The organism is Streptomyces sp. NPDC050703 (assembly GCF_040654435.1).
Classification (GTDB): Bacteria; Actinomycetota; Actinomycetes; order Streptomycetales; family Streptomycetaceae; genus Streptomyces.
In genome coordinates this window covers 1-57,671 of sequence record NZ_JBFAHX010000015.1, presented here as the reverse complement: position 1 = coordinate 57,671, position 57,671 = coordinate 1, and the positions used below count along the sequence as shown (strand labels likewise).

Below are 57,671 nucleotides of genomic sequence, written 5' to 3'. Positions count from 1 at the left end.
CTGCCGGCGGCCGACGCCGGCCGGGTGGACACGCTCATCGTCCCCGGCCCCGCCGACCTGCGCCTCCTCGACGAACGCCCGGGACTCGTGGACCTGGTGGCCCGGCTCGCCCCCGGCGCCGGCCGCGTGGCGTCGGTGTGCACCGGGGCGTTCGCCCTCGCGGCGGCCGGGCTGCTGCGGGGCCGCAGGGCGACCACGCACTGGGAGTACGCCGACGACCTGGCCCGCGCCCACCCCGACGTGACCGTCACGCCGGACGCCATCTACGTCCAGGACGGCCCGGTCCTGACCTCGGCGGGCGTCACCGCGGGCATCGACGTGTGCCTCGCGCTCGTCGAGGAGGACCACGGCCCCGACGAGGCCCGCCGGGTCGCCCGCGACCTGGTCGTCTTCCTCCAGCGCCCCGGCGGCCAGTCCCAGTTCTCGGCGGCGTCCCGCACCGCGACGACACGCCACCCGGTGCTGCGTCCGCTCCTCGACGCCATCGCCGCCGACCCGGCGGCCGACCACAGCCTGCGTGCGCTGGCCGCGCGGGCCGGTCTCAGCGGCCGGCACGTCTACCGGCTCTTCGTCCAGCAGGTCGGCAGCACCCCCGCCGTCCACGTGGAGGCCATACGCCTGGAGGCCGCCCGCATCCTGCTCGAACACGGCGCCTCGGTCACCGACGCCGCCCTGCGCAGCGGCCTGGGCAGCGACGAAACGCTCCGCAGGGCCTTCGCCCGGCACCTGGGGACGACCCCGTCCGCGTACGCCGCGCGCTTCCGTACGGCTCGGGGCGAGCCGGTCGGCCCAGGGGGCGTCGGCGCGTGACGTGACCGCCGGGCCTCACACGTCCCGCGGGGCCTGTACCGGGCCTCGGTCCTCCTCGGAGCGGCGCGCGCGCAGCGTCCGTACCTTGTGCAGGTTGCCGCAGTGCTCCATCGAGCACCAGCGGCGCCGGCCGGGGCGGGAGGTGTCGACGTAGACGAGGTAGCAGTTGTCGGAGGCGCACATGCGGATGCGGTGGGCGAAGGGGCCGGTCAGCAGGTCCACGGCGTCGCGCGCGACGGTGGAGAGCAGTCCCGTCCCGTCGGCGTCCCCCGCCCAGGCCCGCTTCCCGTCAGGGCCGATCGCCGGGATGAGCGGCGGGCGGGCGGCGGCTTCGTTGACGGCGGCGATGTCGGCGGGGGCCGGCGTCTCGTCGAGGGCGCGGGCGGTCATCGCGCGCCACAGGGCGTCGCGCAGCCGCCGGGCGTCCGCCACCTCCGCCCCGGACACCCGGAGGCCGGGCGTCGGCGTGAGGCGCGAGCGCTCGGCCCACGCGGCGAGGTCGTCGGGGGCGTGCAGCATCTCGTACCGCCGGAACTCGCCGATACCGCCGGTGGTCAGCAGTTCGAGGCAGAGCGCGCCCGGGTCGAAGCGGTAGCCGGCACCGGTGTGGGAGCGCATGAGGATGCCGGGGGACGCGGATGAGGACATGTAACCAACATTAACGGTTACGGGCGGCGCCCCGGCCGGACAGGCGGCCTAGACTCCCGTCATGGACGACGCCACCGACACTCCTGACACCCCCGGTACTCCCGACGCCCAGCTCACCCGACTCGGCAGCGGAAAATACCTGTTGGTCAGCAGCTACCGGAAGGACGGCACCCTGGTGCCGAGCCCGGTCTGGGTCGTCCTCGACGGGGACGCGCTCGGCATCTGGACGGTCGGTGACTCCTGGAAGGTGAAGCGCATCCGCAGGCGCCCGGACGTCCTGGTCGGACCCTGTGACGTACGGGGCAACCCGACCGGGGCGCAGGTGCCCGCGACCGCGGAGGTCTGCCCGCCCGAGGTGACCGCGCGCTACCGCACCCTCATCGTCCGCAAGTACAAGTTCATCGGTTTCCTCACCCTGCTCGGCAGCCGGATGCGGCGCGGCCTGGACGGAACGGTCGGCGTCCGCATCACCCTCACGCCCTGACCGCCGCGTCCGACCGTCCCACCGCCTCCGCGATCGCGTCCGCCGTCTCGGCGCGGGAGACGACCGCCGTGCCGCGCGGGGCCTCGGCGTGACGCCCCGCGCGGCACCAGGACGTCGCCCCGCGTCTCGTGGCCGCGGGCCGGCGTGCTCGCCCCGGGCCGCGAAGGTCAGGCCGGGCTGTGCTCCCGCCGCTCCGGCGAGGCGTCGGCGGGACCCTGCTGCGCGGGCACGACGGGGGCCTGCCCCTGCGTGGTGGCCGACTGGAGCGCGGCGATGCACGCGCCGATGGCCTGCCGCAGGTCCTCCAGCCGCTCGACCATGTCGTCCTCGTAGATGTCGTCGATGTCGTCGACGTCGTCGAAGGTCAGTTCCTCGAAGACCTTCGTCGCCTTCTGCAGGCTGCTGTAGAACTTGGCGCGGCGCTCCCGCACCCGCAGCTCCGGGTTGCTCTGCACGGTCTCCGCGATCAGGTCGCGCACCGTGTCGTACGCCTCGCGCGCCCACTCGCCCGAGTCCTCGCCCTCGTCGAGTTCGTCGATGAGGGACAGGTGCCGCTCGGCCTCCTCGCGCAGCTCGGCCGGGGCGTCGATCAGCTGGCCCGCGGGCGTCTTGACCTGGCCCTTCTCCACGATCTGGCGGACGTAGTCGACGCGGTCGCCCGCCTTGGACCCGGCGGCGACGGCCTTCTTCAGGTCGTCGGTGCGGACGATGTCGCGGACCAGCTCCGTGCGGAGCGCCGGGTCCTCGTCGATGCGGTCCATCAGCGCCTTGCGGGCCGCCTCCGCGGTGCCGGGGTCGGCGAGGATCGCGGCGCGCAGGGCGGTCGGGTTCTCGGCGACCTCCAGGGCCTTGGTGGGCCGGATGCCCTCGGCCTCGGCGGCCTCGGAGATCGCGTTGCCGCGCGGGGTCAGGGCGCTGGAGCGCGACGCGTAGTACGTCGTCCAGGCGTCGGCGTCGGGCAGTTCCACCTCCATGCCGGGCGTGAGCGCCTCGAAGTGCGGCACCATGCCGTCGTCGGCGGCCTTGTCCCACGCCTTGTAGTACCGCATGACGCGCTCGGCCGAGCACCCCGCGAGCTCCGCGAACTCCTTGGCGGAGATCTTCGGCGTCTCGCCCGCGCCCTGCCCGCCGGGCCGGACGCTGCGGGCGACCTTCAGGCCGAAGGCCCAGCCGCCGGTGCGCGCGTAGGCCCCGAAGGCGCGGGCGTCCTCGGAGATCAGACGCGCGGCGTCGGCGGGCCCGGCCTCGCCGGCCGAGGGCGAGGGGGACTCCGCGTCCGCGGGAGAGGCGGACGCCGGCTCCTCGGGTCCCTCCGCTTCCTCGGGCGACCAGAATGCGTCGGAAGGGGCCATGGCTACGGTCACGGAGGTGCTCCCGGTGAGGCAGTGGGGGGACAAGGCTGACGCGATACTTTATCGCTCCGATTGGGACGTTTTGCGGGCGAGTCACCACGTGAGCCACGCCACCAGCAGGCCGCGCGAACCCCGTAGGAATGCCGTGGGAACCGCGTGGAAGCCCCACGAGCGCCGATCCGCCGTGTTCTGCCGGGCACAAGCCCTTCGTGCCGGGCTGATCGCTCGCATAGGCTGCCAGGATGAGCATTCTGGATGACGCCCGCCCGGGCATGAACCTCGACATCCGACCGCAGGACGACCTCTTCGGACACGTCAACGGCCGCTGGCTCGACACGGAGAAGATCCCGGAGGACCGCTCCAGCTGGGGCCCCTTCGTGCAGCTCGCCGACACGGCCGAGCAGCAGGTGAAGGAGATCATCCAGGACCTGGCCGACACCCCGGCCGGCGAGGGCGCCTCCGCCGAAGAGGCCCAGAAGATCGCCGCGCTGTACGCCTCCTTCATGGACGAGGGGACCATCGCAGCCCGCGGCCTCAGCCCCGCGCAGCCACTGCTCGACGAGGTCGCCGCGCTGCGGGACGTCCGCGGGCTCGCGGCGTTCCTCGGCCGCTTCGAGCGCGTCGGCGGCTCGGGTCTCTTCGGCTCGTACATCGACTCCGACGACCGCGACTCCGACCGCTACCTCTTCAACGTCCTCCAGGGCGGCCTCGGCCTGCCCGACGAGTCGTACTACCGGGAGGAGAAGTTCGCCGAGGTCCGCGAGAAGTACGTCGCGCACCTCACCGAACTGCTTACCCTCGGCAAGCACGCCGAGCCGGAGGCCGCCGCGAAGTCGGTCCTCGAACTGGAGACCAGGCTCGCCTCCGGGCACTGGGAGCGGGCGGCCACGCGTGACGTCCTGAAGACCTACAACCTCACGACCTACGACGAACTGGTCGCCCTCGCACCCGAGTTCGACTGGAGCGGCTATGTGGCCGGCCTCGGCGGCTCGGACGCGACCATCGCCGAGACGTGCGTGCGCCAGCCGTCCTACCTCTCCCACCTCTCCGCCGTTCTCACCGAGGTGCCGATCGAGCGGTGGCGGGACTGGGCGACGACGCGGGTCCTGCGCGCCTGCGCGCCGTACCTGCCGGACGAGTTCGTGCGCGTGAACTTCGAGTTCTACGGCCGCACCCTCAACGGCACGCCCGAGCTGCGCGCCCGCTGGAAGCGCGCCGTCTCCTTCGTCGAGGGCGCCATGGGCGAGGCCGTCGGCAAGGAGTACGTGGCACGGCACTTCCCGCCGTCCTCCAAGGCGATGATGGACGACCTGGTGGCCAACCTCCTGGAGGCCTACCGGCAGTCCATCGCCCGTCTCGACTGGATGACGGACGAGACGAAGGAGCGCGCGTACGAGAAGCTCGCCACCTTCCGGCCGAAGATCGGCTACCCCGACACCTTCCGCGACTACTCCGCGCTCCGGGTCAGCGCCGACGACCTGCTGGGCAACGCGCAGGCGGCCGCCGCCTTTGAGTCGGACCGCGAGCTCGCGAAGATCGGCTCGCCGGTCGACCGCGACGAGTGGTTCATGCTGCCGCAGACGGTGAACGCGTACTACAACCCGGGCACCAACGAGATCTGCTTCCCCGCGGGCATCCTGCAGAAGCCGTTCTTCTCGCCCGACGCCGACCCCGCGGAGAACTACGGCGGCATCGGCTCGGTCATCGGCCACGAGATCGGCCACGGCTTCGACGACCAGGGCGCGCAGTACGACGGGGCGGGAAACCTCAACGACTGGTGGACCGCCGACGACAAGACCGCGTTCGAGGCGAAGTCGAAGGCGCTGATCGAGCAGTACGACGCCTTCTCGCCGCGCAACCTGCCCGGCGAGCACGTCAACGGCTCCCTGACGGTCGGCGAGAACATCGGTGACCTCGGCGGCCTGACCATCGGCCACACGGCGTACCTCATCGCGCTCGACGGGGCGCCGATGCCGCGCGGCGAGGACGGCACGACCGGCTCCCAGCGGCTCTTCATGAACTGGGCGTACTGCTGGCGCACCAAGCGCCGCAAGGAGCAGGAGCAGCAGTACCTCACGATCGACCCGCACTCCCCGCCGGAGTTCCGCGCCAACATCGTCCGCAACCTCGACGAGTTCCACGAGGCGTTCGGCACGACGAAGGGCGACGGCCTGTGGCTGGACCCGGAGGAGCGGGTCCGGATCTGGTGAGCCGACGGCTCATCCGAGGCCCCGGTCCGGGTCCGGCCCCGGGGCCGGCTCGTACCGGGTGAACCAGCAGGCCGGGAGCCGCGGGCGGGGTCGGCGTGAGTGTCACCTTCCGCCTTTCGTCGGAGGCGGGCAGTGTAGGCCGCCCGCGCGGGCCGGCCGGTTGTATCCGGACGCCGCAGGGCGGCGCGTGCGAGGGTGGTGACTCCCGCGCGGCTGCGGTCCGGGGGAGCGCCGTTCATGGTGAGGTGTTCGGTCGGGTCGCTGCGGACGGCAGTGCGTGGGCGGGGGGGGGGGAGAGGGGCGCCGCTCCACGAGCGCCTTGACGAGCCCGACGCGGTCGCCGAACCGGCGGAGCGGCGTGCCCTTCCCGGCCCCGGCCCCGGCCGCCGCCGCGATGTCGTCCATCGACGCCGACGTCGCCGCCACGTTCACCCGCGCCACGGGCCGTACGGTCCGCCATCGCGCCGTCACGCGCGAGGCGGTGCGGGACCGGCTGACCGCGACCGGCCTCCCGGAAGCGTTCGCCGATCTCCTCGCCGGCATGGACTAGGAGATCGGCGGGGTCGCGGAGGGCGGCGGCACACGTGGCGCGCGCGGCACCGCAGCGGCTGTGACGCGGGCGCGTCAGCCTGCCCGACCGGTTCACACCGGTACCGGAGTCGCTCAGACCCGTACCAGCGGCGTGTCCACCAGGTGCTCGGCCAGGAACCACGCCTGCTGCTCGCCCGTCCGGATCACCTGCGAGACCAGCAGGTCGTTCGTGCCGTCGTCGCCCAGCTCACCCGTGCGGTTCGCGGCGTCGTGCGCCTCGATGAGGATCGACTCGTGGGCCTCCAGGAGGCGCGAGAGCATGGCGGGGACCTCCTCCACGCCGTCCGGGGGACGCGGGATCGACGTGATCTCCGCGATGTGCCGGGGGTCGCCCACCGCGACCCCGCCCAGGGCCTGGACGCGTTCGGCGATGCTGTCGACGATGTCGAGCTGTTCCGACGCGTGCTTGTCCAGAACCAGGTGCAGTTGGTAGAAGGTCGCGCCGCGCATCAGCCAGTGGTGCTTCTTGTAGAGGCCGTACAGGATCTGCGTGTCCGCGAGGACCCGGTTGAGGCGCTGGCAGGAGTACATCCGCGCCTCGTAGGACAGGCCGATCGGGAACTGCTTGACCGTGCCGTACTCCTGGATCACCGCACCCTTCTGGTGCAACCAGGGCTGGCTCCCGCTCAGGGGCTTGGTCGGTTCGGTGGTGGTCATGACTGCCTTTCGGGATGTGTATGGGGGGCGTACCTGGGGGAGGTGGAGGCGGGCGGAGTGGACGTGGGGCGGGCGGCCGGAGCGGGCGCCCGCCGTACGTCAGCTCGTCGCGCGTACCGCCTCGCGGATCACGTCCGCGACCTCCTTCGGGCGCGAGACCGCCACCGCGTGCGACGCGCCCTCGACCTCGACGGTCGTCGCACCCGCCCGCTCCGCGCCGAAGCGCTGGACGTCGGGGTTGATCGCCTGGTCCGCGCCGGCGACCAGCGCCCAGGACGGCTTCGAGCGCCAGGCCGCGACGGCGGCCTTCTCCGTGAACGCCGCCGCGGTCAGCGGGCGCTGCGCCACCGCGAGGACCTCGGTCTTCTCGGCGGGGACGTCGGCGGCGAAGATCTCGGGGAAGGCGTCGGCGGCGATGGTGAACTCGACGGCCGGGTCGCCGCCCGCGACCGGGTACCTGTGCTCGACCAGGCTGCCGCCGAGCGGCGAGAGCGGGTAACGGTCCTGCAGCTCGGCCAGGCTCTCACCCTCTTCGGTGACGTACGCGGCGACGTAGACGAGGCCCACCACGTTCTCCGCGGCTCCGGCCACCGATATGACGGCGCCGCCGTAGGAGTGTCCCGCCAGCACGACCGGGCCGTCGAGCTGTGACGCCACGGAGGCGATGTACGCGGCGTCGGACGCGAGGCCGCGCAGCTCGTTGGGCGGGGCGACGACGGGGATGCCGTCGCTCTGCAGCTCGGCGACGACCCCGGACCAGCTGCCCGCGTCGGCGAAGGCGCCGTGCACGAGGAGCACGGTGGGGGTGGAACCGGAAGGCGAGGGCGTGTTCATGAAGGGACGTTCTCCTGGTGGGGCGTGAGGTGAGCGGGCCGGGGCCGCGGGGTGGCGGGGCCGGGGTGCGGTCAGGCGCCGTGCAGCGCGTTGCGCAGGGTGCCGGTGGCCAGCGTGATCGCGGCCTCCGCGGCGTGCGTCTCGCGCAGGGCGTTCAGCATGACGAAGTCGTGGATGACGCCCTGGAAGCGCACGGCGGTGACCGCGACGCCCGCCTCGCGCAGCTTGTTGGCGTACGCCTCGCCCTCGTCGCGCAGCACGTCCGCCTCGCCGGTGATGACCAGCGCGGGCGGCAGGCCGGTGAGCTGCTGGGTGGTGGCGCGCAGCGGGGAGGCGGTGATCTGGGCGCGCTCGGCCTCGTCGGTCGTGTACTGGTCCCAGAACCACCGCATGCCGTCGCGGCGCAGGAAGTAGCCCGTGGCGAACTGCTCGTAGGAGCCCGTGTCGAAGCGGGCGTCGGTCACCGGGTAGAAGAGGACCTGCTGGACGAGCGGCACGTCGCCGCGCTGCTTCGCCATCAGCGTCAGGGCGGCGGTCATGTTGCCGCCGACGGAGTCACCTGCCACGGCGAGCCGGGTGCCGTCCAGGCCCTTGGACGCGCCTTCCTCGACGATCCAGCGGGCGACCGCGTAGTTCTGCTCGATGGCCACCGGGTAGCGGGCCTCGGGGGAGAGGTCGTACTCGGGGAAGACCACGGCCGCGTTCGCGCCCACGGCCAGTTCGCGCACCAGGCGGTCGTGCGTGTGGGCGTTGCCGAAGACCCAGCCGGCGCCGTGGATGTAGAGGACCACGGGCAGGGTGCCCCCGGCCCCGGCGGGCCTCACGACGCGGACGCGGACGCTGCCCGTGGGGCCGCCGGAGACGGTGATCCACTCCTCGTCGACCGCAGGCTTCGCGATCTCGCCGGACTGCACCTCGTCGACCGCCTTGCGGCCGTCGGCGGGGGCGAGTTCGAAGAGGTAGGGCGGCTGGGCGGTCGCCTCGGCGAAAGCGGCGGCGGCGGGTTCGAGGAGGACCGGGGGAAGCGGTTCGGCGACGTCGGACATGCGTACTCCTGAGGGGTGAGGGCCGTGCGGTGCGCCGGTCTCTCCGGCACGTCGGAACCCCGCCCGGGGCGCGTGGCGCCGCGGGTGGGGGACGGCGGCCCCGAACGGTGCGTGCAAGCACCTCGCGGGGCCGTCGTCCGCCACGCTAGGGGCGGCCGGGCCGCCCGCGTTGACGCTCAGCGCACCGGCTGTGACCCCGCAGCGCACGGCACGACCGTGCGCGTCGGGCGGGTGCCGACAGTCCGCGTCACGCGGGCGCCGACTGTCCGCGTCGCGCGGTCGGATGGCCCCTCCCGTCGCACTGCCCCTCTCACCGGCCCTGGGCGCCCCGCACCGGGTGCTTGCTCAGGATGGAGACGCGGTTGAAGGCGTTGATCGTGATCGCCACCCAGATCACCGCCGAGATCTCGGCGTCCGAGAACCGCTCCCGCGCGGCGGCGTACGCTTCCTCCTGCGCGGCGGCGTCCGCCGGGTGCGTGGTGGCCTCCGCCAGAGCCAGCGCCGCCCGCTCCCGCGGAGTGAACAGCTCGGTGTCCCGCCAGGCGGCCAGCACGCCGAGGCGCCGGGTCGTCTCGCCCTCGCGCAGGGCGGTACGGGTGTGTACGTCGAGGCAGTACGCGCAGCCGTTGAGCTGCGAGACGCGGAGGTTGACCAGCTCGACGAGTATGCGGTCGAGCCCCGCGTCGGCCGCCGTGGCCTTGACCGCGGCCGACGCCTCGACCATCGCGTGATAGGCCTTGGGGCTCTGCTTGTCGATGTAGACGCGCTGCTCCGGGACGCGCTGCTCCGACTGGCCGTGCCGCTCCATGTGGGCTCCCTCTGGGACTCGTGAACGTTTATGATCGAACGCAGTTGTTGAAATCCAAAATATCTTGATGGGGGAAGGCAGCGATGAGCAATGCCGAGCGTGAACCCGCCGCACTGCGCTGCGGAGCGGAGGCCGGCGGCACCGCGGACCGGGCCGAGGTCCTTTCCGCGCGCGACGTCCCACTGGGCGGCCCGCGGGCGATGACGGTGCGGCGCACCCTTCCCCAGCGTGCCCGTACGCTGATCGGCGCCTGGTGCTTCGTCGACCACTACGGCCCCGACGACGTCTCCGAGTCCGGCGGCATGGACGTCGCACCGCACCCGCACATCGGCCTCCAGACCGTGAGCTGGCTGTTCAGCGGGGAGATCGAGCACAGGGACAGCCTCGGCAGCCACGCCTTCGTCCGGCCCGGGGAGCTGAACCTGATGACGGGCGGCCACGGAATCGCCCACTCGGAGGTCTCCACGTCGGCCACCACCGTGCTCCACGGGGTCCAGCTCTGGGTGGCGCTGCCCGACGCGCACCGGAACGCCGACCGCGACTTCCAGCACTATGTGCCCACCCCGGTACGCGTGGACGGCGCCGAGGTCAGGGTCTTCCTGGGCACGCTGGCGGGCTCGGTCTCCCCGGTGCGGACGTTCTCGCCGCTGCTCGGCGCCGAACTGGTCGTCGAGCCGCGCGCGACGATCACGCTCACCGTGGACGCGGCCTTCGAACACGGCCTGCTCGTCGACCAAGGCCAGGTCCTCATGGCCGGAACCACCCTGCACCCGGCGGAGCTGGGCTACCTCGGTCCGGGACACACCACCCTGACGCTGACCAACGAGTCGGACACACCCGCGCGCGTGGTCCTGATCGGAGGCACGCCGTTCGGCGAGGAGATCATCATGTGGTGGAACTTCATCGGACGGTCGCACCAGGATATCGCTCAGGCGCGCTCGGACTGGACGACCGGTACCCGGTTCGGTGAGGTGAAGGGGTACGACGGTGATCCGCTCCCCGCCCCGGAACTGCCGTCCGTGCCCCTGAAACCGCGGGGTCGGGCGCGCTGAACTGCGGGGATGCGTGTCGAAGGCGACGCGCGGGTGGCAGGGAACCCGGTGACGGAGTCGGCCGTTCGCCACTGCGCCGAAGACCGTGAGCGAGGCTGCGGGGGATGGGCCCTTGCACGCCTGAGGTGGGCAAGGTGGCAGAAGGGGCCCCGGCAGCGTTGACCCGGTGTACCAACTGGTGTGGCTGGTTGTAGAGACTCCACAACCGTATGCGCCCAGCAGCTTCAGGGGCGCCGGTCTTCGATCCTTAGCGTTCTCATGGCACCCCGCATCGAGAGTTCGACGCTGCCCCGGTTGGGTTTACCGACCCCACATCCGTCGAGCTCGTGCCGTCGCAGTCATCGCCGCGCTCTGACCGCTAAGAGGTTCTTCCTCTGCTGGTGGTACAGGCTCGCCTGAGCCTCTTACCTGTAACTATGGGTGTAATCGACTGCTGCTGAGCCGAGTTGGCACTGGGCCGGCGAGATGCGTGGTGTAGATGGCCCGTGTGTGCCATCGCTTGCCCGGAGTGTGCATCTGTGGACAGAGGGGCGGCGTGTGATGGCTCGACTCCTTGAGCGGCGGGGTGACTGTCTGTGCGAAGCACCGGGTTGTGCAGAGAGTTGGCTGGTTTTCTGGAGTGACGCAGAGGATTCGGTCGCGTAGTGGGCGGCCTCGTGCTCGGCGGGAGTGACGTGTCCGAGTTCGCTGTGCAGGCGTCGCTGGTCGAACCGATCGATGCGCCAGATCATGATGTCTGCGACCCACAGCTGGTTCGGGGCGGTCGCGGCTGAACTGCCGCTCGACCAGGTCGGCAGGACGGCAAATCTCCGGGGCGGGCCGGGTGGTACGTGGGCTCTTGGCCCGGATGCGATCACTCCCCGCAGTCCCGCCTGGCGCATGAGGCGTTCGACCGTGCAGCGGGCCACCCGGACGCCGTCGCGGACCAGAGCGGCATGATCCCTACGGACCCCGTTCGCCGTAGATGGCGGTATGGATCTGGCGTATCTGGTCGATGATTTGCCTCGTCGCGCAGGCTGCGGGCCGAGGGCGGGCGCAAATGGGCGGCGTAGTAGGTGCTCGGTGCGATCCGTGCGTCCGTCACGGCGAGGACGTCGCAGATCGGCTGGACACCGCACGTCTCCTTGTACTGGTCGATGTAGGCGCCTTCGGCGCGGTGGACGGTCCAGCTCCGCAGCGAAGAAAGCCGAGGCGGGCTTCAGTATCGCGTTCGTCCGCCGCGGTTCCTTCACCTCCCGCTCCAGCTCCGCGATCCGGGTGGCCTCCGCACTGGTGGTGGTCCCGGCGATGGTGCCCTCGTCGGTCTCGGCCTGCTTCACCAGGCCCGCAAAGCCTCGGGATGTACATCAGCTGGTCAGCGACGCGCTTGATCGCACCGACCCGGCAGGCCGGCCCCTTACGGGCCTCGACAGCCGGACGCGCCGCGCGTTCGCGCAGTTCATCAGGGTACTTACGGGAGGCAGCCATGATCGGCATCCTTCCGGGCCTTGACGATTTCCATCAGACCCGGGTCGATTCACCCCGCTTCTCTGTCCGACCGGTCACCAAGCGCCAGGGGCAGACCGGGGCGGTCGGCAGGGCGTAGCGTTTAGATGACAGCGGATTCCTCGGTGCTGGCCGGAGGGCTGTAGATCGGCGGGGTGGGGGCGGGTCATGAGCGGTAAGTTGGTGCGGCGATTGGAGTTCGAGACGGCTGACGGGGATGTGGCCCGGGACTTCCTGGAGGCGGCGTACGAGCGTGCGCCGAGGATGCGCCTGACCCGGGAAGGCGGGAGTGGGGCGGTCGTGTCGGTGGCCCAGGTGGCGGCCGGTCCGATCATGTCCGCTCAGATCATGATCGCTCCCGACTGTTCGTTCCTGCTGGAGCCCACCGAGCTGGTGACCATCAATACATTTCAGGAGGGTTTCTACGAGCGGTACGAGCACGACATGACTCAGCGGTACGGCCCCGGCGATGCGGCGGTGGCTCTGGCACCGGAAATGGGTTACCGAGCGGCCTGCGGGGATCGGCTGCGCGAGCACGCCGTCACGCTGCCGCCCGACCTGCTGCGCGAACAGGCGCCCCTGGCGCCCGGCGGCCTGAGGCGGCCGCTGCGCTTCCTCGACCCCACTCCGCCGCGCGGGGCCGAGGCGGACCTGTGGCGGTCCACCACCACGTACGTGCGCCGACTGCTGACCGACCCCGGTACACACGCGAGTCCGCTGCTGATCGCCAACGCCGCCCGCCTGCTGGCACACACCGCGCTGGCGGTCTTCCCCAACACCCTGCTCGCCGACACCACCCCCGCCGTCCGCGACGGAGCCGACGCGACCCCGGAGACGGTGCGCCGGGCGATGACATTCATCGAGGCCAACGCCGACCGTGACATCGGGGTGGCCCAGATCGCAGCCGCCGCGTACGTCACCCCGCGGGCAGTGCAGTACGCCTTCCGCCGCCACCTGGACACCACCCCTCTGGCCTACCTGCGCCGAGTGCGCCTGGACGCCGCACACCACGACCTGCTGGCCGGCGATCCCCGCTCCACCACGGTCACCGAGATCGCCGCCCGCTGGGGCTTCGCCCACCCCGGCCACTTCTCCGCCCACTACCGCGACGCGTACAAGATTTCGCCCAGCACTACCCTCGGCCTGCGTCTCTGAACAGCCGCTCCCTCGTACCGTTGCGGCCCTCCCGCCGCTACTGATCCGGCAAGTAAGTGAGGGCCAAGAGCGGGCCTCCACGCGGCGGTTCGACCAGGGAACGGTCGGGGGGCGTTGGTGCGGGCGCAGGTGCAGCCGACCAGCTGGGAGGGTGCGGTCGCAGCGTGGGCGGTGGCGTCGTTGCACACGAACGTTCACATGACGGAGGTGCGGGTCAGGTCGTGGGCGGGGCCGGCCGGCCGAGCAGGCAGCGGGCCGGTGCACGCTCGCGCGGGGCGCGAGCTGATAGGCATACCCATGTTCCGCAACAAGTGCTCGCTGCAGAGGAACGCCGTGTCGGGCCTCAGTGACCAGGTGGCAACCGCCACCGATGCCGGCAGCGGTGTGCTCACCGTCGCGGTACGTGGCACCCATCTCGTCTCGCCCGGCCCGCACCTCCGCCAGTTGCTCGGCCAGCTGTTCTTCGAGTTCGTCCAGCTCCGCGTGCCGCGCGGTGATCCGTTCCAGCAGCTCGGGATCGAGCATGTGCCGGTTCCTGGAAGGCCACCGGGTCACGGTGAGTGCGAACCGGCAGGCTGTTCCTGGAGTGGGAGATGGCGTAACGGGGAGGCTGGCGAGGTGCCGCGAGTACGTCCCGGAGTACGTTCTCGAGCGTGACGCGGGCCAGCTCACGTCTCAAGATCTCCTCGATGCCCTCATAGATGCTCTGCATTGCCGGATGCCGTGACCCACCACGCATCCCTGGTCCGGGGTGGTGCGGTGCATGGCGAACAGCGGGCCGGGTTCCACTGCGTCATACACGTCGAGCAGGGTGATCGACTCCAGCTCGCGCGCCAGCGACCAGCCCGCGCCCACGCCCCGCCGGGACTCCACGAGCCCGGCCCCGCGCAGCTCGCCGAGCAGCCGCCTGATCACTACGGGGTTGGTGTTCACGCTCGTCGCGATCTGCTCGGAGGTGGCGACCTCATGGCCCTGGCGCTGACAGAGACCGATCCGGGCCAGCGCGTGGGCGGCGACGGCCAACCTGCTGTTGGCACTCATGCTGCCCTCCTTTCGGCCGCAACGCCTTATGTATAGCAACAGCAACCACCCGGTCACCGTGCCGCAGTTGCTTCCCGCGCTCGGCAGCAGTGTGAGCATCGACCTGCACCAGCAGCCACACGGCGGCCGCGAGGACGATGCGCTGGAGTTGACCGGGGCCGCGCCGGCGGTGGCGGCTCTGAAGGCCACCACCCGCATCGACCCCGAAGCGCCCCCCCGGCACGTGACACGGAGCTGTTGCCGAGTTCCTGGCTACCCCCGCCGCCCTGGGACGACACACCGGAAGGCGGTGTCACAGCAGGTCGGCGGGTGGGGGGATGGTTTCCGTGTGCGTGGTGATGCGCAGGGACAGTTCATGCAGGAGGCGCTGTTGGGCGCGGGCGTGGCCGCGCAGGGCGGGAAAGGTCTGCTCGGGCAGGCATTTCCACTGGGCGGCGAGGAATCCCTTGGCCTGTTCGATGACGATGCGGCTGCGCAGGGCGGTCTGCAGCTGGGCGGCATGGAGCAGCGCGTCGTCGTAGCGCAGCCGCACGCCGAGCAGGTGGGCCACGAGCGTGAGCTGGTCTTGGTCCGCGGCGGAGAGCCGGGGTGGCCGACAGCGGTAGTGCACCAGCACAGCGGCCGCGTTGGCTGCCGTGTGGCCGTCCGGGGTAGCGCGTGAGGGCGGCGGGGCCGAGCCCGAAGTGGTGATCAGCAGGCGGGTGCCGACCCAGCGGACACCGAGCCGATGCGCGTGCGCGGCGAAGCGTCCGTGGAGGAGGCGGGGTGTGGTCGCCTGCACGGCGAGGTCCGGCAGGCGGACACCGCGGAGTGCCTGCGTGGTAGGGGCCTGTTCGTCGTGCGCCTCTATCTGCTGAAGGGTGCGCGCGAGAGTGGTGGTGGCCAGGGACAGGGTGGGGCGGGTACGGACGACGGCGGCGTGCCCCTCCAGCCCCATGCGGCCCAGTACATCGCGCAGCCAGTGGATCATCTGTTCGCCCGTCATCACCCTCCCGTCCGTCTCAGTCGCCGGGAAGACGTCCAGCAGGGCGTGAACGGTGGTGTCGGCAAGCAGGTTGCCGGGGGCGCGTCCGTCGGTGGTCAGCGTCGCGGGATCCTCGTCCTGTACTCGCGGATGCTGGTTGTCAAGGCTTTTTCCCATACCCCCCAGTGCAGCAGTGAGCTGCCTTCCGTTGTAGCCGGATTCGGCAGATCCTGGCCGTATTCGGCGATGCGGCCAAGACGGTTGCCGCACGCTGCAGAGCAGCACGGAGGACGCCATGACCCCGCACTCCACACCTCACCCGCACCCCAGCCCAGATGCCGGCACGGGGGACGGTGTCACGGGCCCGGTGGTGCACCTGTACAGCCGGGAGGTGGACGACGGCCGAGACCGGCTCTCCCGCTTCTACCGGGTGCCGTTAGTGGTCAACCCGCAACTCACCGACCTGGCACTGTTCCGCGTGGGCCTGCACGGCGCCCAGGTGGGCCCCACCGCGTTCGGCCTCATCTCCTTCGGCGGCGCCACCGCCCTGCACACCCCCGCCCAGCACAACCAGTACATCTTCTACGGCGCCCGTGCCAGCGGCATCGTCCTCTCCCAAAGCGGCCTCGCCGACACCTACTCCACCCGAGGTGACGGCCACATCGCCACCACCGACGCCCGTATCCCCCTGCTGGCCCGCTTCGACACGGGCGCCGAGCTGTTCGCGGTCGCCTTCGACCGGGCGGCCGTCGAGGCGGAGCTGGAGGAAGAACTCGGCCACGCCGTCTCCGGCCTGCACTTCCCCGCCTCCCTCAGCACCAACGCCGCACCCCAGCGCACCTACAAGGCCCTCCTCGGCCTGCTCACCGACGAACTCACCGACCCGACGGGCCTGCTCGACCGGCCCGCGGTGGCCGACCGGCTCGGCCGCGCCCTGCTCACCACCATGCTGCACTCCGCTCCCCACCAGTACGCCGACGAACTGGCCGTGCCCCGCCCTTCCGGCCCGCACGCGGTGCGTATCGTCACCGCCGCCCTGCACGCCGACCCCGCCCACCCCTACACCGCGGTGGAACTCGCCCGCCTGGCCGGGGTCTCCTTACGCTCCCTGCAGGATGCCTTCCGCGCCCACCACGGGATGCCGATGATGACCTACCTGCGCAACCTGCGCCTCGATGGCGCACACCAGGACCTCCTGAACGAGCAGCCCCCCGGCGTCACCGTCGCCGACATCGCCACCCGCTGGGGCTTCTTCCACCTCTCCCGCTTCGCCACCTACTACCGCCAACGCCACGGAGCCCTGCCCTCCCAACACCTGCGCCACTGACCGCGAGGGATGTGCCGCCGCTCGTCGCGTGAGGCAGATCCCGCGCACGACCGGTGACCCCTCACGCGGTGCGGACACATTCGTTCTCCGGCCGACGGCTCGGCACGCGTTTCGTTCCCGGAGCAGTCAGCGGCACGCGCCGGTAGAAGGCTGTAAGCGGCGGGAGCAGCCGGGGTCGCTCGACGCACCCGCCCCAGACCCCGGCAGGGTGCCTGACTCCGGCTGCGCCCGTCTCGCCGGCCGCCCTCGTCCCACCGGGGGGCGATACCGGGCGTCAGGAGTGGGTGTGCAGAGTGGTGTGGCCACAATGACGGTCCTGCAGGGCCAGCCCCTCCTCCGTCCACGACCAGCTGCGCCGCCTTGAGGAGGTCGACATCCTCGCCCGCACCGAACATCGCACCTGGAGGACCTACCGGCTCACGTGATGACCGGGCTCCGATGTCTTGACAGTTGCGGTGGCCAGTTGAGCCGACGATAGATCCGGCCGCTTGTCACGGGTTGCTCGCCCCTACAACCTGCGTGGGTGCGTGGTCAGAGATGGAACTCGCTCACCGGACCCGAGGCGAAGGGGCAACGAGCACCTCAGCACCTGTATCGGCCATCAACCATGCGCCTGCCCGCAGCGGTCGCCGCACGGGCGGCACATCCCTCGCGGTCAGTGGCGCAGGTGTTGGGAGGGCAGGGCTCCGTGGCGTTGGCGGTAGTAGGTGGCGAAGCGGGAGAGGTGGAAGAAGCCCCAGCGGGTGGCGATGGAAGGCATCCTGCAGGGAGCGTAAGGAGACCCCGGCCAGGCGGGCGAGTTCCACCGCGGTGTAGGGGTGGGCGGGGTCGGCGTGCAGGGCGGCGGTGACGATACGCACCGCGTGCGGGCCTGCCGGAAGCGGTGTGGCCAGTTCGTCGGCGTACTGGTGCTGAGCGCTGTGCAGCATGGTGGTGAGGAGTGCGCGGCCGAGCCGGTCGGCGACCGCGGGCCGGTCGAGCAGCCCCGTCGGGCTGGCGACCTCGTCCGTGATCAGAGCGAGGAGGCCCTTGTAGGTCCGCTGGGAAGGGATGTCCGTTTCCAGGGACGAGGGGAAGTGCAGGGGGGAGACGGCGTGGCCGAGTTCTTCCTCCAGTTCCGTGTCGACGGCTGCCCGGTCGAAGGAGACCGCGAACAGCTCGGCGCCCGTGTCGAAACGGGCCATGATGGGGACACGTGAATCGGTGGTGGCGATATGGCCGTCACCGTGGGTGGAGTAGGTGTCGGCGATGCCGGACTGCGAGAGGACGATGCTGCTGGCGCGGGCCCCGTAGAACATGTATAGGTTGTGCTGGGCGGGGGTGTGCAGGGCGGTGGCGCCGCCGAAGGAGATGAGGCCGAACGCGGTGGGGCCCACCTGGGCGCCGTGCAAGCCCACGCGGAACAGTGCCAGGTCGGTGAGTTGCGGGTTGACCACTAACGGCACCCGGTAGAAGCGGGAGAGCCGGTCTCGGCCGTCGTCCACCTCCCGGCTGTACAGATGCACCACCGGACACGCGGGGGCGCCCTCGGCGCTCTGGTGCCGGCTGTGTGTGCTGTTCGAGACCATGGGCGTCCTCCGTGATCGTGCGCCTGGTGCGGTGGTATCCGGACCGCGTTGCCGGATGCGGCCGGGACCTGCCGGATCCGGATACAGCGTAGGGTTGTGGACGGCTGCACTAGAGGCTATGGAAGAAAGCCTTGACAAACGGCCCCTGTTGCCGGACGGCCCGACCTCGGCGACAGCGGCCGACTGCTGCGAAGCCCTTACCACGCCGGCGGGCGGGGAGCTGGTGTGGTTCAGCGACGACACCAGCGTGCGGCTGGCGGACCTGCAGTTCACCCTGGGCCAGGGGCCGGACATCGCCGACCTGGCGGGTGCACGGCTGCAGGTGACGGACCTGTGCAATACCTGTCCGTGGCGATGTCGCAGGCATACGCGTCAGCGCCCGCCCTGCGCATGCGAGAGTCGTAACAACCCATCGGGCGGAGTCTTGCTGGGGTCGAGACGGCCGCAGCTCGAAGCGGACGATGGTCAGAATGCCTGCACGTGTGTGGGGTGCGGGAAGACTCGGTGGCCTGTGCCATCGAAGAGCATCAATGAGCGTATGTCGACGAGGAGGGGGAGGCGGTCTCCCAGGCTGTGGCTGACGCCCTGGGGCGCGCGGAGAACGAGTTCCCCGCCCTGGTAGTGCTGGGGCAGCGGCGGTGCGGGTTCGGCGGTGACCGGGGACGGGGCGGGTCGAGTGCTGCGGACGCGACTGAGCAGGGTACGGGCAGCGGCAGAGAGCATATTGCCCGTCTCGTTTCGATCTTCATGATCGAACGCGGTTCGGGGCGGATCTGCTGTCACGGCCCCGACAGTGACATGGAGCAGGCTTTCGTGGCCCTGGTACTCGACGTGGGTCACCGTGGCGCTCAGCGGGCGTTCGTAGGCGGTTGTCGCGGAGCCGACGCGCAGGGCTTCAGGTCGCAGACCTACGAGCAGTGGCTGCCCTTGTACGACCCGCAGATGCTGCTGTTGCTCTGTCATCTCCGTTGGAAGCACCAGGTGTTGCGTTCCCATGCTGAGGGTCATGGGTCCTTCGATCGGGGCATACAGCGTGCCGTGGAGGAGGTTGATGCGCGGAGTCCCGACGAAGGAGGCGACGAAGGCGTTGGCGGGCAGGTTGTAGAGCTCGTCGGGTGTGCCGATCTGCTGCAGGACGCCGTCGCGCAGGACGGCGATGCGGTCGCCGAGTGCCATGGCTTCGGCCTGGTCGTGGGTTACGTAGACGGTGGTGGCTCCGATGCGGCGGACGATGGAGAGGATCTCGGCGCGCAGTCGTACGCGCAGGCGTGCGTCGAGGCTGGAGAGCGGCTCGTCCATGAGGAACACCGCGGGGTGGCGGATGATGGCGCGGCCCATGGCGACGCGCTGACGTTCGCCGCCGGACAGCCGGGCCGGGGTCCGGGTGAGCAGCGAGCGGATACCCAGCCGATCGGCCACGGCGTGCACGGCCCGGGTGGCGGAGTGTTCGTCTTCGCCGCGGGCGGCGAGGGGGAAGGCGATGTTCTGGGCGGCGGTCATGGTGGGGTAGAGCGCGAAGTTCTGGAAGATCATGGCCACGTCGCGTTCGCTGGGTGGCAGGTCATTGGCAGGCTGCTGGTTCAGGAGGAGCCGGCCTTCGGTGATGGTCTCCAGCCCGGCGATCATGCGGAGCAAGGTGGATTTCCCGCAGCCGGACGGGCCGAGGAGAACGAGGAACTCGCCGGCGTTGAGGTGCAGGGACACGTCGTGGACGGCCCGGTGGCCGCTGGCGTAGGTCTTGCCGAGGTGGTTCAGGGTGATGGTGCTTCCCACGGGTGACTCCTGGAGGGTGATGCGGACCCGCAGGGCCGGTCGGATTTTCGAGCGGTTGTGCGGCGGGCGGCGCTGAGCGTCAGCTGGAGAGCTCGTCAGCGGCGACGGCCAGGCAGGCGGCCACCAGAACGAGGTTCTTCAGGACGTACTGGCCTTCGAGCGTGGGTACGCCGTGGTGCCACATCTGTCCGGGCAACAGAGCGAGGGAGGTGAAGACACCGGCCATGTGACCGAAGAACAGAACCAGAGCGGGGCGGAGCAAGAGGCCGGTGAACAAGGCCAGTCCGATCAGTGTCTCCGCTGTGCCCAGCAGCGGCATGGACACGGTGGTGGGCAGAAGGCCACCGGTGAACTTGTTCATGGCGGCGGCAGCGATCTCCTCGGCCGGGCCCCCGGCCGGGAAGAGCTTGAGCACCCCGAACCAGCAGTAGACGACACCGATGCTGATGCGCAGAACCGCGACGCTGCGCGCCCGGTACTGCCCGGCCACGCGCTGTGCGGTCGCCTTTCGGACCGATGGGGTGCGCACGGCGGGAAGGAGCCGGTCTCGCAGCAGGCGGCGGGGGTGGCTGGTCGGGGATGAAGAGGTACGGAGATCGAGCATGGGTCCTCCGAGAGGCGACCGGCCGGCATCGCCGACCGGGAGGGGGAGGGGGGAGGGCCCCGCGAGATGTGCGCCTCGCGGGGCCGGTGTGCCGTCGTACCGTTCAGCTGCGTCCCGTTGGTGTCAGTTGAAGTCGACGTCGCTGCACAGGAAGTACTTCTGGTCCATGTGCGAAGCCTTCCAGACCGTCACCACGACGTGGCGTCCGCTGTAGCCCGACGTACTGACGTCCGTGACGTAGTGCGCCTGGTAGGGGTAGCGGCCGGTCTTCTTCACCAGTTCCAGGTCGTCCCACCCGATCAGCTCGTACTCCGGGTTGAAGCCCTGCTTGGTGACGTAGACCTCCAGCCAGTCCGCACCGTGGCGGGCCTCGTCGTAGAGGTCGACGGTGAAGTCGTCACCGATGGGGGTGGTGACCCACGGGCCGGGACGGTCGAGCGGCCGGTAGTTCGTCTCGCCCTGGCCGCCGGCGCTGCAGATCTGGCCGTCCGGGATGACCTGCTTGTAGTTGTCCCCGGTGTTGTTGGCGTAGACGGCCTTCCACGCGCCGATGGCGTTGGCGTTCTCGTGGTAGGTCCGGTAGCACATGGGGTCCAGTGCCTCGTTCGGCTCGCTGTAGCCCCACCGCTGCAGGCAGCCGTAGTTGCGAGTCTGCGGAGTGATGACGGTGCCGTGGGCGGATGCCGTCGGTGCCAGTGAAAGCAGGCACAGCAGGCTGGTGGCCAGGACGCCGGCGCCGAGCGCGGTGCGCCGGACCGGTGTGGTGGGTGCGCGGTTCATGGTGCTCTTCCTCCGGTTGCTCGGGGGATCAACGGGCGGCTGTGTCAGGCCCTGTGGCTGACGTGCGCATGACAGAACCGGTTCCTTTTCAGGTGTCGCGGATGCCTGCCACCTCCTTCCTCGTGCGGTGCGCGAGCAGGTGCGTCACCGGCCAGCGGCCGGGGCCGAGGGCGGCGATCAGCAGGAAGGCCCAGCAGAACAGAGCGGCCTGCTCACCGCCGTTCTCCAACGGGAACAGTCCGTCGGACTGGTGGTGGACGAAGTAGGCATAGGCCATGGAGCCGGAGCACAGGATGGCGGCCGGCCGGGTGCCCAGGCCGAGCAGGACGAGGGTGCCGCCGACCAGCTGGATCACGGCCGCCCACCATCCGGGCCACTGTCCCGCGCTGGGGGGCTGCCCGTGTGGCCCGCCGAGAACGTCGAAGAGCGTTGCCGCTCCGTGGCAGGCGAACAGCAGTCCCAGGACGATCCGGAACAGGCCCAGAACGGGGCCCTGGTACCTGGCGGGAGTCTCCACGGTGGTGCCCTTTCTCGGCAGCGAGTAGGGATGAACGGTCCTACTGCGAGTGCGAGTGCGAGTGCGAGTGCGAGTGCAGAGGTCGGTGGCCGCCGGCAGCGGTGGTTCGTCGGCGGCCACCGGGGCGGTCAGGAGGTGAGAGTCCACTTCTGACTGGACCAGTCGCCGCAGTCCCACAGGTGCAGACGGGCGCCGTCGGCGGTGCTCTTGTCCTCGATGTCCAGGCAGCGGCCGGACTTGAGGTTCTTGAGCGTGCCGTCGGTCTGGAAGGCCCACTTCTGGCTGTCCCAGGTGCCGCAGTCCCACAGGTGGGTCTTGGTGCCGTTGGCGGTGCCCCCGTATTCCAGGTCCAGGCACTTGCCGCCGGACTTCAGCTGCTGCCCGTCGAGCGTCCAGATCATGGAGGCGTTGTCGGCGCAGGTCCGCTGCTGGATGGCGGTGCCGTTGGCCGTGCCGTCATCGGCGCGGTGGACGCACTTGGAGTTCCCGCCGTTCTTGATGGTGCCGCGCGTGGCCGGGTCGGGATTGTTGCCGCCAGGCCCCCAGGCGTTCCAGTTGTCCCAGTTCTCGGCGTCGAAGCCGAGCCGGCCGAGTTTCTCCGCGCTCCAGTTGGTGCCGGACTTCTGGATGACGGTGCCGCCGACGGTGTAGTTCTCCAGTTTCAGGCCGCGGCTGTCACGTGTCTCGTTGCCCAGGCTCACCTTCTGTCCGGCGCTGTTGCTGTGCCGCTTGAGCAGACTGACCTGGGAGGCGGCGTCCAGCTGGTTCCACGCGCCGATCTTGAGGTTCTTGACGTGGATGTTCTCTGTGCTGGACAGGGCGAAGACGCGGATTGCGCAGTTCGTCATGCCTTCGACGGTGATGTTCTCGAAGGTCATGTTCTTCACCGTCGTACTGGGATCGGCCTTGCTGGTCGATCCCATGTCCTCCCAGTGCGACGAGGAGTTGAGGATGCAGGTGTTGTACTTGACGTCCTTCCAGTACATGCGGTTGTGGATGACGTGAGTGTTGTTCACCCGCACGTTGTCGATGTTGCGCGGGGTCCAGCCCCACTGGATGACGGGGCCGTTCTCGTTCTTCCAGATGACGGTGTTATCGATGTCGACATCGCTGTGGTACATCTTCAGCACGTCGTCGTTGGCGTTGAAGAACGTGTTCTTCATGGTGCTGCCGCGGTAGAGCTCGATGCCGTCGGTCTGCCAGTACCAGGACCCGACCTGCTTGTAGTTGTTGACCCGCATGCCGAAGGTCTGCTCATCGCCGTAGACCACGAAGGAGTGGTACGGCGGCTCGTTGATGGTCACGCCCTGCAGGTCCAGATGCTGCCGGCGGCCCTGCGCCGAGGCGAACTGGAGCATCTTCACGCAGCTGGAGTGGCAGTTGGAGGCGCCGCTGAGGTGGTCGTAGTTGTTGTTGGTGTCCGCCTCGTAGACGTACCGCTCGCCGGAGAGCACCCCGTAGCCGGTCACCTTGTACAGGCTCTGGCTGTCGTCGGGGAACCGGATGGCGCCCTTCACGTACGCGCCGGGGGCCAGGTAGACCCACTTGACCTGCTTGGGCAGCAGGGCGTGGTACTTCGAGGTCATGTCGTAGGTGCCGGGGCGGAAGTACACGATCTCCTCGCTGATCGTGTTCAGGTCGGTGACCTTGCCCGGTTGTGGGTAGTGGATGCTGCCCGAGGACGAAGTCGGTATCAGGCGGTCCTTCTCCGCACCGGTCAGAGCCGGCTCGGCGAAGATCATCATGGAGTTGCGGGGCTCGGTGTGGACGGCCCGGTTGCCGCCACCGCCCTGGGTGGTGAGCTTGCCGGCGTCGTTCGCGGGGCCGGACATGTCGTTGTAGGCCGTGTACAACTGCGGATCGAACTCGACGGAGAAGCGGTAGCCCTTGGCGTCGTAGGGGACCTTGACGCGCACGGTCGTGCTGTCGACCAGTTCCTTGGCGAAGTCCAGGCTGCTGGGCTTGATCTTGACCTGGTCGGCCGAGGAGATCGTCTGTCCGCCGCGCAGTGAAACATCGACCCATACGTCGGCGGAGTACTGGAAGGACGACCAGCTCATGGTGAGGTCCGCCGACGAGGAGAACTCGGCACCGTCTTCCTTGGTGTAGCCGATCTTTCCCTTGCCGCTGCGTGGAATGCTCATGTACGCGAACGAGTCGTACCTGGTCGATGGGGCGGCCGCGGTGGCGACCCGCACGTCATAGAAGGACGATCGGCGCACCTTGTCGCTCGCCACCGGACTGGTGGTGTTGAACTCGTGGTTGTCATGCCACCACGTCTTGAGCTGCGCACTGTCGGAGGTGGTGACGGCCGAGGCCGCGGCGGTGTTCGCCGCCGGGGCCGGGAGCGGCCGCGCGCTCGCCACCCCGGTCGGCATCACGACGCAGGCCAGGGCGAGCGCAAGGCCGGCGGCGAGTGCCGCCAGCCTGTTCAGTCTTGCTGCGGGCATGGCGAAATCCTCTTCTTGTCGCTGGAAGCCGGCGCCCTTCAGGGCACTGGCCCTGCCGCACCCCGCACTCGCCCCGTAGGGGCAGACGCGGTGCCGTGATCAGGTGCACGAAGACCAGGAGCGGGGCGCCGTCCGACGCCTGTAGCGCTGAAAGGCTCTGGACGCGCGATGATGAGGCGCGCCGGTTGAGCGGACCGGGCGGCCCTGGACGATCAGACTCCCTTCAGGGGCTGGATGCGTTCGGGACGTCCGGGAGGCCGGGACTGCGAGGCGTCTCCGGCGCCGCCCGGGCCTGGAACGCCTCGGGGATGTGAGGCAGGAGGCCGAGCGGGCCGCTGCGCGGTCGGGCCGTCAGGCGACGGTGTCACTCTGTGGCCGGGAAACAACGTGGCGCCATTTCTTCTCTGTGTCAATGAAATGAACAGGACCTCTTCTCTAGGTTCGGTTGCAGAACCCCAAGTGGGCGCACAAGTAGTGATGAAACGCCCATTTGTAACGACCGGAGGCTCTAGGTCACGGTTATGCAACCCGAGTGTTTATTTCTTGACGCACGAAAAAAGGAGGGTCAGACTCCTGCCATACGCAGTCGGCTCGACCGCTCGGGCGGCCCGCGTACGACACTGGGAGGCCGCTGTGAAGTTCGCGGTACTCGCTCCACCGGCTCCGGCCCGCCCCGCGGGCCCCAGGACGCCGGCCGGAAGTACCGGTCCCGCCGATACTTCTCCCGATCCATCGCTGCTTCGGAGGCATGTGTGATGACCCCGTCCAAGATCCGTTTCTCGGAGCTTGTCGGTGAGCGGACCCGCGCGGAGATCTTCGCCACCGTCCTCACCGCGGGGCCCGTCTCACGCACCCAGCTCGCGCAGCGGCTGGGGCTGGTGCCTTCCAGCGTGACCCGGATGCTGCCTCCGCTTCTGGAGCACGACTATCTCCGCGAGCTGGACACCGCCCCGACCGGGCGGGGACGGCCGCAGAAGATGCTGCAGGTCAACCCGGACAAGCACATTGTGGTCGGAGCGAAGATCGGACCGGCGCAGGTGTCCGCGGTGGTCACCGACATGGCCGCGGGCGTCTTGGCCCGCGACGAGGTGCCGATCGCAGACTGCACTCCCGAAACCGCCCTGTCCGCCGTCGCCGACCTGACCCGGCGGCTTCTGGCCGAGGCGCCCGAAGCGGCGGACAGGGTCCTCGGTCTCGGAGTGGGGGTCAGCGGCCACGTGGACTCAGGCGCCGGAGTCTGCCGCTACTCGGCCCTCCTGGACTGGGACAAGGTTGATGTGGCGGAGCCGCTGCGGCAGGCCACCGGCCTGCCGGTGGTCGTGAACAACGACGTCAACACGCTCGTCGTGGCCGAGCGCTGGTTCGGCCAGGGCCGAGACGTGGACTCCTTCGCCGTCGTGACCGTCGGACCCGGCATCGGCTGCGGCCTGCTCCTGGACGGCGCCCTTTTCTCCGGGGCGACCGGCCTCGCCGGTGAGCTGGGCCACCTGTCCCTCGACCCCGGGGGTCCGATGTGCAGCTGCGGGCGCCGCGGCTGCCTGGAGGCCCTCGCCGGTGACAGGGCTGTCCTGCGACACCTGAGGGATGCCGGAGCCGAGTGCTCCGACATCACCGAGGCGATGGACCTGGCCCGCTCGCGCTCTGGCAGGGACCGTTCGATCGCCCGCTCAGCCTTCGCCGAGGCCGGCACCGCCCTCGGCAGGGGTCTGGCGGGCCTGTGCAACCTGCTGAACCTACAGAAGATCATCATCGCCGGAGAGGGCGCTGTCGCCCACGACCTGTTCGGCCCTGCCATGACCCAGGCGATGCAGGCCCAAGCGTTCTCCACCGCCGCCCAGGACTGCGACATCCGCATCGACCCGGTCCATCACGACCTGTGGGCCCGGGGCGCGGCCTGCCTCGTCATTCAGGACGCGGTCGGCGCGGCACTCTCCTGACGCGGCTCATCACCCAACGACACCCAACACCCGAGACACGATGAGGTTTGACGTGCCCGAAAACGCGGCTGGACCCGCCGACTCCTGGTGGAGCAACGCGGTGGTCTACCAGATCTACCCCCGCAGCTTCGCCGACTCCGACGCGGACGGCATCGGAGACCTCCAGGGCATCATCGAACGCCTCGACTACCTGTCCCAGCTCGGCGTCGACGTGCTGTGGCTGTCGCCCGTCTACCCCTCGCCGCACGACGACAACGGCTACGACATCAGCGACTACCAGGACATCGACCCGCTGTTCGGCACCCTCGCCGATTTCGATCGCCTGCTGTCCGGCGTGCACGAGCACGGCATGAAGCTGGTCATGGACCTGGTCGTCAACCACACCAGTGACGAGCACGCGTGGTTCACCGCCTCCCGCGACGGCGGTCGGGGCGGTGACAAGCGCGACTGGTACATCTGGCGCCCGCCCCGCGACGGCATGGAGCCCGGGACACCGGGAGCGGAACCGAACAACTGGGAGTCGTGGTTCTCCGGGCCCGCCTGGACCTACGACGAGACGTCCGGCGAGTACTACCTGCACACCTTCTCCCGCAAGCAGCCCGACCTGAACTGGGACAACCCCGAGGTCCGCCAGGCCGTCCACACCATGATGCGCTGGTGGCTCGACCGGGGCGTGGACGGCTTCCGAATGGACGTCATCAACCTGATCTCCAAGGACCCGGCCCTGCCGGACGGCATCGTTCCCGAGGGTGCCCGCTACGGTTTCGGCCACCCGTACTACGTGTGCGGCCCGCGCATCCACGACTACCTCGCGGAGATGCACCGCGAGGTCTTCGCCGGCTACTCCCGTCGGCTGCTCACCGTCGGCGAAATGCCCGGCGTCACGGTCGAGGAGGCCAAGCTCTTCACCGACCCCTCCCGCCGCGAACTGGACATGGTCTTCCAGTTCGAGCACGTCGGCCTCGACCAGGGCCCGGGCGGCAAGTTCGACGTCCGCCCGCTGAAACTGACCGACCTCAAGGCCAGCCTCGGCCGGTGGCAGACCGGCCTGGGCGAGACCGGCTGGAACAGCCTGTACTGGAACAACCACGACCAGCCACGTGTCGTCTCCCGCTTCGGCGACGACAGCCCGGCCCACCGTGACCGATGCGCCAAGATGCTGGCCACCGTCCTGCACCTGCACCGCGGCACGCCCTTCGTCTACCAGGGCGAGGAACTGGGCATGGCCAACGCCCCGTTCAAGTCGATCGAGGACTTCCGCGACATCGAGTCGCTCAACCACCACCGCGATCAGACGGCCTTGGGTGTCGAGGAGGAACGAATCCTGGAAGGACTGCGTCACCGCGGCCGTGACAACGCCCGCACCCCGATGCAGTGGGACGCCACCCGGCACGCCGGCTTCACCACCGGCACACCCTGGATCGCCGTGAATCCCGACCACGTCGATGTCAATGCGAAGGCCCAGCTCGCCGACCCCGACTCGGTCTTCCACTACTACCGGCGTCTGATCGCCCTGCGGCACACCGAAACCGCCCTGACCCGCGGTGACTTCCACATGGTGTACCCCGACCATGAGCAGCTCTACGCCTTCACCCGGCACGACGCAGCCACCGGCACCGAACTGCTCGTCCTGGCCAATTTCGGTGCGACCGACCTCACCGTCGACCTGCCCGACGGCTGGGAGGACAGCGAGACCCTCATCGCCAACATGTCCGCCACCGCACCCCTCACGAGCCCGCACACCCTGCGGCCTTGGGAGGCCCGCGTCCACCGCCGCGCCGCCGCCTGACGCACAGCCCGCCCTTGTCGCAACGACGCACCCCAAGGAACCAGCCATGAACAACCCGCGCACTCGCACCACCCTCCGCAGAAGACCGCTGCTGCTGGCGGTTTCTGCCCTGACGCTGCTGGCCCCGCTGACCGCCTGCGGTGGCTCCGGCACCGCCGAGGGCGACGGCAAGACTTTGCGCCTGTGGCACTACGAGCAGGAGCAGGGCGCTCTGAGCCAGGCATGGGACGCAGCCATCGCCGAGTTCAAGCGGACTCACCCGGACGTGAAGGTCGTCTTCGAGCGGAAGACCTTCGAGCAGATCCAGCAGAACGCCGGCATGATCCTCAACTCCGACAAGGCGCCCGACGTCATGGAGTACAACAAGGGCAATGCCACCACCGGCCTGCTGGCCAAGCAGGGCCTGCTCACCGACCTGACCGCGGTCGCCAAGGAGCGCGGCTGGGACAAGAAGATCAGCGACAGAGCCTCCGTCACCGCCCGCTACGACGGCAAGGGCGAGATGGGCGGCGACAAGTGGTACGGCATACCCAACTACGGTGAGTTCGTCCTCACGTACTACAACGACGACCTGTTCAAGAAGCACCACGTCGCCAAGCCCACCGACTTCAAGAGCTTCGAGGCCGCGCTCGCCAAGTTCAAGAAGGCCGGCATCACCCCGCTCGCCAACGCCGGCAACGACCACCCGGCCGGCCACTGGCTCTACCTGCTCGCCCTCTCCAAGGCCAGTGACGCCTGGGTGGACGACTACCAGCTGTACAAAGGCAAGGTCGACTTCCACGGCCCCGAGATGACCTACGCCGTCAACAAGTACGAGGAGTGGCTCGACAAGGGCTACTTCGACAAGAAGGACGTCGGTCTCAAGGGCAGCGACATGACCGAGCAGTTCGTTTCCCAGAAGCGGCCCATCATGGTCGGCGGCAACTGGTGGTTCGGCAGCCTGACCACCGACATCACCGACTTCGACTGGTCCACCGCCCCCTATCCGGGCAGTGCGAGGACCTTGGGCTCCGGCGGCAACAACTGGGTCGTCCCGGCCCGCGCGAAGAACAAGAAGCTCGCCGAGGACTTCATCGACATCACCATGTCCGACAAGATCCAGAAGCTGATCGGGGAGAAGGGCAACATCCCCCTGGCGGCGAAGGCGGACAGCGTCAAGAACCCCAGGTCCCGCGAGCTGATCGCCGCCTTCAATACCCACCAGACCGGCGACGGGCTGGCCTTCTACCCCGACTGGCCCGTCACCGGCTACTACGACACCTGGGTCGCCGCTGCCCAGAACCTGATGAACGGCGGCAGGACCGACACCGTCCTCGACGAACTCGCCGCCCCCTACGAGAAGCACACCGCGTCCAGGCGCTGACCACCACCACCCGCCACCCTCCGGCGGGACACCACGCCGTTCCGGGGACGGCGCCCGGGCCCTGCCGGGCCGCCGTCCCGCCCCTCTAGGAGCAACCGTGAAAACCACACGTCACCCGCGGGCCAAGGGGTACGCCCTCTTCCTCGCGCCGGGCCTGCTGCTGAGCCTGCTCTTCCTCGTCGTCCCGCTGGTGATGACCGCCTACTACAGCCTCACCACCTGGCAGGGCATCGGCGACCCGGTCTTCACCGGCCTGGACAACTACACCCGCCTCCTCCAGGACGCCGACTTCTGGGCCTCCTTCCGCAACATCGCCGTCGTCATCATCGGCATCGCCGTCGTGCCCACCCTGCTGGGCCTGTTCCTGGCAGCCCTGTTGTTCGACTACGTCGGCAAGAAGCACGGCGACGGGATCGTCAGCGTCTTCCGCTCCGGCCTCTACCTGCCCCAGGTCGTCCCCGTCGCCGTCACCGGCCTGATGTGGGGGTGGATCCTGGCCCCCGAAGGCGCCGTCAACAGCATCCTCGACACCCTCGGCCTGCCCTCGCTCGCCCAGAACTGGCTCGGTGACCCCGACCTCGCCCTCTGGGTCGTCCTGGGCGTCCTGGTGTGGATGCAGCTCGGCTATCCCCTTGTCCTGTTCATGTCCGGCCTCCAGCGCATCGACCCGGAACTGTACGAGGCCGCCGCCCTCGACGGCGCCACCTGGTGGCAGCGCTTCACCCGGATCACCGTGCCGATCCTGCGGCCCGAGGTGTACGTCGTCCTCGTGACCACCACCATCGCCGGCCTGAAGGTCTTCGCCCAGATCTTCGTCCTGACCGGCGGGGGCCCGGGCAACTCCACCCTGGTGCCCGCCTACTTCGCCTACCAGAACTTCTTCGAGCGCGCCGACGTCGGCTACGGCTCGGCCATCTCCACCACGATCACCCTGCTCGTGCTGGCCATCGCCGGAACGATGCTCGCCCGTCAGGCCCGCGAGGACGGATGACCATGACCACCGACACCGCCGCCCCCGCGCCTGCCGTCGGCAAGAGCGCACCCCCCGGCCATGCCGTCCCGAAGAAGCAGAGGAAGAGGACATCCGGCGGCCGCGGCCCGGGCTCCTACGCCGTCCTGGCCGCCGCGACCGTTTTCGTCCTGGCCTTCCTCTCCCCCTTCGCAATCATCCTTCTCAACTCCTTCAAGACCAGCGCCGACTACCGCGCGCACGGTTCACTGTCCTGGCCCGAGAAGTGGAACTGGGACATCATCAGTGACGTCTGGGAACGCGTCGACTTCACCCAGAAGCTCCTGAACAGCGTTCAGATCAGCTTGGGCGTCGTCCTCATCGCCGTCGTGCTGGCACTCCTCAACGCCTACGCCATCGGCATCGGCCGCATTCGCCGGCGCACCGCCTTCCTCGTCTTCTTCCTCGGCGTCAACGTCCTGCCGCAAGAAGGGCTCGTCTACCCCATCTACTACCTGTTCAAGGAGATGGGCCTGTACGACGGCAAGCTCGGCTACACCATCCTGGTCGGCATCACCTACAGCGCCTTCGGCACCTACTTGCTCTCATCCGTCTTCGCCGGCTTCCCCAAGGAACTCATCGAAGCCGCTTCCCTCGACGGCGCGGGCCGCTGGACCATCCTGTGGCGCATCGTCCTGCCGATGAGCTGGCCCACCCTGTCGGTGATGTGCGTGTTCTTCTTCGTCTGGAGCTGGAACGAATTCCTCTACCCGCTCGTCCTGCTCATCTCCAACGACAACCAGACCGTCCCGCTCGGCCTGTCCGTCATGCAGGGCCAGTACACCAGCGACCCCACCGCCCTGAGCGCGGCAGCCCTCCTCGGCGTCATCCCCATGGTCGTCTTCTTCGTCCTCTTCCAGCGCACCCTCACCCGCGGCCTGACCGCAGGCGCCGTCAAGTAGCACCCCTCATGAGCCGCCCCGGACCCGGACTCCAGCCCGCCCCGCAGCCGGGTCCGGGGCATCGGGACTGATCGTCCTCGGACCGAGCTGAACTTGGCCCCGTCACCTTCGGCTCGACTCCCCGGACACCTGTCCCCCTCTGTGTGGTGCTGTCCGTCATGGACGGTGTGTGGGCCTGGCGTGAGGAGTAAGGTCGTCGATACGGAGCGTGGCCGTGCTTCCCGGGCCCGGTCCCTGCCGACGGGACCCGAGGGGGTGGCGGGTGATGGTGGAGGACGTGCTTGCCGATCTCAAACGGGCGGTGGAGGCGGGGGAGCACCGTACGTGGGCCGTGCAATGCGCGCAGGCACTGGGGCTTGAGGGCATAGCCGTGTCATTGCAGTGGGGGATGGAACTGGTGTGGTTCAGCGATGACATCAGTGCGCGGCTGGAGGACGCCCAGTTCACCTTGGGCCAGGGCCCCGGAATGGACCGGGAGTGCGAGCCGGCGCCGTGTCGGATTCCGGACCTGGACGCTGACACCGCCCAGCGCTGGCCGGAGTTCGCCGACGCGGCCCGCACGCTGGGGGTGGAGGCGGTGTTCACGTGGCCCATCCGGTCGGGGACGGTGCGGTTCGGCTCGCTGACCGGCTACCGCACAGCGCCGGGCCCGCTGACCCCCCAGCAGGAAATGGACGGGCTTCGGGTGGCCGATGCGCTCACCGGACGGCTGCTGGCGTGGCGGCCGGGCGAGGAAGCCGCCGCGGACGGCACCGGACAAGCCGGCGCCGTCGAACTGCACCGCGCCGAACTGCACCAGGCCACCGGCGTGCTGAGCTACCGGCTCGGCGTGTCCGTGGCGGAAGCGCTGATCCGCATCCGCGCCCGGGCCTTCGCCTCCGGCCGCCCCTTGAGTGAGACCGCTCAGGAGATCCTGCGGGACCTGCCGTCGTGATCCCACCACCAGAACCCCGCACGCACCTCTGCCGGGCGCTCGCGCTCCGAGGAGTGACAGCATGAGCCGCGAAACGAAGATCGCCGAAACCTTCATCGAACTCGCCGACACCCTGGTCGCGGACTTCGACGTCATCGACTTCCTGCACCAGCTGACCGTCCGCTGCTGCGACATCTTCGCCGTCGCCGACGTGGCGGTCCTCCTGGCCTACCCGGGGCCGGATCTGTACAGCCCCGCCCCGTGCGACCCCAGCCCCACCCTGCGCCGGCTGCTGGACACAGCACTCACTGGAGGCCCGGCCCTGGACGCCTACCAGGACTCCGTCACCGTCAGCCCGGGGAACCTCGCCCACTCGCACTCCCACTCCCACTCCCGGTCCGGCTGGCAGGACTTCACCCCGCTCGCCCGCGAAGCCGGCTACACCTACGCCAGCGCCGTCCCCCTGCGACTGCGCGAGGAGACCATCGGCAGCCTGCTGCTCCTGCGCGCCACCGACAGCCCCCTGCCCGCCGACGACCTCGCCATGGCCCAGGCCTTCGCCGACGCCGCCACCATCGGCCTGCTCCACGCCCGCTCCCTGCGCCACAGCGAATCCGTCAACGAACAGCTCAGCAACGCCCTGCACAGCCGCATCACCATCGAACAGGCCAAAGGATTCCTCGCCGCCAAGCACAACATCTCCCTCACCGACGCCTTCGCCACCCTGCGCCGCCACGCCCGGCACCACCGGCTCCTGCTCACCCACGTCGCCCTGAGCGTCGTCGAAACCGGCGCTCTCGAAACCCAGCCGTCCACACCGCCCGCCCGCCGCCCCTCCCAGGACGCCAGAGACGAGTAGGACCGGCGGCGTGCAGGCCCGGGCGGAACCCTGGGCACGCCGGCTCCCCGCCTCGTGCTCGTCGCCGCAGAGCGCCGGGTACGGCTCGTTCGCCCTGTTCCCCGGCGCGGACCCCGGCGCGGACATCGGCGCGGACCCCGTAGGGCCCACCGCCGAATTCGCCGTCCACGCGACGGCGCCCGTGCGGCTGACCGCGGCGTTCCTGCCCCAGATGCTGCACGCCGGAAACGGCGTCCCCCCCCCGGATGGCTGTCTACAGCGCCACCAAGGCCCTCGTGCCCAGCTTCACCGAATCCCTGGGACGGAACCGCGCGGCACCGGCCTCACCACCGGGACGGGGTCGGAGGACGTCGTCACCCGCGGCCACCGCCGCGTTCATGACCCGGTCTCGGGGGCGAGGTCGGACCACCGTGCCGTGTGGTCGTGGCCGGGTGGCCCTTCATTCGTCGCGCAGGCCGTCGGGACGCATCATGCGCCACAGTGCCGGCAGGCTCAACAGGGTCACCAGGAAAACGACGGCGCCGCCGATGCCGGTCATCGCCGCGATGCCGCCCCAGGCCACGACGAGCGGCAGGCCGGCCGTCTTCAGCAGCATCGACCCGAGACCGAGGCCGCCGGCGACGGCCAACGCCAGGCCGAGCAGTACCGGCAGCGCGGTCTGCCACAGCACCGACAGACCGAGCGTCGCGCGCCGGGTGCCGAAGGCGACGAGCACCGCGAGGAGCTTCTTCCGCTCACGGAGCTGGTCCAGCATGGTCACGAGCATGCTCGCGCCGATCAGCAGCAGCGTGACGGTCGCACCGATGAACAGTCCGCGCTTGATGTTCCTGAACTCCGGCGCCTGCTCCGTCTCCACGTTCTGCTCGACGCTCGACAAGGGGTCGATCCGCGCGGCGGTGTTGCGGACCCGCTCGGCCGCGTCACGGTCAGAAGGGTCCAGTTTCACCGACAGTTCCGTGGCGGCGTCCGCCAGGTCGTCGGTTCTGATCGCCTCGGGCGTGGCGAACACCCCGGTCGTGAAGGACCCCACCGGGTCCGGCACCGCCTGGGTGGCACGGGCGGCGGCGGGGACGGTCCACAGCCTGGGCGCGGTCTTCGCGGAACCGTCCTCCGAGGCGGCCAGGTCGACCTGTTCGCCCGGTGCGGGCGTGTACACGCCGCCGTTCAAGGGGTCCTCGCCCAACTCGTCGGCGACGGTGTACACGCTGCCTGGCCGGCAGCCCCGGGCCTCGACGATCTGCCCGAGGCTCGCGCAGTCACCGACGATCACGAAGGCCCCGGGCGCGTCACTGCCGGGCTCGGCGGCATGGCCGCGCGTGTAGGCCAGGGCCGATGTCACGCCGGGCGTGGCACGCAGGGCGGCCACGTCCGCGCGCTGCCGGTCCGCACCCTCGTACGCCCCGACGATCCGCAGCTCGCCCCGGACCGGGCTGCGGCCGGTGTCGTGCGTGTACCGGCTCTCCAGGCCCGAGAACAGCATGTGCACGGCGATCGCCCCGGCCACCGCGAGGGTGATGCCGCTGACCATGCGCGCGGCCGTGCCGCTGTCGGACTGCAGGCGTCGGCCCGCGAGTTGCAGTGACAGCGGGCCGCCCCGCAGCCGGCCGACGACGGACTCCATCGCCGCGGGCAGCAGCGCCGTCACCCCCGCCAGCAGCAGGACCGCGCCCGCCGCGATCTTCGGTTCGTTCACCCGGGTGTCCGGGTCCAGGCCGTCGATCATGGGAAAGAGCAGCGCCACCCCGGAGGCCGGCAGCAGCAGCCGCCACCACAGCCGCCGCTTGACCGTACCGGCGCGCCGTACGACGCCGAGCGGTTCGACGGCTACGGTGCGCAGCGCGAACAACGTGACGGCGACGGCCAGGACCGGCACGCCGGCCACGATCACGGCGGCGAGCAGCGGGTCCGGGGCCACGTCGGAGGCGAACACGCTGATCCGCCACAGCTCGACCGTGCCGATGAGCCGCCGCCCGCCGACGAAGAGCCCCAGGCCGACAGCGAGGCCCGTCAGCGCGCCCACCAGCGCCTCACCGGCCGCGATGCGCCGGATCGACGCGGTGTCCGAGCCGACGAGGCGCAGCGCGGCCAGCCGCCGGTCGCGGCGCTCGCCCCCGAAGCGGACGGCCCCGGCGATGAGCACCGCCACCGGCATCAGCAGCACGACGATGGCGATGACGACCAGCAGCATCAAGAACGAGTCGAGGCCCTCGGAGGGGCTCGGGCCGCCGAAGTGGTCGGTCCGGGTCGGGTTGTCGCCGCCTGGGACCAGGTCGTCCGACCCTGCGTAGTAGGCCAGTTCACGCGGGCCGAGGAGCCCCGCCTCACCGATCGTGCCGCTGACACGATGGTCCAGGCGCTTCTTGAGCAGTGCGCCCTCGGGGGAGTCGAGCAGCTTCTTCAGCTCGGGGGAGACGACCATCTCGCCCGGCGCGGGCAGTTCGTCCAGGCCGGGCGGGAGGACCGGTCTGTCGCCGTCCGGCCGGACGAGCCGCCCGTAGATGTCCTGGCCCCGGTAGGTGGTGCCGGCATTGCCGGTGACGACCGTCTCGTCGGTCGGTCGCATCGGCGCTCCGTACACGAAGTCGTCGCGCGCCGCGCCGCGGTCGTCCCGGGCGCTCAGGACGGCCGGCACGGCGGAGGCGAGGAGCAGCAGGGCCACGCCCAGGCCGACGCCGACGGCGGTCAGCAGCGTACGGGTCCAGGCCGGGCGTCCGCCGCTCACCGCGAGCCAGGCGCCGAACGCGAGGTCGCGCGCGCCGGCCGCCGGACTGGTGCGGGCGTCGCCGCGGGCCGCGCGGCGGCGTCTCAGGTGGTCACGGGTGACGCGGCCGTTCCTCACGCGGCACACTCCACGTTCCGCGACCTGCCGTCACGGACGACGACCTCGCGGTCGGAGTGGGCGGCGACGCGCGGCTCGTGGGTGACCAGGACGACGGCCGCGCCCGTGTCACGGGCGGCTTCGGTGAGCAGCCCGAGGACGAGCTCGCCGGTGAGGGAGTCCAGGGCGCCGGTCGGTTCGTCGGCGAACAGGACGCGGGGCTCCGCGACGAGGGCGCGGGCGAGGGCGACCCGCTGGCCCTGGCCGCCGGACATCTCCCCGGGCCGCCTGTGGGAGAGGTCGTCGATCTCCAGGCGCTCCAGCCATGCGAGGGCTCGGCGCATGGCGTCCTTCCGGGGGGTGCCGTTCAGCCACAGCGGCAGCGCCACGTTCTGCAGACACGTCAGTTCGGGTACCAGCTGCCCGAACTGGAAGACGAACCCGAACTCGCTCCGGCGCAGCCTGCTGCGTCCGGCGTCCGACAGCGTCGACATGGCCCGGTTCTTGTACGTGACCCGGCCGGCGTCGGGCATGACGATGCCGGCGAGGCAGTGCAGGAGGGTCGACTTGCCGGACCCCGAAGGACCCATGACCGCGACGATCTCGCCCGGCCGGATGCTGAAGTCGGCGCCGTCGAGGGCGTTGGTCGATCCGTAGGCCTTGCGCAGGCGGGAGGCGGTCAGGATGGGGGCGCTCATGGACGGGTCCTCGTGGCGAGCGGGCCGAGACGGGCGATCTCTCCCGGCTCCCGAAGTCCGGTGCGGGCACGGCTGTTTGACATGCGACGCACTCTACACGGTATGTATACCTGCCATGTATAGCCGGTATGTATAGCTGCCGGCCCGCGGATGCTCGTTAACGGTCCTCATGCGAAAGGCCCTTCCCTCGACCAAAACCTCTGAGCGCTAGGAACGTGATGGCTGCGGGTCGGAGCCGAGCCCCAGGCGCCGTGCGTCGTGCTCCGGGCGGATCGCCGCCAGGGCGAACGTGCCGGCCGTCAGCATCACCGCGCCGGCGACGAAGAAGGCGGTGGTGCAGCCGCTGGACGGGGTGCCGGCCGCGTCGATGAGATGGCCCGACAGGAAGGGCGCCACGAGGCCGGGCAGGGTGCCGACACCGGCGACGATGCCGAAGACGGCTCCGCGCTGGGCGGGAGGGACGACTTCCGCGGTCGTCATGTAGTGGAGGGGAATGGTGATCGCGATGGAGCCGAAGGCCAGCGCGATCAGCACGAGCCGCGGACCGGACGCGTCGACGAAGGAGAACGCCGCCATCGCGCACCCGGCCACGCACACGGCGATGCTCTGCGCCGCCCCGCTGGACCAACGGCTGCTCACCCCACGTGCCTTGAGTGCGTCCACGAAGGGGGACACCATCAGCAGCAGCACCAGCCCGAAGCCGGACATGTCAGCAGGATCTCGCGGTAGGGCAACCGGGGCCCACTGGTTCCGCCGGCCGTGCGCTGGTGGTCGTACGGGCCGTCGTGGCCCACGCGCCACCACACCAGTGCCCAGGTCGCGCTCACGGCGGCGAGGACGGCGTAGGCCGAGCGCCAGCCGAAGCCGTCGATCAGCCAGGTGACCACGGGTGCCGCGATGAGCGTGCCCAGGGCCGCGCCGCCGATCTGGAGGGCCGAGGGCAGGGCGCGGCGCTCCGGCGGGAACCACTTGTACAGGGCGTGCATGGACATCGAGGCCGCCGGTCCCTCGGCGGCGCCGAGCAGGACGCGGCCGGCCATCAGGGTCGGGACCGTCGCCACCACCAGGACCGGGAGCTGGGCCAGGGCCCACACCACGGTCATGCCGAAGAGCAGGACCCGGCTGGAGACGCGGGTGGAGAGGAAGCCGACGAGGAGTCCGGAGGCGCTGAAGAGGAAGTAGAAGGAGCTGGAGACCAGGCCGTAGGTGCTGTTGCTGAGGCCGAGTTCCTCCATGATCGGAACGGCGGCGAGGCCGAGGACGGACTTGTCGGCGAAGTTGATGACCCCGCGTGGCGGTACGGGGTGCCATGGGGCGACTCCTGCGGGTGCGGGTGGAGCAGGGGGTCGTACGAGTGGGCGGTGATCCCCCGAGGCCGCGGGCCCGCTCGCCGAAGCGGGGGCCCGCGGCACCGCCCTGGGCACCAAGGGGTGGGTCAGATCAGGCCCTTGGCGATCGCGTTCTTGTGGATCTCGGTGGTTCCGGTGACGATCCGGAACATCCGCAGGCTGCGGAAGATCTGTTCGACCTCGTGGCCGCGGGTCAGCCCGGCCTTGCCGTGGATCTGGACGGCCTGGTCGGCGACGCGGAAGGACGCCTCGGAGGTGAAGAGCTTGCACATGTTGGCTTCGACGGAGACGTTTTCGCCCCGGTCGGCCTTGGCGGCGGTGGCCATCACCATCGCGCGGGCGGCGTAGATCTCGGTGGCCATCTCGGCGATCTTGTGGTGGATGGCCTGATGGGCGAGGAGCGGCTGGCCGAAGACGACGCGGTTCATGGCGTACCGCACCGAAAGGTCCCAGGCGCGGCGGGCGGCGCCGATGAGGGACGGGCAGTGCAGCAGGCGGTTGAGGGTGATGCGGCCGATGCCGATGCGCAGTCCCTGACCGATCTCGCCGAGCAGGTTGGCGGCGGGTATCCGGCAGTTCTCGAAGACGAGGTCGCCCTCCATCTGCTGCCCGGACATGGGGACCTCGCCGTCGAGCACCGTGCAGCCGGGGGTGTCCAGGTCGACGAGGAACGCGCTGTACGCCTCCTCGGTGCCGGCCATGCGGGCGACGACGATCGCGAAGTCCGCGAAAGGAGCGGCGGAGCTGAACACCTTCTTGCCGTCGAGGACGTAGGTGTCCCCGTCCGGGCTGGCGGTCGTCGTCATGCGGCGTACGTCGGAGCCCGCGTCCTCCTCCGTGAGGGAGAAGCAGCAGGCTCGCTCGCCCCGGACGACGGGCATCAGGTAGCGCTCCCGCTGCTCCTCGGTGGCGTACTTCACGATCGCGCCGACGCGCAGCGGGCCGCCCATGTCGCCGAGGACGGAGTGGGAGAGAGCGGCGCCGGAGGCGGTCAACTCCTCCTTGAGGGCGCACAGTTCGTAGAAGCTCAGGCCCTGCCCGCCCAGCTCGGGGGGCAGGCTGATGCCGTAGAAGCCGAGTTCGGCGCTGCGCTTCCAGACCTGCTCCAGCGTGGTGCGGTCGAGCCTGGTCTCGGCGGTGATGCCGTGCTCGCGCTCGTACGGGATGAGTTCGTCCGCCAGGTAGGCGCGCAGGCGGACGACGAGGTCCTGGAGGCGGGGGTTGTCGTCGTAGGAGGGTTCGAGGGTGAAGGGCATGCCAGTCCTGTTCAGTTGACGCGGCGCTCGGCGCCCGCCCAGTGGCGGTCGCGGATGGCGCGGCGGTCGATCTTGCCGTTGGGGTTGTGGGGGAGGGCCGCGACGAAGTCGACGGAGCGGGGCTTCTTCATGCGGGCCAGGTGCTCGGCGCAGAAGTCGACGAGGGCGGCCTCCGTGAGGACGGCGCCCTCGCGCGGCACGACGACGGCCTTGACGGCCTCGCCCCACTGCTCGTCAGGGACGCCGACGACGGCGGCCTCGTAGACGTCGGGATGCTGGTGCAGGACGGACTCGACCTCGACGGCGTAGATGTTGAACCCACCGGAGACGATCATGTCCTTCTTGCGGTCGACGATGAAGACGTAGCCGTCGGAGCGGCGGCGGGCGAGGTCACCGGTGTGGAACCAGCCGTTCCGGAAGCTCTCCGCCGTGAGGTCCGGCTCGTTGTGGTAGCCGGGGACGACATCGGGGCCGCGGACGGCGATCTCTCCGATCTCTCCGTCGGCGACGGGCCGTCCGCCGTCGTCGACGATGGCGACCTCGGCCTCGGCGAGCGGACGGCCGCAGGACAGCAGCAGTTCCTCGTCCTCGCCCTCGATCGCGCGCCGGTGGTCCTCGGTGGAGAGGAACAGCACGCCGGAGGTGGTCTCGCCGCACCCGTACCCCTGGGAGAGGACCGGGCCGAAGAGGTCCCAGGCGGCCCTGATCCGGGCCGGTGACATCGGCGCGGCGCCGTAGATGAGCTGGCGCAGGCTGGAGAGGTCGTGGTCGCGGGCGCTCGGCGACGCGAGCACGGTGTTGATCATCGTCGGTACGACGAAGGCGTGGGTGGCCTGCTCGCGCTGCACGGTGGCGAGGAACTCCTCGGCGTCCCAGCGCGGCAGTACGACCGCGCAGCCGCCGGCGAAGAAGATGCCCATCAGCGGCATGCCCGAGGCGTGGGTGATCGGCCCGGCCAGGATCTGCCGGTCGCCGGGGCCGACCCTCGTGCCGGCGCTCATCACCGACTTGCGCAGCAGCGCAAGCCGGTTGCCGTAGGTCTGGACCGCCGCCTTGAGCTTGCCGGTGGAACCCGAGGTGAAGTGCAGCACGGCGATGTCGTCCTCGTCGCACTCCGCCTCGACGGGTTCCGGCTCGGTGTCCGCGAGGGTCTCGGCGTAGCCGGGGCCGAGGTCGCTCGGGCCGTCGTAGCCGATGACGGCCTTCACCCCGGAGCCGGGTACCGCCGCGCGGGCGGTCTCCAGATGGCCGGCGTCCGTCAGCAGCACCCGCGCGTCGGACTCCGCGAGGAGGTGGGCCACCTCGGCGGCGCCGAGCCTGGCGTTGATCGGCGCCCGAGCCAGGCCCGCCTTGTAGAGGGCGACTTCCGTGACGACCAGATCGGCACGGTTGGCCGCGAGGGTCGCCACCCGGTCACCCCGGCCCAGGCCGAGTGCGCGCAGCGCCGTCGCGAGCCGGTCGCTGTGGTCGTCGAGTTCCCCGTACGTCAGCCGGACGGGCCCGCAGACCACCGCCTCGGCGTCGGGTTGATGGCCGGCGGTCCGGCGTACGTAACGCCCGAGATTCATCACACCTCCAGAGATTCCGAACAACATGTCTGGTAACTAGCTTGGTGTGCGGCAACGTAAGGGCAGCGTTAGGGTCGGGTCAACGGCTCGGACGGAGGGAAGCGAAGTGGACACCAAGCCGGCGGGGGACCGCCGAGTCCGCAGGACGCGGGCCGCGCTGCGCCGGGCGCTGGTCGAACTCGTCCTGGAGAAGGGATTCCAGGCGGTCACGGTCGAGGAGATCACCGAACGTGCCGACGTCGGTCGCGCCACCTTCTACGCGCACTGCCACGACAAGGAGGACCTCCTCGTCGGCATCGTCCGCGACCTCGCGGAGGACCGCGAACGCCTCCTGCCGGCGGTCCGGCAGGCGCGCACGCGGGGGTTCACCGGACTGCCGGTGAAGTACATCTTCGAACACGCCGAACAGGAGCGGGACGTCTACCGGGTCGTCCTGCGGGGTGAGGGCGACGGCCGGGCCCTGCGGGAATTCACGGACCTCGTCCGCGCCCATGCCGAAGCCGCCTTCCGCGCGCGGACCGAGCAGCTCGACGTGGTGCCGAGAATCCCCCTCGACGTCGTCGCCCGCGCGTGGACCGGCGAACTCGTCGGCCTGCTGACCTGGTGGGTGGAGAACGACACCGGCTACAGTGCCGCCGACATCACCGCCCACCTGCGCGATCTGTCGGTCTACGGCCGCGTCTGGGCCACCGGCCTGGCCCCGTCCGACGCCCCCGGAGCCCTCGACCTCGCCCCCTGAAGCGCGGGTCCCCGCGCCTCCCGACCCCCCGCCGACGCTGGCTACGTTACTGAACAATATGTACGGTAACGAACTCGCTGGAGCGGAGCGGAGCGGAACCGAGTGAGCGGAGCGGACGCATGACAGGCATACCCCCACTGGCCGACCTCGTGTGGGCCCGGGGATACACCGATCCGGCCTGGGCCCGACGCCACACGACCTCGGGCCGGGAACTCGTTCGGCGGCGCCGCGTCCGCGCGGGAGCCGACAACTCCCGCCACCACGAGAAGCCCCGCCCACAGGGCGGTGACCAGCCACCGCCATCGAAAGGAGAACGTGCCGGTCTTGAAGAGGAATGCAGCCACAAGCGGCCCCCGGATATGTCGCCGGTCAACAGAACGGGCGCAAGAGTGGCACCCTGCACTGACCGGTTCCGGAGTGATTCCTGGGAGTTCTCTGAGATCGACGACGCGCAGGTCGACGCCCTGCCCGGAGTTTGCGGTGTCCTGTACGCGTTGTACCGTACGGCGATCTACTGATTGTCCGAGGTGCGTGAACCGGGGGGCGGGGCGAGAGTGTCGGATATCGGGCTGGCCGCAGCCATCGAAGAACTGCGTCAGGAGCTTTACGAGGTGCAGCGGCTCGGCGCGCACCAGCAGTTCGGCTTCGGTGTCGAAGAGGCGGAGCTGGAGCTGCAGCTCGAACTGCGCAAGTCCGCCAAGGCGGACGGCAAGCTCTCCTTCGGGGTGGTCGCGGTGGGCGCGGGAGGCGAGCGGTCCAGCGTTCGTACGCACAAGCTCGTGCTGAAACTGTCGGTCAAGGACCGGGCCCGCGGCGGGGCGCGCCCGGAGATCGGCGATGACGAGCCCGGGTCGTTGGACGAGGAGTGACGTGGATCGCCGCAGACTGGCGCTGATCCGCAGCGGAGACCCCGGTGAGGGGCGCGTCACCGTCGGCTCCGGCTATCTGGTCGCCCCGCGGCTCGTGCTGACCGCCCGTCACGTGCTGGAGGACCGCGCGGCCGGAGAGGTGTGGCCGGTCATCACCGTGACCGTGGGCCACCAGCGTGACGGTGAGACGACGCGCGTGCGCGCGGAGGCCGTCTGGACCCACCCGGGCGGACTGGACGTCGCGTTGCTGCGGATCGACGGTGAGATCGATCCGCCCGGCTCCGTCCGCTGGGGCCGCCCCACGGGCAGCGCGCCACTGCGGTACGAGGGCCTCGGCTATCCCCTGGCCGCCAAGGGGGAGACCCGGGACCCGGAGCACCTGCGCGGTGACCTGCCGGTCCTCTCCGGGGGCCAGGACCGCTACGTCCTCGATCAGGGCCCGGCCCCCACGGCCCGCACCGACGGCCGGAACGCCTGGGGCGGGGCCTCGGGGGCGGCGATATTCTGCGGCGGTCACCTGGTCGGTGTCGTGACCCAGGAGTCGCACGCCTACGGCGCCCGCCGGCTGATCGCCGTGCCGGTGGCCTCCTTCGCGGAGGACGGCGGTTTCGTGGCCTTGGTCGAGGAGCACACCGGTCGGGCTCCCGCGCTCAGCGCGATCGGTGGCCGGCCGCCCGAGGCGGGCCCCGCCGCCGACCGCTCGCCCGTCGAGCGCGAACTGGAGACCTTGCTGACGCCGCTGTTCCCGCAGCCTGGCGTCCGTGTCGACCACGCCCGGGCCCTGGCGCGCGAACTGGGCTACGAGACGCGGGGCTATGAGCCCACCGCCGCCGACCTCGTGGCGCTGCTCATGGCGCATCCCCGCGCCCTCGCATCGCTCGGCGGGGCCGTCGCGGGCAGCGGACAGGAGACGTCCAGGGCCGCTCTGACCCGGCTGTTCGCATGGGCCAGGGCGTTCGACTGCGGCTCGCTGCTCTCCGTGAACGAGTACGTCTCCCTGACCGGACTGCTGGGCCGTGTCTGCGAGAAGCAGCCGGCGCTGCTGTCCCGAACGGCGAAAGAGGCGCTGCGGTACGCCGCGCTGCCGGAGATCCTCACCCGCCCCCGGCTCGGCGAGGACGACATCCGCGCCGTGGTCGAGGGCCTGGAGGACCTGTCCGACGCGGTGAGCGGCGCCGACGGCGCCTTCCCGGTGCCGGCGCTCCTGCGGCTCGTCGAGTACGTGGCGGCGGCCGTGGACGACGGTCTCGGCGACGACCTGCGTACGTGGTCGGGGAAGACCGCCCGGCGGCTCGGTGTCGGCAGCGGGGCCCTGTGCGAGCGGCGCGCGGACGCAGCCCGGTGGGCCGGGCGCGGGGCGTCGCCGGTCTCGCGGATCGTGATGGAGCTGACGCGCGAGCCCGCCGCGGGGGACGACAGGTACGCGGTCCGTATCCTGCTCGTCCGCGACGACGGTTCGCGTCGCGTGCTCAAGGAGGCGGAGTCGCGCCCCAGAACCCCCCAGGAGGTGGCCGGCTGCCTGAACGAGGCGGTGGCCGCCGCCTCCCAGGAGCCCGGGCAGGACGAGCACGTGCCGTGGGTGACCGTCGTGGTCGACCGGGAGGGGCTCGGCCTGGCCGTCGACGAATGGGAGCCCGATGCGCTCGAAGACCTCATTCTGCCGTGGCCCATCGGAGCGCACTACCGCCTGTCGCTGAGCTGCCCGGAACTCACCGAACGGATGGCGACCCGCGAAGGCGACCAGGCACGCCGGTGGAGGAACGGCCGCGCGTCGGTGTTCGTCACCAGCCGGGCGGCCGGCGACGCCAGGCAGCTCCAGCACCTGCTGATGACCGAACACCGGGACACCGCGCGCGTCGTCCTGCACGGCCCCGCCCACGAGCGCAGGGCCTGGGCGCTGACATGCCTCGCCCTGGGCGTCCCCGTCGTGCTGTGGGACCGGGACGCCCGCGGCCATGAGGACGCGGAAAGACTGGAGAGCCTCGCCCCCGCAGGCGATCTGGACGGACTCGCCGAGCGGGTCCGGCACTTCCGGAGCGGCTCGGCGGCCCGCCCGGCGGAGCGGCGGGCCAGGCCCTCGCTCGTATGGGAACCGGAAGGCAGTCTCCCCCGGCCCGAGCGGCTTCGACTGAGTGACCCGCGGAGAGGATCGTACGCGTCATGACCACACCAGACCCCCTGGCCCCCACGGAAGGCCCCCGGCTCTCGCCGCCCCCGAGCGAAGGCGACGCGTGGTGGCTGTTCCGCGGTGACGGCGAGCGCCGCGAGGTGCCGTTCCCCGCCGCGCCCCCGTGGCGCCGGTTCGACCGGAAGGAGACCGCGACCGGCGACGGGGTCCCGTTCCCGCGGCCCTACCTCATCGGTCCGGACGAGGTGCAGGTGGTCAACGCGGCGCTCCATCTGCGCCGTCCCCTCCTGGTGACCGGACAGCCCGGCACGGGCAAGTCCTCGCTGGCCCACGCCGTGGCCCACGAGATGACGCTCGGCCGCGTGCTGCAGTGGCCGGTCAACAGCCGCTCCACCCTTCAGGACGCCCTCTACCACTATGACGCCGTCGGCCGACTGCGCGAGGCGAGCCTGCGGCGCGACGCGGACGGCTCGGAACCGGACATCGGCCAGTACATCCGCCTCGGCCCCCTGGGCAACGCGCTCGTCCCCCGGGAGCGCCCCCGCGTCCTGCTCATCGACGAGCTGGACAAGGGCGACGTCGACCTGCCCAACGACCTGCTGACCGTGTTCGAGGAGGGCGAGTTCACCATCCCCGAACTCGCCCGGCTGCCCGCGGACCACGCACCGGTCCAGGTGCGGACCGACGACCCGGACGAGACCGCCCCGGTCACGCGGGGCCGCGTCCGCTGCGCGGAGTTCCCGGTCGTCGTCATCACCAGCAACGGCGAACGCGAGTTCCCGCCTGCCTTCCTGCGGCGCTGCGTCCGCCTCGACCTCCCCGAGCCCGACGAGCGGCGGCTCCGGGAGATCGTCGCCGCACACCTCGGTCCCGACGCCCTGGACGACGTGGACGACCTGCTGCGGGAGTTCCTCGAACGCCGCGCCGAAGGGGAACTGGCCACCGATCAGCTGCTCAACGCCGTCTTCCTCCGCAAGGGCGGCGTGAACCTCGACGCCGCTTCCCTCCTCCGAGGCGTCCTGCACCGGCTCGGCGGAGGCATGTGACGCCGTGATCTCGCGCGTGACGAAGGTCCTGGCGGAGAGCGGGGTGGAGCTCTCCCAGGAGGAACTCCTCGACGCCATCTGGCTCGCCGGGAGGCTGCCCCGGGACGCCGGGCCCCTGGCGCGCTCCGCCGGAGAGTTCGCCGCGTCCTCGGAGCGGCACGGTGAGCCGCACCACGACGGGCCGGCGGCGCCGGTGGGCGGGGCCGCGGAGCCCGCGTCGGAGCCGGACGCCGCGGAGTCCGCGGATGAGTGCTCCGCGCACCCGCTCCTGGCCTCGGCGCGACCCGGCCACGACGACACGGGGGCGGCCGCGGACCTCTCGCCCGCGGTCGCCCTCCGCATCCCGGACAGCAGTGCCCTCGGCGCCGGGCAGCTCGGGCTCGGCAGGTCCCTGCGGCCGCTGCGGCAGCGCTTCCCGGATCGACGCCGACAGGAACTCGACGTCCCGCGGACCGTTGCCGCCGTCGCCGAGACAGGCGTGCCCGAGACCGTCACACGTGCGGTGCGCAGCCGCTGGCTGTCCCTGGTCCTCGTGGTGGACGACGGCATCTCCATGACCCTCTGGCAGCGGCTCGCCGCCGACGTCCGGGCCCTGATGGAACGGGCCGGGGCCTTCCGTGACGTGCGTGTCCTCGGGCTCGACTCGCGCGGTGGAACTCCGTCCCTGCGCACCGGTCCGTACCGCCACCGAGGCCGCCCCCTGACGCCGGAGGCCGTGTGCGACCCGGCCGGCGACACCCTCGTCCTCGTCGTCAGCGACGGTGTGGGCGAAGCGTGGCGGGACGGCGGCATGCGCCGGGTGATGGACCGCTGGGGGCGGTGCGGCCCCACCGCGATCGTCCAGGCACTGCCGTTCCGGCTCTGGGCGAGCACCGGCATCGACGCGCGGCGCTGGCAGGTCACGACCCACCGCCGCGGCGGCCCCACCTCCGCCTGGCACGTCACCGACCCGGACCTGCCGCCGGACCTCGTCCGCTTCGACTCCGTGCCCGTCCCCGTCCTCACACCCACCCCCGCGGCCGTCGCCGACTGGGCCGGGCTCGTCGCCTCGCCCGGAGGCACCGCGCTCCTCCCGCTGTGGGAGGAGGGCCGGCCCGGCTCCGGCCGCGTCGTGGGCGACGCCCGGCACGGCTCCCCGGACGGCGACGCCGCCGAAGCGGTACTGCGCTTCAAGGAGGCCGCGTCCGCCGAGGCGTACCGGCTCGCGGCCCACATGGCGGCCGTCACCCCGGTCACGCCGCCCGTCATGCGCCTGGTGCAGGCGGCCCTCGGACCGCCGACGGACCTCGGTCACCTCGTCGAGGTGTTCCTCGGGGGCCTGATGCACGAATGCGACACCGTCGGAACCGCCGGAACCGCCGGAACCAGCGGTGCGGAACGGCTGCCGCAACACCGGCGGTACGACTTCACGGACGACGCCCGGCGCCTCCTCCTCAGCGCCGTCTCACCGAGAGAACTGCTGCGCACCGCCGAGGCCGTGACGCGGCGCATCGAGACCGCGGTCGGCCGCGCACCGGTCTTCCCGGCATGGGTCGGGCACCCGGACGGCGCGGCCGTCGTCGAAGACCCGGAGCGCTCCTTCGGCTGGCTTCGGGAGCAGGTGCTCACACGGCTCGGTATCCCGTCCGCCGCCGGCACCGCCCCAGTGGCGGAGCCGGCACCGGTGCCGGCTCCGCCGCGTGCGGAGGGCGACGAGGCGTCGCGTGCGGAGGGCGACGAGGCGTACGGCGACGCGCGCGACCCCGTCCTGCCCGCGGGCTGGACAGGGCTGCTGCCGGAGGACCCGGTGCGGCTCGGCCGGTTCCGGCTCCGTGCGCGCAGTGCCAACGGCTGGCCCCACCTCACGATGTTCCTGGCCGACGACGAGGACGGCACCGTCGCCACGGTCCGTGCCCCGGTCGGCCTGTACGCCCGCGAGCCGGGCACCGCGCGGGACCTCGTCAGGACGGAAGCCGAGTGCCTGTCGCGCATGCGGGGCGCGTACACCCCCGCCCTCCTCGGCGCGGCGGCGCATACGGCGGGGGAACTGCCGTGGGTCGCGGCGAGCTGCGTCCACCGCCGCGCGGGCGACCCATCCTCACCGCCCGCACCGAACCTGCGCGCCGTGCTCGAAGAACACGGAGGGACCGTCCCCGGGGAACTCTTCCTGCGCGTCGGCCTCGGCCTGACGAAGGCCGTCGCCCTCGCCCACTCCCGGGGGCTCGTGCACGGCTCGCTCTCCCCCCGGGCCGTTCTCGTGACCGACCGCGACGTACGACTGGTGGGCTGGGCCACCGCGACGGTCGACGGCGTCGACAGCGCCCACCGTGACGTGCTGCCCCTCAGTGACACCTACCTGAGGGCGGGCGACGACGGGCGGTCGCTCGCGGCGCACAGCGACGTGTATGCCGTCGGGGCGCTGCTGCTGGCCTTCCTCTCCGGGAGCTGGAGCGACCCGAACACCGACGACCTCGAACAACGCTTGCCGGCTGACCCGCCGTTCGGCGGCCCGGTGCTCCTGCGCACTCTTCGGCGCTGTCTGGCGCACGACCCCGCCCGCAGGCCCTCCGCCACGGAACTCGCCGAGGCGTTCGCGCTCGCCGCGTCCAGGCGCGCGGCCCCGGCCCCCGAGGAGACCGCACGGAGTTCGAGCCGCGGCCCGGCCGTTCCCGTGGGACGGGAGGGAGCGCTGGTCGGGGGACGCTACCGGCTGGTGCGGCCGTACCGCGCCGGAGCGAGTTCGGTGACGTGGCGGGCGACGGATGAGCTGCGGGGCGGGGACGTCACTCTCAAGATCTTCACCGGACCGGGCGACGGCGGGGCGTCCGCGGGGGAGGACTTCCTCGCTGACGCGAAGCGGCTGGCCGCGCTGGACATCGGGGGAGTGGTGCGTATCAGCGGCCACGGACTGCACGACCGTCGTCCGTACCTCGTGACGGATGCCGTCGACGGCGAGGAGCTGCAGCAGCTGCTGGAGACCGGCTCCGGGGCCCTCCCTCTTGAGCAGGTCAGAGAAGTCGGCAGACAGATCGCGGACATACTCGCCGAATACCACCGCAACGGGCTGTCGCACCTGGACCTCACCCCCGCGGCCCTGGTGCTGCGTCCCGACGGCCGCGTGCTGCTCACCGACCCTGGTTCGGGCATCCGCGGCCTGTCGCACGCCGGGGAGGTCCCCGGCGATCACCGCGACGACCTGTACGCACTGGGCTGTCTGCTCTACGCCATGGCCACCGGAGTCCCGCCCGCAACCACCGCGCCTCCCCCACGTGCGGCGGGGGACCCCCGCACCTCCCACCTCCGACCGGGTCTGCCCTCCGGCCTTCCTCCCGAGTTCGCGGCGCTGGTCACACAACTCATGGCGGCCGATCCCGAGGACCGGCCGGCCACCGCGGCCGAGGTGGGGGAGCGGCTCGCGAGCGCGGGTACGGCCGACGCCGAGCTGATCGCGGTCCACGACGCGGCGCGCCGGTTGGACCCGGACGGCAGACGCACGGGGCGCGTCCTGCGGGACACCATCGACGAGGTTCTGGCCGGTGACGTGACGGGTCGGTACGACCTGCGGCAACTGACCAAGGTGGAGAGGGGGTACCTCGGGAGCTTGGTGACCATCGCGTTCCAGCGCGAGTTCGCCTTCGAGGACGGTCGGGCGGCGGACTTCCGTATCGCCGGTGTCGACGTCGACATCCGCTACAGCCAGAGGCTCGGCGGCTGGAGCTTCGCACCCGGAACGCTGGGTCGGATCTGCCTGCTCGTCTGTGCCGACGATCACCAGAGCCGATGGAGCGTCGGTCTGCTGCGCGTCAGGCAGGAATGGCTCAACACCGGGCGCAACCGGGACATGAAGGCCACGCTCGCGGCCAGGCATCGCGACAAGATCCTCTGGCTCTGGCGGGATGCCGATCTCTCGGAGAACGTCCTGCTGCACATGTCCGACACCGACCGCGAGGCGGTGCTCGGGAACGAGTCGGGTCAGGTTCGGATCAACGAATTGTTCCGGCGCGCCCAGGGGCGCCGCATCGGACGCACGGCGGTCCGCACCGTCGCCCGGCAGAGGGACTACATGAAGCGGATTCGCCTGAACGGCGGGGCCCGCACGGCACTTGGCGCCGAAGGAATCATCATCCTGGGCGACTCTCGTGCGCACCGGCACATCGCCCGACAGCTCGGCCTTCCTGTCCCCGGTGACGGGGAGTTCGTCAGCGCGCGCGTCGTCCCGGCCGCTCCCGCGTCGGGCAGGCCCGTCGCGGAGGTGGACGGCCGATCGTGGTCCCTGGCCTCTCCGGAGGACCCCGTGCACCCCGCCCCGGCTCTGCCCGCGCATTAGGGGCTGTGGCCCTCGGCCTCGCGGCCTGCTCCTCTGGTGCGTGCCGCGCCTGTGGCGTAAGGTTCACTCAGCGCTATCAACTGTTACCAAGGGGGCGGGGCGGCGATGCCGGACACCGGAATCAGTGAGCTGGTACGAATGTGGATCGACGGCTGGGTCGTCTCCCGCGGCAGCGCGGACCCGGTCGACGAGCCGTGGGGGTGGACGATCGACGTCGGGCAGCCCAAGCACGTCGCCCGGCACGTGCTGCCGGAGCCCTCCGAGGCGGATGTGCGCAAGATCGTCGACGCGACGAGCGCGCCCGGGACGTGGCTGAAGCTGTTCGCCGAGGACCAGGTGGTCCTGCCCTGGGTCGGACCGGACTGGCGGTGCGACCTCTCCGGCTTCCTGATGTCCTGTCACCTGGCGCCGGAGCGCGCCGAGGTGCCGGCCGGTTATACGCTCACCAGCTGGACCCGGGGCGGCGTCAGCCGCGTGCTGGTCCGCACGAGTGCCGGGCACTTCGCCGCCCGTGGACAGTTCGCCCGAGCGGGCACCCATGCCGTGGTCGACCAGGTCGAGACCGCCGCCGAGCACCGGCGCAAGGGCCTCGGCAGCCTGGTGATGCGCACACTGCAGAGCGCCGCCCACGAGGCCGGCGCGACGACCGGCCTCCTGGTCGGCACGCCCGAGGGCAGGGCCCTCTACTCCTCGCTGGGCTGGACCATGCGCTCCCCGATGGCGAGCCTCTGGTACGAGCCGTCGGATTCCGCCCCGTGAGCTGAAGACGGGCCACTGGCGCGCCTCGCCGGACTGAACGCACGAGTGTCCCTCCACCCCGTGGACCCTCGTCACCTGCGCTGACCGGGCTCGGCCGGACGCGCCGACGGCGTACTGCCGCCGTCGCCGTCGCCGTCCTGACCGGCCGTACGCAGCAGTTCGACGACACGTTCCTCGTACCGGACGCGGGCCGGGGAGAAGTCGTACGGCATCTTGCCGACAGCCTCCACCGCGCTCGTCCTTGCCCCGTCCTCCTCCTCGCCGGCGTCCTCGTCCTCCCGGTCCAGGAGGGCGTTGAGGGCCTCTTCCAGGCCGGAGCTTTCGACGGCGGCCGCCAGGGCGGTCTCGTGAGCACACCGCTGGGCCGCCAGATCTTCGATCCGGGGGTCGTCGGGGGACACGGTGTCATCCAGGGCCGCCTCGGCATCGGCCAGTCGGTCCTCATCGGCCCGAAGCCCGGGGTGGGTGGCCAGTACGATGAACCGGTCGGCCTGGACAGCGGCGCCCAGGGGGCCGAAGAGGCGCTCCGAGACCAGCAGGGTGTCGAGGTCGGCGGAGCGCAGACCCCCGGGCGGTAGGTCGCGCAGGCGGCCGGTGACCAGCGGCGAGAGCAGGCCCAGGGGGCTGCCCACGTCGCGGAGACGGTGCACGGCGGCCCGCTGGGCCTCGATGGCTGCGGCCTTGGCCGCGAGGGCCTCCTCCAGGCGGGCCAAGGACTGCTCGATGCCGGCGGTGTCCTTGAAGGCGGCGTGGATGTCATCCAGGGAGATGCCCGCTTCGGCCATCCTGCGGACCCACAGCAGGCGGACCATGTCCTCGTATCCGTAGCGGCGGCGGTCATCGCTGCCGCGCTCCGGTTCGGGCAGGAGCCCGATGGCGTGGTAGTGGCGGATGGCGCGGGGTGTGGTCCCGGCGAACGCGGCGGCATCACCGATCTTGACCCGGCGGGGAATCGCAGGAAGGGGCATGCGAGGAAACCTCTCGGTGTGGTGCTCGCCGCCCACTGGACCACATGCCGCTACGGCACGTGCAAACGCCTCAGCGACGGGGACGCGCGCGGTCCTGGCCCAGCGGCCCCTCGCGGGTCGGCCCGTCGGGGCCGGGCCGCCGGGGTGGGCCGGGCTGCCGGTCCGGGGCAGGCTGCCGGTCGGGGTCAGGCTGCCGGGGCCGCCAGGACGGCCTCGGCGGCCAGCCGGAGCTTGTCGATCATCGGATTAGGGTCGCCCTTGCGGCTGACCAGGACGACCTGGCTGAGGGGGGCGTCCTCGATCGGGACGGTGACGAGGTCGGGACGGAGCGAGCTGCGGCGGTCGCCGACCGGCAGGACGGCGATCGCCCCGCCACTCGCGACGAGTTCGAGCTTGTCCTCGTAGCTCTCGACCGGCGGCACGCCGGCCCCGAGGATGCGGTAGGAGGTCCAGTCCGTGGTCTCGAACGCGCACGGCGCCGCCTCCTCGCCGGCCAGTTCCTCCGCGGTCACCGACGCGCGGCCGGCCAGCGGATGGCCGAGCGGGACCGCGAGCATCCGGGGCTCCTCGTACAGCGGTGTGGTGGACACGTCGTCGGCGGCGAACGGCAGCGGGGCCCGCGCGACCAGGGCGTCGACGCGCTTGTCGGACAGTGCCCCGACGTCGCGGCAGCTCAGGTACCGGGTGGTGACCTCGGCGCCGGGAGAGCGGCGGCGCAGCTCCCGTACGGCGGCAGTGATCACCAGGTCCTCGACGTAGCCGATGGTGATGCGCTCGGTCCCGGCTCGTTCGCGCACGGCCAGCTCGGCCTGGCGGGCGGCCCGCAGCAGGGCCTGGGCCCGGGGGAGGAAGCTCTGGCCGGCCGGAGTGAGCCGGGCGCCCTGGGGGACGCGGTCCAGCAGCCGTACGCCCAGATACCTCTCCAGGCGTTGGATCTGGCGGCTCAGCGCCGGCTGGGCCACGTGCAGGTCGGCGGCGGCCCGGCCGAAGTGCTGGTGCGCCGCCACCGCGGTGAAGTAGCGCACCAGCCGCAGTTCCAGGTCCTGCCCCTGATCGTTCACGCCTCCAGCGTACGGGTCATGCCGTTTCGGAATGACCGTGTTGCCGAACCGGTCTTGGACGGCCGTGCCGTCCCGGGCCTTGACTGAAGGGGCAAGGTTTCCTGGAGAAAGCGACAGGCGCGATGAAGGCGATCCAGATCCACGGCGCGGGCGGACCGGACGTTCTGCGGTACGACGAGGTGCCGGTTCCGGAGATCGGCCCGGGCGAGGTGCTCGTCCGGGTGCACGCGGCGGGCGTCAACCCGCCGGACTGGTACCTGCGTGAGGGGATGAAGGTCATGCCGGCCGAGATGAGGCCGGTCCTCACGTTCCCTCTGATCCCTGGCACGGACATGTCGGGCGTGGTCCAGGCGGTCGCTCCGGACGTGCCGGGGTTCGCCGTCGGCGACGAGGTCTTCGGCATGCTGCGGTTCCCCGGATTCGACGGCCGGACGTACGCCGAGTACGTGGCCGCGCCGGCTGCGGACCTGGCCCGCAAACCGGCCGGCATCGACCATGTGCGGGCGGCCGGGGCGCCGATGGCCGTGCTGACGGCCTGGCAGTACCTGATCGATCTCGGTCACGACGTGCCGTCTCCCTTCACCGGGCGGGTGCACCAGCCGGTGCCGATCACGCCGGGGATGACCGTGCTGGTCAACGGGGCCGCCGGTGGAGTGGGCCACTTCGCGGTGCAGTTGGCGAAGTGGAAGGGGGCGCACGTCGTCGCGGTGGCCTCGGGCCGGCACGAGCAGTTCCTGCGCGGGCTCGGCGCCGATGAGTTCATCGACTACACCAGGACGCGGGCCACGGACGTGGTCGGCGGTGTGGACCTGGTGATCGACGCCGTCGGGGGCCCGGACAGCTCACGCTTCCTGACCGTGCTCAAGCGCGGCGGCACCATGCTTCCGGTGTTCTTCGCCGAGTACGACCCGGAAGAGACGGCGCAGCTCGGCATCACGGTCTCGAACATCCAGGTGCGTTCCAGCGGTCGCCAACTCGCCGAGATCGGGCGGCTGTTCGGCGACGGCACGCTCCAGGTCGGGGTGGACAGCACCTACCCGTTGCCCGAAGCGGGCAACGCGCACGAGCGAGCCGCGCGGGGCCACCTCCAGGGCAAGATCGTGCTGACGGTGGTCCCGTGATCGCCTCGCTCACCCCGACGCTGGACAACGCCTCGTGGGGCGGGCCCGGCAGCATGGGAGGGTGACCTGGTGCCGCAGGCGATCGTTCCCACGAGTGGGAGCGGCGTCCGCCGCTTCCTCGGCTTCGCGCAGGAATGAGGGTCCGGGTGGACACCATCACGGCCAAGCGGCACATCTTCTCGATGCTGGACGTCGACGGCGACGGGGTCATCTCCCGCCAGGAATATCTGACCCGGCCCGAGCGCGCGGCGCAGGCCGCGGGCCGGTCCGGCGACGACCCCCTGGTGGCCGTGGCGCGTACCGCGCACGAGCAGGTGTTCGCGTCGATGGACGCCGACCAGGACGGGCGGGTGACCTTCGCGGAGTACGAGGCATGGGCGGGCGGCCAGGCCTTCGACGAGGTGTGCAGGCCGGCGCTGGGCTCACTGTTCGACCTGGCCGACACCGACAACGACGGACACCTCGACCGGGCGGAGTTCACGGAACTGCGCCACGCCCTGGGCAACCCCGTCGGCAACGCCCGCGCCGCCTTCGACGCGCTGGACGAGGACGGTGACGGCCGTATCGACCGCGACGCCTACCTGGCGCAGATCCGCTCCTTCGTCACCGAGGGGTCCTCTTCCATGGCGCGCGCTCTCCACGAGCGGGCCCACGGCTGACCGCGCGTACCGCGGCAGGGCCCCAGCGGCGGCCTGCCGAGTGGGGCGTCAGGCCTTCTCCAGGATCGTCTTCAGCTCCGACATCATCATGGTCCAGCCGCCGCTGACGCCCTCAAGCATCTTGGAGCCGGCCGAGTCGAAGCCGTCGTGGGTGATGGTGAGCTTCACGCCCATCTCCGGTTCCTCGGCCGGCTCGATGGTGAAGGAGACCTTCGAGCGCTCCTTGGCCGCCTCGGCGAACTCGGCGTCGCTCATGCCGAACATCTCCTGGTGCATCGGCTGCAGCGTGTGCCAGGTGTAGGCGAGCCGCTTGCCGGGCTCCGCCTCGGTGACGACCTGGCCGAGGTCCTGCGGCTCGCCATGGTCCTCGACCGGCCACAGCACCTTCGAACCGGCCTTCCAGTCGGAGAGGGGTGCCCAGCCGCCGTGGTACTGCTTCAGGAACTCCGGGCTGGTGAGACCCTCCCAGAGCTTCTCGGGCGTGGTGTGGATGTAGATCGTGTAGACGAACTCGGGCTTGCTCATCGCCGTTCCTTCCAGAACCTGCTTCAGGTTGCTGAGCGCGGTCATCCGGCCCCGCTCGTACGGGCCGATCCAACGGTCGGACATGTCGTGGATGGGCACGGGATTGAGGTAGTGCAGCCGCTCCCGGCCGCGCCTGACCGCCGTGACCAGGCCCGCGCCTTCCAGCACCGCCAAGTGCTTGGACACCGCCTGCCTGGTCATCTCCAGTCCCGCGCACAGTTCGAGCAGGCTCTGCCCGGACCGCTCGTTCAGCCGGTCGAGCAGCCGCCTGCGGCTCGCGTGCGCGAGCGCCTTGAACACCTCGTCCATGCCGTCCAACCCCCTCCCCAGCAGATTGGCAACCATAAGGTTGCATGTCAAGCGGGGGCGGACGGCCGTGCGTGAGGCGTGCGCCGGTACGCGGGGCCCGAGGCGGCGCTACTCGGCGTCACGCCTTCGGGGAATGGACCACATGGCCGTCACTCCACGTGGGTACGCCGCCCCATATGTGCCAAGATCTGTGTACGAGGAGTCACGGTGGCCGGTGAGGCCGCGGCAGGGGTGAGCGCCCTTCCCTACGGGGCGAGCAGCGAACGGCTCGTCCGGCAAGGGGACCACGCGCTCTTCGGGGTGAGTACGGGCAACAGCTACTTCAGCTGCCGGCGGCTGGCCGAGGCGGTCGCCTGGGCCGTGGAGCGCTTCGCGGTGGTGGACGTGGTGCACGCCGACGTGGCCCTGCAGGCGACGCTCGAAGCCTTCGGCTACGAACCGTCCGCCGCGCGCAGAAGCGCGACCAAGCAACTGCGCGGCGTCCGGCGGCGCATCGAATGCGCCCTCAAGCACGTCGGTGCCCCGGCGGAGCGCGTACGGGCCAGGCCGCTGTCCGACTTCCTCGACCAGCCCGGCTACCGGGAGGTGCGGGCGCGGGCGCGCGCGGCACTCCGCGACGACCTGGAGCTGCGGTCGGTCCGGGACGCCACGGCGTACCGGTTCCTCGCCAAGCGGCTGCGACCCGACGGCCTGCCCGCTCCCGCCCAGGTGCGGGCGGCGCTGGCCTACGTGGACGCCGAGTTGCCGTTCTTCCTCGACACCCCGCGCATCCTGGGCGTCGCGTCATCCGTCCACTGCTACCACTCCGTCCTCCCCCTGGCGCGCCTGTTGTTCGGCGGGCGGCAGAAGGGCCTCAGGCCGGCCGACAACCAGGGCTACGCGATCGTCGCGTGCAGTGACTGACCCGTGCCGCGACCGACCCGTGCCGTGACCGCCCCGAGCAGGCTCCCGGAAGAACCCCGGCAGAAAGCAGGACCTGATGACCTCGCCCCCCGCCCGTACGCCCGTGCCCCCTTACGCCGACGTCGAGTGGCCGCTGTCCCGGCGCGGCGATGTCGTACCCGCCGAGTGCGCGGTCCTGCGCCGGCAGAGCCCCGTCGCCCGCATCCGGACGCTCACGGGCGATGACGCCTGGCTGGTCACCAGCTACGCGGCGGCCCTCCAGGTCCTTGAGGACGAACGCTTCAGCCTGCGCGACACCGCCGCCCCGGACGTGCCCCGCCAGTACGCCCTGACGATCCCCCCGGAGGCCGTCAACACCATGGGCAACGTCAACAGCGCCGGGCTGCACCAGGAGGTGCTGCGCGCCTTCGGCCCCCGGTCGGGGCCCGTGACGGCGGAGTGGCTGTCGGCGCGGGCGCACGAACTCGCCGACGCCATGGTGGAGGAAGGGGCGCCGGTCGATCTGCGGGAGCGGTTCGCCGAACCGTACTCCGCCGCCCTGGTGTGCGAGGTGCTCGGCCTGCCCCACGACGAGGGGCTGCGGCTCATGTCCGGCCTGGACCTCGGCTTCGTCACCAGCCCCGTCGCTCACGAGGGCTGCACCGCCAACTGGGACAAGGACTACGGCCATGTGCTCCGGCAGGTGCGCGCCGGCCCCGACAGCCGGCGGGGGCTGATCCGCCGGCTGTGCGAACTGCGCGAGGACCCCCGGCGCGACGGCGGTGACCTGACCGACGAGATGATCGCCGCCACCGTCACCTCCCTCTTCGGCGCCGGCGCCATGAGTACGTACGTCTTCCTGCTGCACGCCGTACTGACCCTCGTCCAGCACCCGGAGGCGATGGAACGGCTGCGCAAGCAGCCCGAGGCGATGCCCCGTGCGGTGGAGGAACTCATGCGCTCCACCCTGTCGATCGGCGACGGCCTGCCGCGGATCGCCCGCTGTGACGTCCAGGTCGGTGACGTCCTGGTACGCGCCGGAGAGCTGGTGCTCGTCTGCGTGGAGGGCGCGAACTTCGACCCGGCGCGGTTCCCCGACCCGGAGCGGTTCGACCTCGACCGCGCGCCCAACGCCCATCTGTCGTTCGGGGCGGGCCGCCACTTCTGCCCCGCTTCGGCGATCTCCCGGGTCCACGCCGCCGAAGCCCTCACGGTGCTCGTCGAACGCTTCCCCCGGTTGCGTCTCGCGCTGCCCGCCGATCAGCTGACCTGGCGTACGGGAAACATCAAGCGGGTCCCGGAGAGGCTTCCGGTGCTGTGGTGACCACACCCGAAGGGGCACACGTCGGCGCCCCGCACGCCGAACGCCACGCCCCGCCTTCCGGGGCGGGGGCCACGGCCTGGCCGTAGTCTGCGCATATGACTGACATCGCCCCCGCGCCGACCCCTCGTGAAGCCTTCGAGATGCTGCTGGCCGGCAACCAGCGGTTCGTCTCCGGCACGCCGGAGCACCCCAACCAGGACGCCGCGCGCCGCGCCGAGATCGCTCCGGCTCAGAAGCCGTTCGCGGTGCTCTTCGGCTGTTCGGACTCCCGGCTGGCTGCCGAGATCATCTTCGACCGCGGGCTGGGCGACCTGTTCGTGGTGCGCACCGCGGGCCACGTGACCGGGCCGGAGGTGCT

Annotated in this window: 48 protein-coding genes and 1 pseudogene (1 of these 49 running past the window's edge); 25 read left to right on the top strand and 24 right to left on the bottom strand. The window is 70.9% G+C overall.

The window, feature by feature from the left end; all coding sequences use genetic code 11:
- A protein-coding gene (locus tag AB0I16_RS16490) for a DJ-1/PfpI family protein (protein ID WP_363250080.1) crosses the window boundary here: on the top strand, positions 1-810 show its 3' portion. It extends 189 nt beyond the left edge of the window; the window shows 810 of its 999 coding nt (coding positions 190-999); its start codon lies off the left edge, out of view; it ends in the stop codon at positions 808-810.
- A gap of 15 nt (positions 811-825) precedes the next feature.
- On the opposite strand, the gene AB0I16_RS16485 is transcribed toward AB0I16_RS16490, so the two are convergent.
- A complete protein-coding gene (locus AB0I16_RS16485) occupies positions 826-1,458 on the bottom strand; it encodes a CGNR zinc finger domain-containing protein (RefSeq protein WP_363250079.1) in 633 nt (210 codons plus the stop codon).
- Between the two features lie 61 nt (positions 1,459-1,519).
- Here AB0I16_RS16485 and AB0I16_RS16480 point away from each other — a divergent pair, with 61 nt between their 5' ends.
- Positions 1,520-1,942, top strand: coding sequence for a PPOX class F420-dependent oxidoreductase (locus AB0I16_RS16480; RefSeq protein WP_363250078.1), 423 nt, complete (start codon positions 1,520-1,522; stop codon positions 1,940-1,942).
- 167 nt (positions 1,943-2,109) lie between these two features.
- Here the strand turns inward: AB0I16_RS16480 and AB0I16_RS16475 are convergent, their stop codons facing one another.
- On the bottom strand, positions 2,110-3,306 hold the full coding sequence (locus AB0I16_RS16475) for a hypothetical protein (RefSeq protein ID WP_363250077.1): 1,197 nt from the start codon (positions 3,304-3,306) through the stop codon (positions 2,110-2,112).
- Positions 3,307-3,536: 230 nt separating this feature from the next.
- Between AB0I16_RS16475 and AB0I16_RS16470 the strand changes: the two genes are divergently transcribed.
- Together AB0I16_RS16470 and AB0I16_RS16465 are read left to right on the top strand one after the other, a co-directional pair.
- Entirely contained in the window at positions 3,537-5,504 is a 1,968-nt protein-coding gene (locus tag AB0I16_RS16470) for a M13-type metalloendopeptidase (RefSeq protein ID WP_363250076.1), read from the top strand.
- Positions 5,505-5,862: 358 nt separating this feature from the next.
- Positions 5,863-6,054 (top strand): hypothetical protein, encoded by a 192-nt coding sequence (locus tag AB0I16_RS16465; RefSeq protein ID WP_363250075.1) that lies wholly within the window; start codon positions 5,863-5,865, stop codon positions 6,052-6,054.
- 113 nt (positions 6,055-6,167) lie between these two features.
- Here AB0I16_RS16465 and AB0I16_RS16460 read toward each other — a convergent pair whose 3' ends face one another.
- The 4 genes from AB0I16_RS16460 to AB0I16_RS16445 all read right to left on the bottom strand — a co-directional run bounded on the left by AB0I16_RS16460 (position 6,168) and on the right by AB0I16_RS16445 (position 9,440).
- Positions 6,168-6,752 carry a DNA starvation/stationary phase protection protein gene (locus AB0I16_RS16460; protein WP_363250074.1) on the bottom strand — a complete coding sequence of 195 codons (585 nt, stop codon included), beginning with the start codon at positions 6,750-6,752 and terminating at the stop codon, positions 6,168-6,170.
- A gap of 99 nt (positions 6,753-6,851) precedes the next feature.
- Positions 6,852-7,586, bottom strand: a complete 735-nt coding sequence (locus AB0I16_RS16455) for an alpha/beta hydrolase (RefSeq protein ID WP_363250073.1) — start codon at positions 7,584-7,586, stop codon at positions 6,852-6,854.
- A gap of 71 nt (positions 7,587-7,657) precedes the next feature.
- Positions 7,658-8,632 carry an alpha/beta hydrolase gene (locus AB0I16_RS16450; protein ID WP_363250072.1) on the bottom strand — a complete coding sequence of 325 codons (975 nt, stop codon included), beginning with the start codon at positions 8,630-8,632 and terminating at the stop codon, positions 7,658-7,660.
- A gap of 310 nt (positions 8,633-8,942) precedes the next feature.
- A complete protein-coding gene (locus tag AB0I16_RS16445) occupies positions 8,943-9,440 on the bottom strand; it encodes a carboxymuconolactone decarboxylase family protein (RefSeq protein ID WP_363250071.1) in 498 nt (165 codons plus the stop codon).
- Positions 9,441-9,523: 83 nt separating this feature from the next.
- Here AB0I16_RS16445 and AB0I16_RS16440 point away from each other — a divergent pair, with 83 nt between their 5' ends.
- Positions 9,524-10,492, top strand: a complete 969-nt coding sequence (locus AB0I16_RS16440) for a pirin family protein (RefSeq protein WP_363250070.1) — start codon at positions 9,524-9,526, stop codon at positions 10,490-10,492.
- 404 nt (positions 10,493-10,896) lie between these two features.
- Here the strand turns inward: AB0I16_RS16440 and AB0I16_RS16435 are convergent, their stop codons facing one another.
- Positions 10,897-11,610 (bottom strand): IS3 family transposase, encoded by a 714-nt coding sequence (locus AB0I16_RS16435; RefSeq protein ID WP_363250168.1) that lies wholly within the window; start codon positions 11,608-11,610, stop codon positions 10,897-10,899.
- 535 nt (positions 11,611-12,145) lie between these two features.
- Between AB0I16_RS16435 and AB0I16_RS16430 the strand changes: the two genes are divergently transcribed.
- Positions 12,146-13,132: a helix-turn-helix transcriptional regulator gene (locus tag AB0I16_RS16430; protein WP_363250069.1), complete on the top strand. Its 987-nt coding sequence runs from the start codon at positions 12,146-12,148 to the stop codon at positions 13,130-13,132.
- A gap of 613 nt (positions 13,133-13,745) precedes the next feature.
- Here AB0I16_RS16430 and AB0I16_RS16425 read toward each other — a convergent pair.
- Positions 13,746-14,173 (bottom strand): annotated as a pseudogene (locus tag AB0I16_RS16425) (Rrf2 family transcriptional regulator); the annotation flags it as partial.
- Between the two features lie 292 nt (positions 14,174-14,465).
- A complete protein-coding gene (locus tag AB0I16_RS16420) occupies positions 14,466-15,314 on the bottom strand; it encodes an ANTAR domain-containing protein (protein WP_363250068.1) in 849 nt (282 codons plus the stop codon).
- A gap of 214 nt (positions 15,315-15,528) precedes the next feature.
- Between AB0I16_RS16420 and AB0I16_RS16415 the strand changes: the two genes are divergently transcribed.
- The gene (locus tag AB0I16_RS16415) at positions 15,529-16,464 is read left to right on the top strand and encodes a helix-turn-helix domain-containing protein (RefSeq protein ID WP_363250067.1); all 936 of its coding nucleotides are present in this window, start codon (positions 15,529-15,531) and stop codon (positions 16,462-16,464) included.
- 548 nt (positions 16,465-17,012) lie between these two features.
- On the opposite strand, the gene AB0I16_RS16410 is transcribed toward AB0I16_RS16415, so the two are convergent.
- The 6 genes from AB0I16_RS16410 to AB0I16_RS16385 all read right to left on the bottom strand — a co-directional run bounded on the left by AB0I16_RS16410 (position 17,013) and on the right by AB0I16_RS16385 (position 24,156).
- On the bottom strand, positions 17,013-18,032 hold the full coding sequence (locus AB0I16_RS16410; protein ID WP_363250066.1) for a hypothetical protein: 1,020 nt from the start codon (positions 18,030-18,032) through the stop codon (positions 17,013-17,015).
- 465 nt (positions 18,033-18,497) lie between these two features.
- The gene (locus AB0I16_RS16405; RefSeq protein WP_363250065.1) at positions 18,498-19,805 is read right to left on the bottom strand and encodes an ABC transporter ATP-binding protein; all 1,308 of its coding nucleotides are present in this window, start codon (positions 19,803-19,805) and stop codon (positions 18,498-18,500) included.
- Positions 19,806-19,884: 79 nt separating this feature from the next.
- Positions 19,885-20,295: a DoxX family membrane protein gene (locus tag AB0I16_RS16400; RefSeq protein ID WP_363250064.1), complete on the bottom strand. Its 411-nt coding sequence runs from the start codon at positions 20,293-20,295 to the stop codon at positions 19,885-19,887.
- Positions 20,296-20,532: 237 nt separating this feature from the next.
- A complete protein-coding gene (locus AB0I16_RS16395) occupies positions 20,533-21,189 on the bottom strand; it encodes a lytic polysaccharide monooxygenase auxiliary activity family 9 protein (protein WP_363250063.1) in 657 nt (218 codons plus the stop codon).
- Between the two features lie 88 nt (positions 21,190-21,277).
- Complete coding sequence (locus AB0I16_RS16390; RefSeq protein WP_363250062.1) at positions 21,278-21,706, bottom strand: DoxX family protein; 429 nt, start codon at positions 21,704-21,706, stop codon at positions 21,278-21,280.
- Positions 21,707-21,834: 128 nt separating this feature from the next.
- Positions 21,835-24,156, bottom strand: coding sequence for a family 49 glycosyl hydrolase (locus AB0I16_RS16385; RefSeq protein ID WP_363250061.1), 2,322 nt, complete (start codon positions 24,154-24,156; stop codon positions 21,835-21,837).
- 755 nt (positions 24,157-24,911) lie between these two features.
- On the opposite strand from AB0I16_RS16385, the gene AB0I16_RS16380 reads away from it, so the two are divergent.
- The 7 genes from AB0I16_RS16380 to AB0I16_RS16350 all read left to right on the top strand — a co-directional run bounded on the left by AB0I16_RS16380 (position 24,912) and on the right by AB0I16_RS16350 (position 32,928).
- Positions 24,912-26,093 carry an ROK family protein gene (locus tag AB0I16_RS16380; protein ID WP_363250060.1) on the top strand — a complete coding sequence of 394 codons (1,182 nt, stop codon included), beginning with the start codon at positions 24,912-24,914 and terminating at the stop codon, positions 26,091-26,093.
- Positions 26,094-26,145: 52 nt separating this feature from the next.
- Entirely contained in the window at positions 26,146-27,882 is a 1,737-nt protein-coding gene (locus tag AB0I16_RS16375; protein WP_363250059.1) for an alpha-glucosidase, read from the top strand.
- 46 nt (positions 27,883-27,928) lie between these two features.
- On the top strand, positions 27,929-29,245 hold the full coding sequence (locus tag AB0I16_RS16370) for an extracellular solute-binding protein (protein WP_363250058.1): 1,317 nt from the start codon (positions 27,929-27,931) through the stop codon (positions 29,243-29,245).
- Between the two features lie 97 nt (positions 29,246-29,342).
- The gene (locus tag AB0I16_RS16365; RefSeq protein ID WP_363250057.1) at positions 29,343-30,236 is read left to right on the top strand and encodes a sugar ABC transporter permease; all 894 of its coding nucleotides are present in this window, start codon (positions 29,343-29,345) and stop codon (positions 30,234-30,236) included.
- A 2-nt stretch (positions 30,237-30,238) separates the two neighbouring features.
- The gene (locus AB0I16_RS16360) at positions 30,239-31,156 is read left to right on the top strand and encodes a carbohydrate ABC transporter permease (protein ID WP_363250056.1); all 918 of its coding nucleotides are present in this window, start codon (positions 30,239-30,241) and stop codon (positions 31,154-31,156) included.
- Positions 31,157-31,421: 265 nt separating this feature from the next.
- Entirely contained in the window at positions 31,422-32,090 is a 669-nt protein-coding gene (locus tag AB0I16_RS16355) for an ANTAR domain-containing protein (RefSeq protein ID WP_363250055.1), read from the top strand.
- A 61-nt stretch (positions 32,091-32,151) separates the two neighbouring features.
- Entirely contained in the window at positions 32,152-32,928 is a 777-nt protein-coding gene (locus tag AB0I16_RS16350) for an ANTAR domain-containing protein (protein ID WP_363250054.1), read from the top strand.
- Positions 32,929-33,367: 439 nt separating this feature from the next.
- Here AB0I16_RS16350 and AB0I16_RS16345 read toward each other — a convergent pair whose 3' ends face one another.
- From AB0I16_RS16345 to AB0I16_RS16320, 6 genes are all read right to left on the bottom strand, one after another.
- Positions 33,368-35,767, bottom strand: coding sequence for an FtsX-like permease family protein (locus AB0I16_RS16345; RefSeq protein ID WP_363250053.1), 2,400 nt, complete (start codon positions 35,765-35,767; stop codon positions 33,368-33,370).
- Complete coding sequence (locus tag AB0I16_RS16340) at positions 35,764-36,444, bottom strand: ABC transporter ATP-binding protein (RefSeq protein ID WP_363250052.1); 681 nt, start codon at positions 36,442-36,444, stop codon at positions 35,764-35,766. Before AB0I16_RS16340 ends, AB0I16_RS16345 begins: the two co-directional genes overlap by 4 nt.
- Positions 36,445-36,651: 207 nt before the next feature.
- Positions 36,652-37,152 carry an MFS transporter gene (locus AB0I16_RS16335; protein ID WP_363250051.1) on the bottom strand — a complete coding sequence of 167 codons (501 nt, stop codon included), beginning with the start codon at positions 37,150-37,152 and terminating at the stop codon, positions 36,652-36,654.
- A complete protein-coding gene (locus tag AB0I16_RS16330; protein ID WP_363250049.1) occupies positions 37,122-37,679 on the bottom strand; it encodes an MFS transporter in 558 nt (185 codons plus the stop codon). Before AB0I16_RS16330 ends, AB0I16_RS16335 begins: the two co-directional genes overlap by 31 nt.
- Positions 37,680-37,879: 200 nt before the next feature.
- Entirely contained in the window at positions 37,880-39,049 is a 1,170-nt protein-coding gene (locus AB0I16_RS16325; RefSeq protein ID WP_363250048.1) for an acyl-CoA dehydrogenase family protein, read from the bottom strand.
- Between the two features lie 11 nt (positions 39,050-39,060).
- Complete coding sequence (locus tag AB0I16_RS16320) at positions 39,061-40,617, bottom strand: long-chain fatty acid--CoA ligase (RefSeq protein WP_363250047.1); 1,557 nt, start codon at positions 40,615-40,617, stop codon at positions 39,061-39,063.
- Positions 40,618-40,723: 106 nt separating this feature from the next.
- On the opposite strand from AB0I16_RS16320, the gene AB0I16_RS16315 reads away from it, so the two are divergent.
- From AB0I16_RS16315 to AB0I16_RS16290, 6 genes are all read left to right on the top strand, one after another.
- A complete protein-coding gene (locus AB0I16_RS16315) occupies positions 40,724-41,356 on the top strand; it encodes a TetR/AcrR family transcriptional regulator (RefSeq protein ID WP_363250046.1) in 633 nt (210 codons plus the stop codon).
- A 554-nt stretch (positions 41,357-41,910) separates the two neighbouring features.
- Positions 41,911-42,225 carry a trypco2 family protein gene (locus AB0I16_RS16310; protein ID WP_363250045.1) on the top strand — a complete coding sequence of 105 codons (315 nt, stop codon included), beginning with the start codon at positions 41,911-41,913 and terminating at the stop codon, positions 42,223-42,225.
- A 1-nt stretch (position 42,226) separates the two neighbouring features.
- Complete coding sequence (locus tag AB0I16_RS16305; RefSeq protein ID WP_363250043.1) at positions 42,227-44,389, top strand: trypsin-like peptidase domain-containing protein; 2,163 nt, start codon at positions 42,227-42,229, stop codon at positions 44,387-44,389.
- A complete protein-coding gene (locus tag AB0I16_RS16300) occupies positions 44,386-45,399 on the top strand; it encodes a MoxR family ATPase (RefSeq protein WP_363250042.1) in 1,014 nt (337 codons plus the stop codon). The genes AB0I16_RS16305 and AB0I16_RS16300 overlap by 4 nt, the downstream gene beginning before the upstream one ends.
- 16 nt (positions 45,400-45,415) lie before the next feature.
- Positions 45,416-49,705, top strand: coding sequence for a NaeI family type II restriction endonuclease (locus AB0I16_RS16295; protein ID WP_363250041.1), 4,290 nt, complete (start codon positions 45,416-45,418; stop codon positions 49,703-49,705).
- A gap of 105 nt (positions 49,706-49,810) precedes the next feature.
- On the top strand, positions 49,811-50,464 hold the full coding sequence (locus AB0I16_RS16290; protein ID WP_363250040.1) for a GNAT family N-acetyltransferase: 654 nt from the start codon (positions 49,811-49,813) through the stop codon (positions 50,462-50,464).
- Positions 50,465-50,535: 71 nt separating this feature from the next.
- Here the strand turns inward: AB0I16_RS16290 and AB0I16_RS16285 are convergent, their stop codons facing one another.
- Together AB0I16_RS16285 and AB0I16_RS16280 are read right to left on the bottom strand one after the other, a co-directional pair.
- Positions 50,536-51,432: a MerR family transcriptional regulator gene (locus AB0I16_RS16285; RefSeq protein WP_363250039.1), complete on the bottom strand. Its 897-nt coding sequence runs from the start codon at positions 51,430-51,432 to the stop codon at positions 50,536-50,538.
- A gap of 185 nt (positions 51,433-51,617) precedes the next feature.
- Entirely contained in the window at positions 51,618-52,493 is an 876-nt protein-coding gene (locus tag AB0I16_RS16280) for a LysR family transcriptional regulator (RefSeq protein ID WP_363250038.1), read from the bottom strand.
- A 122-nt stretch (positions 52,494-52,615) separates the two neighbouring features.
- Here AB0I16_RS16280 and AB0I16_RS16275 point away from each other — a divergent pair, with 122 nt between their 5' ends.
- Complete coding sequence (locus AB0I16_RS16275; RefSeq protein ID WP_363250037.1) at positions 52,616-53,614, top strand: NADP-dependent oxidoreductase; 999 nt, start codon at positions 52,616-52,618, stop codon at positions 53,612-53,614.
- Between the two features lie 146 nt (positions 53,615-53,760).
- Entirely contained in the window at positions 53,761-54,273 is a 513-nt protein-coding gene (locus AB0I16_RS16270; RefSeq protein ID WP_363250036.1) for an EF-hand domain-containing protein, read from the top strand.
- 48 nt (positions 54,274-54,321) lie between these two features.
- On the opposite strand, the gene AB0I16_RS16265 is transcribed toward AB0I16_RS16270, so the two are convergent.
- A complete protein-coding gene (locus AB0I16_RS16265) occupies positions 54,322-55,107 on the bottom strand; it encodes a metalloregulator ArsR/SmtB family transcription factor (protein WP_363250035.1) in 786 nt (261 codons plus the stop codon).
- 207 nt (positions 55,108-55,314) lie between these two features.
- Here AB0I16_RS16265 and AB0I16_RS16260 point away from each other — a divergent pair, with 207 nt between their 5' ends.
- From AB0I16_RS16260 to AB0I16_RS16250, 3 genes are all read left to right on the top strand, one after another.
- Positions 55,315-56,010, top strand: coding sequence for a tRNA-dependent cyclodipeptide synthase (locus AB0I16_RS16260; protein WP_363250034.1), 696 nt, complete (start codon positions 55,315-55,317; stop codon positions 56,008-56,010).
- Positions 56,011-56,086: 76 nt separating this feature from the next.
- A complete protein-coding gene (locus AB0I16_RS16255) occupies positions 56,087-57,313 on the top strand; it encodes a cytochrome P450 (protein WP_363250033.1) in 1,227 nt (408 codons plus the stop codon).
- A gap of 95 nt (positions 57,314-57,408) precedes the next feature.
- Positions 57,409-57,671, top strand: a 263-nt coding sequence (locus AB0I16_RS16250; protein WP_363250032.1) for a carbonic anhydrase, incomplete at its 3' end; no start/stop codon positions are given.

Coding starts and splice junctions, on each gene's coding strand:
- AB0I16_RS16360 (WP_363250056.1), top strand. CDS start 30,239: ATGACCACCGACACCGCCGCCCCCGCGCCTGCCGTCGGCAAGAGCGCA.
- AB0I16_RS16320 (WP_363250047.1), bottom strand. CDS start 40,617: ATGAATCTCGGGCGTTACGTACGCCGGACCGCCGGCCATCAACCCGAC.
- AB0I16_RS16290 (WP_363250040.1), top strand. CDS start 49,811: ATGCCGGACACCGGAATCAGTGAGCTGGTACGAATGTGGATCGACGGC.
- AB0I16_RS16340 (WP_363250052.1), bottom strand. CDS start 36,444: ATGAGCGCCCCCATCCTGACCGCCTCCCGCCTGCGCAAGGCCTACGGA.
- AB0I16_RS16395 (WP_363250063.1), bottom strand. CDS start 21,189: ATGAACCGCGCACCCACCACACCGGTCCGGCGCACCGCGCTCGGCGCC.
- AB0I16_RS16450 (WP_363250072.1), bottom strand. CDS start 8,632: ATGTCCGACGTCGCCGAACCGCTTCCCCCGGTCCTCCTCGAACCCGCC.
- AB0I16_RS16455 (WP_363250073.1), bottom strand. CDS start 7,586: ATGAACACGCCCTCGCCTTCCGGTTCCACCCCCACCGTGCTCCTCGTG.
- AB0I16_RS16255 (WP_363250033.1), top strand. CDS start 56,087: ATGACCTCGCCCCCCGCCCGTACGCCCGTGCCCCCTTACGCCGACGTC.
- AB0I16_RS16300 (WP_363250042.1), top strand. CDS start 44,386: ATGACCACACCAGACCCCCTGGCCCCCACGGAAGGCCCCCGGCTCTCG.
- AB0I16_RS16330 (WP_363250049.1), bottom strand. CDS start 37,679: ATGGAGGAACTCGGCCTCAGCAACAGCACCTACGGCCTGGTCTCCAGC.
- AB0I16_RS16380 (WP_363250060.1), top strand. CDS start 24,912: ATGACCCCGTCCAAGATCCGTTTCTCGGAGCTTGTCGGTGAGCGGACC.
- AB0I16_RS16285 (WP_363250039.1), bottom strand. CDS start 51,432: ATGCCCCTTCCTGCGATTCCCCGCCGGGTCAAGATCGGTGATGCCGCC.
- AB0I16_RS16410 (WP_363250066.1), bottom strand. CDS start 18,032: ATGGTCTCGAACAGCACACACAGCCGGCACCAGAGCGCCGAGGGCGCC.
- AB0I16_RS16370 (WP_363250058.1), top strand. CDS start 27,929: ATGAACAACCCGCGCACTCGCACCACCCTCCGCAGAAGACCGCTGCTG.
- AB0I16_RS16385 (WP_363250061.1), bottom strand. CDS start 24,156: ATGCCCGCAGCAAGACTGAACAGGCTGGCGGCACTCGCCGCCGGCCTT.
- AB0I16_RS16355 (WP_363250055.1), top strand. CDS start 31,422: ATGGTGGAGGACGTGCTTGCCGATCTCAAACGGGCGGTGGAGGCGGGG.
- AB0I16_RS16420 (WP_363250068.1), bottom strand. CDS start 15,314: ATGGGAAAAAGCCTTGACAACCAGCATCCGCGAGTACAGGACGAGGAT.
- AB0I16_RS16485 (WP_363250079.1), bottom strand. CDS start 1,458: ATGTCCTCATCCGCGTCCCCCGGCATCCTCATGCGCTCCCACACCGGT.
- AB0I16_RS16265 (WP_363250035.1), bottom strand. CDS start 55,107: ATGGACGAGGTGTTCAAGGCGCTCGCGCACGCGAGCCGCAGGCGGCTG.
- AB0I16_RS16275 (WP_363250037.1), top strand. CDS start 52,616: ATGAAGGCGATCCAGATCCACGGCGCGGGCGGACCGGACGTTCTGCGG.
- AB0I16_RS16325 (WP_363250048.1), bottom strand. CDS start 39,049: ATGCCCTTCACCCTCGAACCCTCCTACGACGACAACCCCCGCCTCCAG.
- AB0I16_RS16480 (WP_363250078.1), top strand. CDS start 1,520: ATGGACGACGCCACCGACACTCCTGACACCCCCGGTACTCCCGACGCC.
- AB0I16_RS16350 (WP_363250054.1), top strand. CDS start 32,152: ATGAGCCGCGAAACGAAGATCGCCGAAACCTTCATCGAACTCGCCGAC.
- AB0I16_RS16460 (WP_363250074.1), bottom strand. CDS start 6,752: ATGACCACCACCGAACCGACCAAGCCCCTGAGCGGGAGCCAGCCCTGG.
- AB0I16_RS16440 (WP_363250070.1), top strand. CDS start 9,524: ATGAGCAATGCCGAGCGTGAACCCGCCGCACTGCGCTGCGGAGCGGAG.
- AB0I16_RS16445 (WP_363250071.1), bottom strand. CDS start 9,440: ATGGAGCGGCACGGCCAGTCGGAGCAGCGCGTCCCGGAGCAGCGCGTC.
- AB0I16_RS16430 (WP_363250069.1), top strand. CDS start 12,146: ATGAGCGGTAAGTTGGTGCGGCGATTGGAGTTCGAGACGGCTGACGGG.
- AB0I16_RS16335 (WP_363250051.1), bottom strand. CDS start 37,152: ATGTCCGGCTTCGGGCTGGTGCTGCTGCTGATGGTGTCCCCCTTCGTG.
- AB0I16_RS16470 (WP_363250076.1), top strand. CDS start 3,537: ATGAGCATTCTGGATGACGCCCGCCCGGGCATGAACCTCGACATCCGA.